General features: G+C 69.0%; 52 protein-coding genes, 2 tRNA genes, 1 pseudogene and 1 riboswitch. Of the genes and pseudogenes, 26 read left to right on the top strand and 29 right to left on the bottom strand.

The window, feature by feature from the left end; all coding sequences use genetic code 11:
* Together uvrA and ACESMY_RS19275 are read right to left on the bottom strand one after the other, a co-directional pair.
* The coding region (uvrA, locus tag ACESMY_RS19280; RefSeq protein WP_372786243.1) for an excinuclease ABC subunit UvrA at positions 1–2,324 on the bottom strand (2,324 nt) is incomplete at its 3' end.
* Between the two features lie 166 nt (positions 2,325–2,490).
* Positions 2,491–2,586, bottom strand: a pseudogene (locus tag ACESMY_RS19275) (PEPxxWA-CTERM sorting domain-containing protein); the annotation flags it as partial.
* Positions 2,587–2,737: 151 nt separating this feature from the next.
* Here ACESMY_RS19275 and ACESMY_RS19270 point away from each other — a divergent pair.
* Positions 2,738–3,208, top strand: coding sequence for an SRPBCC domain-containing protein (locus ACESMY_RS19270; RefSeq protein ID WP_372786242.1), 471 nt, complete (start codon positions 2,738–2,740; stop codon positions 3,206–3,208).
* On the opposite strand, the gene ACESMY_RS19265 is transcribed toward ACESMY_RS19270, so the two are convergent.
* The 7 genes from ACESMY_RS19265 to ACESMY_RS19235 all read right to left on the bottom strand — a co-directional run bounded on the left by ACESMY_RS19265 (position 3,205) and on the right by ACESMY_RS19235 (position 7,346).
* Positions 3,205–3,672: a DUF1203 domain-containing protein gene (locus ACESMY_RS19265; RefSeq protein WP_372786241.1), complete on the bottom strand. Its 468-nt coding sequence runs from the start codon at positions 3,670–3,672 to the stop codon at positions 3,205–3,207. The genes ACESMY_RS19270 and ACESMY_RS19265 overlap by 4 nt on opposite strands.
* A gap of 12 nt (positions 3,673–3,684) precedes the next feature.
* Entirely contained in the window at positions 3,685–4,413 is a 729-nt protein-coding gene (locus tag ACESMY_RS19260) for a 2OG-Fe(II) oxygenase (protein ID WP_372786240.1), read from the bottom strand.
* 79 nt (positions 4,414–4,492) lie between these two features.
* Complete coding sequence (locus ACESMY_RS19255; protein ID WP_372786239.1) at positions 4,493–4,888, bottom strand: hypothetical protein; 396 nt, start codon at positions 4,886–4,888, stop codon at positions 4,493–4,495.
* 97 nt (positions 4,889–4,985) lie between these two features.
* Complete coding sequence (locus tag ACESMY_RS19250; protein WP_372786238.1) at positions 4,986–5,900, bottom strand: LysR substrate-binding domain-containing protein; 915 nt, start codon at positions 5,898–5,900, stop codon at positions 4,986–4,988.
* Between the two features lie 90 nt (positions 5,901–5,990).
* A complete protein-coding gene (locus tag ACESMY_RS19245) occupies positions 5,991–6,662 on the bottom strand; it encodes a DUF2461 domain-containing protein (protein ID WP_372786237.1) in 672 nt (223 codons plus the stop codon).
* Positions 6,663–6,703: 41 nt separating this feature from the next.
* A complete protein-coding gene (locus tag ACESMY_RS19240; RefSeq protein WP_372786236.1) occupies positions 6,704–6,883 on the bottom strand; it encodes a hypothetical protein in 180 nt (59 codons plus the stop codon).
* A 103-nt stretch (positions 6,884–6,986) separates the two neighbouring features.
* On the bottom strand, positions 6,987–7,346 hold the full coding sequence (locus ACESMY_RS19235) for a hypothetical protein (RefSeq protein ID WP_372786235.1): 360 nt from the start codon (positions 7,344–7,346) through the stop codon (positions 6,987–6,989).
* 25 nt (positions 7,347–7,371) lie between these two features.
* Here ACESMY_RS19235 and ACESMY_RS19230 point away from each other — a divergent pair, with 25 nt between their 5' ends.
* Positions 7,372–7,530 carry a hypothetical protein gene (locus ACESMY_RS19230; protein ID WP_372786234.1) on the top strand — a complete coding sequence of 53 codons (159 nt, stop codon included), beginning with the start codon at positions 7,372–7,374 and terminating at the stop codon, positions 7,528–7,530.
* A gap of 7 nt (positions 7,531–7,537) precedes the next feature.
* Here the strand turns inward: ACESMY_RS19230 and ACESMY_RS19225 are convergent, their stop codons facing one another.
* From ACESMY_RS19225 to ACESMY_RS19195, 7 genes are all read right to left on the bottom strand, one after another.
* On the bottom strand, positions 7,538–10,393 hold the full coding sequence (locus ACESMY_RS19225; RefSeq protein ID WP_372786233.1) for a TonB-dependent receptor domain-containing protein: 2,856 nt from the start codon (positions 10,391–10,393) through the stop codon (positions 7,538–7,540).
* Positions 10,394–10,545: 152 nt separating this feature from the next.
* Positions 10,546–10,839 carry a DUF1330 domain-containing protein gene (locus ACESMY_RS19220; RefSeq protein ID WP_372786232.1) on the bottom strand — a complete coding sequence of 98 codons (294 nt, stop codon included), beginning with the start codon at positions 10,837–10,839 and terminating at the stop codon, positions 10,546–10,548.
* Positions 10,836–11,276 (bottom strand): PaaI family thioesterase, encoded by a 441-nt coding sequence (locus ACESMY_RS19215; protein ID WP_372786231.1) that lies wholly within the window; start codon positions 11,274–11,276, stop codon positions 10,836–10,838. The genes ACESMY_RS19220 and ACESMY_RS19215 overlap by 4 nt, the downstream gene beginning before the upstream one ends.
* 11 nt (positions 11,277–11,287) lie before the next feature.
* Positions 11,288–11,797 (bottom strand): 6,7-dimethyl-8-ribityllumazine synthase, encoded by a 510-nt coding sequence (locus tag ACESMY_RS19210; RefSeq protein ID WP_372786230.1) that lies wholly within the window; start codon positions 11,795–11,797, stop codon positions 11,288–11,290.
* Positions 11,798–11,884: 87 nt separating this feature from the next.
* A riboswitch (FMN riboswitch) is annotated at positions 11,885–12,061 on the bottom strand.
* A 206-nt stretch (positions 12,062–12,267) separates the two neighbouring features.
* Positions 12,268–12,714 (bottom strand): flagellar basal body protein, encoded by a 447-nt coding sequence (locus tag ACESMY_RS19205; RefSeq protein WP_372786229.1) that lies wholly within the window; start codon positions 12,712–12,714, stop codon positions 12,268–12,270.
* Positions 12,714–13,028: a rod-binding protein gene (locus ACESMY_RS19200; RefSeq protein WP_372786228.1), complete on the bottom strand. Its 315-nt coding sequence runs from the start codon at positions 13,026–13,028 to the stop codon at positions 12,714–12,716. The genes ACESMY_RS19205 and ACESMY_RS19200 overlap by 1 nt, the downstream gene beginning before the upstream one ends.
* The gene (locus ACESMY_RS19195; protein WP_372786227.1) at positions 13,028–14,149 is read right to left on the bottom strand and encodes a flagellar basal body P-ring protein FlgI; all 1,122 of its coding nucleotides are present in this window, start codon (positions 14,147–14,149) and stop codon (positions 13,028–13,030) included. The genes ACESMY_RS19200 and ACESMY_RS19195 overlap by 1 nt, the downstream gene beginning before the upstream one ends.
* Here ACESMY_RS19195 and ACESMY_RS19190 point away from each other — a divergent pair.
* From ACESMY_RS19190 to ACESMY_RS19180, 3 genes are all read left to right on the top strand, one after another.
* Positions 14,148–14,795 (top strand): flagellar assembly protein FliX, encoded by a 648-nt coding sequence (locus ACESMY_RS19190; RefSeq protein ID WP_372786226.1) that lies wholly within the window; start codon positions 14,148–14,150, stop codon positions 14,793–14,795. The genes ACESMY_RS19195 and ACESMY_RS19190 overlap by 2 nt on opposite strands.
* Positions 14,796–14,888: 93 nt before the next feature.
* Positions 14,889–15,317 (top strand): RNA polymerase-binding protein DksA, encoded by a 429-nt coding sequence (dksA, locus tag ACESMY_RS19185; protein ID WP_372786225.1) that lies wholly within the window; start codon positions 14,889–14,891, stop codon positions 15,315–15,317.
* Between the two features lie 126 nt (positions 15,318–15,443).
* Complete coding sequence (locus ACESMY_RS19180) at positions 15,444–17,489, top strand: NAD(+) synthase (protein ID WP_372786224.1); 2,046 nt, start codon at positions 15,444–15,446, stop codon at positions 17,487–17,489.
* Positions 17,490–17,495: 6 nt separating this feature from the next.
* On the opposite strand, the gene ACESMY_RS19175 is transcribed toward ACESMY_RS19180, so the two are convergent.
* Positions 17,496–17,672, bottom strand: coding sequence for a hypothetical protein (locus tag ACESMY_RS19175; RefSeq protein WP_372786223.1), 177 nt, complete (start codon positions 17,670–17,672; stop codon positions 17,496–17,498).
* Positions 17,673–17,770: 98 nt separating this feature from the next.
* Between ACESMY_RS19175 and ACESMY_RS19170 the strand changes: the two genes are divergently transcribed.
* The gene (locus tag ACESMY_RS19170) at positions 17,771–18,715 is read left to right on the top strand and encodes a LysR substrate-binding domain-containing protein (protein WP_372786222.1); all 945 of its coding nucleotides are present in this window, start codon (positions 17,771–17,773) and stop codon (positions 18,713–18,715) included.
* Here ACESMY_RS19170 and ACESMY_RS19165 read toward each other — a convergent pair.
* Complete coding sequence (locus ACESMY_RS19165; protein WP_372786221.1) at positions 18,708–19,304, bottom strand: TIGR00730 family Rossman fold protein; 597 nt, start codon at positions 19,302–19,304, stop codon at positions 18,708–18,710. The genes ACESMY_RS19170 and ACESMY_RS19165 overlap by 8 nt on opposite strands.
* A 90-nt stretch (positions 19,305–19,394) precedes the next feature.
* Between ACESMY_RS19165 and ACESMY_RS19160 the strand changes: the two genes are divergently transcribed.
* Together ACESMY_RS19160 and ACESMY_RS19155 are read left to right on the top strand one after the other, a co-directional pair.
* Complete coding sequence (locus ACESMY_RS19160) at positions 19,395–20,183, top strand: hypothetical protein (RefSeq protein WP_372786220.1); 789 nt, start codon at positions 19,395–19,397, stop codon at positions 20,181–20,183.
* Positions 20,184–20,240: 57 nt separating this feature from the next.
* Positions 20,241–22,037 (top strand): ABC transporter ATP-binding protein/permease, encoded by a 1,797-nt coding sequence (locus ACESMY_RS19155; protein ID WP_372786219.1) that lies wholly within the window; start codon positions 20,241–20,243, stop codon positions 22,035–22,037.
* On the opposite strand, the gene ACESMY_RS19150 is transcribed toward ACESMY_RS19155, so the two are convergent.
* Genes ACESMY_RS19150 through ACESMY_RS19140 form a run of 3 tightly spaced genes read right to left on the bottom strand, consistent with a single transcriptional unit; the run spans position 22,034 to position 26,897 of the window.
* Entirely contained in the window at positions 22,034–22,570 is a 537-nt protein-coding gene (locus ACESMY_RS19150) for a GNAT family N-acetyltransferase (protein WP_372786218.1), read from the bottom strand. The two genes, ACESMY_RS19155 and ACESMY_RS19150, sit on opposite strands and share 4 nt — an antisense overlap.
* 3 nt (positions 22,571–22,573) lie before the next feature.
* The gene (locus tag ACESMY_RS19145; protein WP_372786217.1) at positions 22,574–25,804 is read right to left on the bottom strand and encodes an efflux RND transporter permease subunit; all 3,231 of its coding nucleotides are present in this window, start codon (positions 25,802–25,804) and stop codon (positions 22,574–22,576) included.
* 25 nt (positions 25,805–25,829) lie between these two features.
* A complete protein-coding gene (locus tag ACESMY_RS19140; RefSeq protein WP_372786216.1) occupies positions 25,830–26,897 on the bottom strand; it encodes an efflux RND transporter periplasmic adaptor subunit in 1,068 nt (355 codons plus the stop codon).
* Positions 26,898–27,132: 235 nt separating this feature from the next.
* Here ACESMY_RS19140 and ACESMY_RS19135 point away from each other — a divergent pair, with 235 nt between their 5' ends.
* The 3 genes from ACESMY_RS19135 to ACESMY_RS19125 all read left to right on the top strand — a co-directional run bounded on the left by ACESMY_RS19135 (position 27,133) and on the right by ACESMY_RS19125 (position 30,277).
* Positions 27,133–27,573 (top strand): VOC family protein, encoded by a 441-nt coding sequence (locus ACESMY_RS19135; protein ID WP_372786215.1) that lies wholly within the window; start codon positions 27,133–27,135, stop codon positions 27,571–27,573.
* A gap of 91 nt (positions 27,574–27,664) precedes the next feature.
* The gene (locus ACESMY_RS19130) at positions 27,665–28,954 is read left to right on the top strand and encodes an MFS transporter (protein WP_372786214.1); all 1,290 of its coding nucleotides are present in this window, start codon (positions 27,665–27,667) and stop codon (positions 28,952–28,954) included.
* Positions 28,955–29,146: 192 nt separating this feature from the next.
* Complete coding sequence (locus ACESMY_RS19125; protein ID WP_372786213.1) at positions 29,147–30,277, top strand: redoxin domain-containing protein; 1,131 nt, start codon at positions 29,147–29,149, stop codon at positions 30,275–30,277.
* On the opposite strand, the gene ACESMY_RS19120 is transcribed toward ACESMY_RS19125, so the two are convergent.
* Complete coding sequence (locus tag ACESMY_RS19120; RefSeq protein ID WP_372786212.1) at positions 30,274–31,113, bottom strand: hypothetical protein; 840 nt, start codon at positions 31,111–31,113, stop codon at positions 30,274–30,276. The two genes, ACESMY_RS19125 and ACESMY_RS19120, sit on opposite strands and share 4 nt — an antisense overlap.
* Positions 31,114–31,200: 87 nt before the next feature.
* On the opposite strand from ACESMY_RS19120, the gene ACESMY_RS19115 reads away from it, so the two are divergent.
* Positions 31,201–31,965, top strand: coding sequence for a DoxX family membrane protein (locus ACESMY_RS19115; RefSeq protein ID WP_372786211.1), 765 nt, complete (start codon positions 31,201–31,203; stop codon positions 31,963–31,965).
* A 41-nt stretch (positions 31,966–32,006) separates the two neighbouring features.
* Here the strand turns inward: ACESMY_RS19115 and ACESMY_RS19110 are convergent.
* Positions 32,007–32,082 (bottom strand) — tRNA-Asn (locus tag ACESMY_RS19110).
* A 332-nt stretch (positions 32,083–32,414) separates the two neighbouring features.
* Here ACESMY_RS19110 and ACESMY_RS19105 point away from each other — a divergent pair.
* Positions 32,415–33,827 carry a Mur ligase family protein gene (locus tag ACESMY_RS19105; RefSeq protein WP_372786210.1) on the top strand — a complete coding sequence of 471 codons (1,413 nt, stop codon included), beginning with the start codon at positions 32,415–32,417 and terminating at the stop codon, positions 33,825–33,827.
* On the opposite strand, the gene ACESMY_RS19100 is transcribed toward ACESMY_RS19105, so the two are convergent.
* Positions 33,824–35,161: an acyl-CoA dehydrogenase family protein gene (locus ACESMY_RS19100; protein WP_372786209.1), complete on the bottom strand. Its 1,338-nt coding sequence runs from the start codon at positions 35,159–35,161 to the stop codon at positions 33,824–33,826. The two genes, ACESMY_RS19105 and ACESMY_RS19100, sit on opposite strands and share 4 nt — an antisense overlap.
* Before the next feature lie 114 nt (positions 35,162–35,275).
* Here ACESMY_RS19100 and ACESMY_RS19095 point away from each other — a divergent pair, with 114 nt between their 5' ends.
* Genes ACESMY_RS19095 through ACESMY_RS19085 form a run of 3 tightly spaced genes read left to right on the top strand, consistent with a single transcriptional unit; the run spans position 35,276 to position 37,523 of the window.
* Positions 35,276–36,271, top strand: a complete 996-nt coding sequence (locus ACESMY_RS19095; RefSeq protein WP_372786208.1) for a phosphotransferase family protein — start codon at positions 35,276–35,278, stop codon at positions 36,269–36,271.
* The gene (locus ACESMY_RS19090) at positions 36,268–36,639 is read left to right on the top strand and encodes a DUF6285 domain-containing protein (RefSeq protein ID WP_372786207.1); all 372 of its coding nucleotides are present in this window, start codon (positions 36,268–36,270) and stop codon (positions 36,637–36,639) included. The genes ACESMY_RS19095 and ACESMY_RS19090 overlap by 4 nt, the downstream gene beginning before the upstream one ends.
* Entirely contained in the window at positions 36,636–37,523 is an 888-nt protein-coding gene (locus ACESMY_RS19085; RefSeq protein WP_372786206.1) for a DMT family transporter, read from the top strand. The genes ACESMY_RS19090 and ACESMY_RS19085 overlap by 4 nt, the downstream gene beginning before the upstream one ends.
* On the opposite strand, the gene ACESMY_RS19080 is transcribed toward ACESMY_RS19085, so the two are convergent.
* Positions 37,498–37,782, bottom strand: coding sequence for a hypothetical protein (locus tag ACESMY_RS19080; RefSeq protein ID WP_372786205.1), 285 nt, complete (start codon positions 37,780–37,782; stop codon positions 37,498–37,500). The two genes, ACESMY_RS19085 and ACESMY_RS19080, sit on opposite strands and share 26 nt — an antisense overlap.
* A 75-nt stretch (positions 37,783–37,857) precedes the next feature.
* On the opposite strand from ACESMY_RS19080, the gene ACESMY_RS19075 reads away from it, so the two are divergent.
* From ACESMY_RS19075 to ACESMY_RS19060, 4 genes are all read left to right on the top strand, one after another.
* Positions 37,858–38,856: a helix-turn-helix transcriptional regulator gene (locus tag ACESMY_RS19075; protein ID WP_372786204.1), complete on the top strand. Its 999-nt coding sequence runs from the start codon at positions 37,858–37,860 to the stop codon at positions 38,854–38,856.
* A gap of 32 nt (positions 38,857–38,888) precedes the next feature.
* Positions 38,889–39,041 carry a hypothetical protein gene (locus ACESMY_RS19070; RefSeq protein WP_372786203.1) on the top strand — a complete coding sequence of 51 codons (153 nt, stop codon included), beginning with the start codon at positions 38,889–38,891 and terminating at the stop codon, positions 39,039–39,041.
* A 164-nt stretch (positions 39,042–39,205) separates the two neighbouring features.
* Positions 39,206–39,649 (top strand): response regulator, encoded by a 444-nt coding sequence (locus ACESMY_RS19065; RefSeq protein WP_372786202.1) that lies wholly within the window; start codon positions 39,206–39,208, stop codon positions 39,647–39,649.
* The gene (locus ACESMY_RS19060) at positions 39,649–40,380 is read left to right on the top strand and encodes a response regulator transcription factor (protein ID WP_372786201.1); all 732 of its coding nucleotides are present in this window, start codon (positions 39,649–39,651) and stop codon (positions 40,378–40,380) included. The genes ACESMY_RS19065 and ACESMY_RS19060 overlap by 1 nt, the downstream gene beginning before the upstream one ends.
* 136 nt (positions 40,381–40,516) lie before the next feature.
* On the opposite strand, the gene ACESMY_RS19055 is transcribed toward ACESMY_RS19060, so the two are convergent.
* The 3 genes from ACESMY_RS19055 to ACESMY_RS19045 form a co-directional block, all read right to left on the bottom strand.
* The gene (locus tag ACESMY_RS19055) at positions 40,517–41,308 is read right to left on the bottom strand and encodes an ATP-binding protein (protein ID WP_372786200.1); all 792 of its coding nucleotides are present in this window, start codon (positions 41,306–41,308) and stop codon (positions 40,517–40,519) included.
* Between the two features lie 85 nt (positions 41,309–41,393).
* Positions 41,394–42,014, bottom strand: coding sequence for a response regulator FixJ (gene fixJ, locus ACESMY_RS19050; protein ID WP_372786199.1), 621 nt, complete (start codon positions 42,012–42,014; stop codon positions 41,394–41,396).
* Positions 41,971–43,413 (bottom strand): sensor histidine kinase, encoded by a 1,443-nt coding sequence (locus ACESMY_RS19045; RefSeq protein WP_372786198.1) that lies wholly within the window; start codon positions 43,411–43,413, stop codon positions 41,971–41,973. The genes fixJ and ACESMY_RS19045 overlap by 44 nt, the downstream gene beginning before the upstream one ends.
* 271 nt (positions 43,414–43,684) lie before the next feature.
* Between ACESMY_RS19045 and ACESMY_RS19040 the strand changes: the two genes are divergently transcribed.
* The gene (locus ACESMY_RS19040; RefSeq protein ID WP_372786197.1) at positions 43,685–45,775 is read left to right on the top strand and encodes a prolyl oligopeptidase family protein; all 2,091 of its coding nucleotides are present in this window, start codon (positions 43,685–43,687) and stop codon (positions 45,773–45,775) included.
* Between the two features lie 31 nt (positions 45,776–45,806).
* Entirely contained in the window at positions 45,807–46,331 is a 525-nt protein-coding gene (locus ACESMY_RS19035; RefSeq protein WP_372786196.1) for a DNA-deoxyinosine glycosylase, read from the top strand.
* A 78-nt stretch (positions 46,332–46,409) separates the two neighbouring features.
* Here the strand turns inward: ACESMY_RS19035 and ACESMY_RS19030 are convergent.
* Positions 46,410–46,483: transfer RNA gene (locus tag ACESMY_RS19030), tRNA-Cys, on the bottom strand.
* 148 nt (positions 46,484–46,631) lie between these two features.
* Between ACESMY_RS19030 and ACESMY_RS19025 the strand changes: the two genes are divergently transcribed.
* The 4 genes from ACESMY_RS19025 to ACESMY_RS19010 all read left to right on the top strand — a co-directional run.
* Complete coding sequence (locus ACESMY_RS19025; protein WP_372786195.1) at positions 46,632–47,207, top strand: protein-L-isoaspartate O-methyltransferase; 576 nt, start codon at positions 46,632–46,634, stop codon at positions 47,205–47,207.
* A 119-nt stretch (positions 47,208–47,326) separates the two neighbouring features.
* On the top strand, positions 47,327–48,907 hold the full coding sequence (locus ACESMY_RS19020; protein ID WP_372786194.1) for a TolC family outer membrane protein: 1,581 nt from the start codon (positions 47,327–47,329) through the stop codon (positions 48,905–48,907).
* Positions 48,908–48,989: 82 nt separating this feature from the next.
* The gene (locus tag ACESMY_RS19015) at positions 48,990–49,559 is read left to right on the top strand and encodes a DUF2497 domain-containing protein (RefSeq protein WP_372786193.1); all 570 of its coding nucleotides are present in this window, start codon (positions 48,990–48,992) and stop codon (positions 49,557–49,559) included.
* 160 nt (positions 49,560–49,719) lie between these two features.
* On the top strand, positions 49,720–50,932 hold a 1,213-nt coding region (locus ACESMY_RS19010), incomplete at its 3' end, for a class I tRNA ligase family protein (protein ID WP_372786192.1).

The following is a 50,932-nucleotide window of genomic DNA, read 5'->3' as shown; positions in this document are numbered from 1 at the left end:
CAGACGTCGCAGGTGACGTAGACGTCGGGCAGGAAGTGCATCTCGATCTTGATCAACCCGTCGCCCTGGCAGGCCTCGCAGCGGCCGCCCTTGACGTTGAAGCTGAACCGGCCCGGGCCGTAGCCGCGCGCCTTGGATTCCGGCAGGCCGGCGAACCAGTCGCGGATCGGCTGGAAGGCGCCGGTATAGGTCGCCGGGTTCGAGCGCGGCGTGCGCCCGATCGGCGACTGGTCGATGTCGATGACCTTGTCGAACAGCTCCAGCCCCTCGATCCGCTCATAGGGCGCCGGCGCGTCGGAGGCATTGTGCAGCCGCCGGGCGGCGGCCTTGTAGAGGGTCTCGATGGTGAAGGTCGACTTGCCGCCGCCGGAGACGCCGGTGATGCAGGTGAAGGTCGCCTGCGGGATCTCGGCGGTGACGTTCTTCAGGTTGTTGCCGGTGGCGCCGATCACCCGCAGCACGTTCTTCTTGGAGAGCGGACGGCGTTCGGCCGGCACCTCGATCTCGCGGACGCCGGAAAGGTACTGGCCGGTGACGCTGCGCGGCTCGGCCATGATGTCGGCGGCCGTGCCCTGGGCGATGACCTCGCCGCCGTGCACGCCGGCGGCCGGCCCCATGTCGATCACATAGTCGGCGGTGAGGATCGCTTCCTCGTCATGCTCGACCACCAGCACCGAGTTGCCGAGGTCGCGCAGGCCCTTGAGGCTGACCAGGAGGCGGGCGTTGTCGCGTTGGTGCAGGCCGATGGAAGGCTCGTCGAGGACGTAGAGCACGCCGGTCAGGCCCGAGCCGATCTGGCTGGCCAGCCGGATGCGCTGGCTCTCGCCGCCCGACAGCGTGCCAGAGGCTCGTGAGAGGTCCAGATAGTCCAGGCCGACATTCACCAGGAACCGCAGGCGGTCGACGATCTCCTTCAGGATCCGCCGGGCGATCTCCATCTGCTTTTCGGTGAGCTGCGGCTCGAGGTCCTCGAACCACTCCTTGGCGTGCTTGATCGACAGGTGGCTGACCTCGCCGACGTGCTTGCCGGCGATCTTCACCGCCAGGGCCTCGGGCTTCAGGCGATAGCCGTGGCAGGCCTCGCAAGGCGTCTCCGACTGGTAGCGGCCGAGCTCCTCGCGGACCCACGAGCTGTCGGTCTCGCGCCAGCGGCGCTCCAGGTTGGGCAGCACGCCCTCGAAGGTCTTGTTGACCTCATATTTGCGGGCGTTGTCGTCATAGACGAAGCGGATCTTCTCGGCGCCCGAGCCGTGCAGGATCACCTGCTTGGCCTGGTCGGGCAGCTTCCAGAAGGGGACGTCCATCGAGAAGTCGTAGTGCCGGGCGAGCGCCTGCAGGGTCTGGGTGTAGAGCGGCGAGGGACCCTTGGCCCAGGGCGAGATCGCGCCCTTGTGCAGGGTCTTGTCCTTGTCCGGCACCACCATGTCGGCGTCGAAGGCGAGCTTGGCGCCCAGGCCGTCGCAGACCGGGCAGGCGCCGTAGGGATTGTTGAACGAGAACAGGCGCGGCTCGATCTCGCTGATCGCGAAGCCGGAGACCGGGCAGGCGAACTTCTCGGAGAACAGCAGCCGCTTGGGCTCCTCCTCGGTCGGGTCCTTGTCGGCCCACTCGGCGACCGCGATGCCGTCGGCCAGCCGCAGCGCCTGTTCGAGGCTGTCGGCGTAGCGGGTCTCCTGGCCGGACTTGGTGACCAGCCGGTCCACGACGATGTCGATGTCGTGCTTGAACTTCTTGTCGAGGGTCGGGGCGTCCTCGATGGGGAAGAACTCGCCGTTGATCTTCAGCCGCTGGAAGCCGGCCTTCTGCCACTCGGCGATCTCCTTGCGGTACTCGCCCTTGCGGCCGCGGACCACCGGCGCCAGCAGATAGAGCCGCTCGCCGTCGGGGATCGCGGTCAGCTTGTCGACCATCTGGCTGACGGTCTGGCTCTCGATCGGCAGGCCGGTGGCCGGCGAATAGGGCACGCCGACCCGCGCCCAGAGCAGGCGCATGTAGTCGTGGATCTCGGTGACCGTGCCCACGGTGGAGCGTGGATTGCGGCTGGTGGTCTTCTGCTCGATGGAGATCGCCGGCGAGAGGCCCTCGATGAGGTCCACGTCGGGCTTGCTCATCAGCTCCAGGAACTGGCGGGCGTAGGACGACAGGCTCTCGACGTAGCGGCGCTGGCCCTCGGCATAGATGGTGTCGAAGGCGAGCGAACTCTTGCCCGAGCCCGACAGCCCGGTCAGCACGACGAGCTCGCCGCGCGGGATGTCCACGCTGACGTCTTTCAGATTGTGCTCGCGCGCGCCGCGCACGCGGATGAAGTTCAGTTGCTCGGCCATCTTGTCCCGGAAACACTCGACGCCGTCGGGATGCCCCGGGGCGACCTCCTAATGTAGTGCCGAGACTCAGAGATAACACAGGAACATATTGGGAACAAACGGCCTGCGGCGCGCCGCCGCGCCAAGACTGCTGACACCACGGTGGCAGCAGCCGAGGGTCGGCCGCTCAGGCGACGGCGAAGTCCGCGCGCCGCCGCCGCATGGCGACGCCGACCAGGCCGAAGCCCGCGAGCATCATGGCCCAGGTCGCCGGCTCCGGAACGATCGCCCGGAAGGTCGCGGCGTCCGGCGCGAAGTCGGAGATCACCAGGTTCCCGGAACCCGCCGAGCGCGGCCAGAAGCTGTAGCCGTAGTCCTGGATCGCAAAGCCGTTGGTGGGCAGCGGATCGGTCAGGATGGTCTAGTCTCGGCGCATGACCGCCTCCGCCATCCGCTGGCCTGACCGCTTCGCGCCCGGCCGCGCGCCGGTGCATGTGGTCAATTCGCTGGAGATCGCCGCGCCGCCCGAGGCGGTCTGGAAGGTGCTGATCCGCGCGGCCGACTGGTCAGGCTTCTACGCCAACGCTTCGAAGGTCGTGGTCGAGGGCGGCGGGGCCGACCTGCACGCCGGTGCGCGGTTCACCTGGCGGACCTTCGGCGTCGGCCTGAAGACCGAGGTCAAGGAGTTCGAGCCGTTCGAGCGCATCGCCTGGCTCGCCGTCGCGCCGGGGATCGAGGCCTATCACGCCTGGCTGATCGAGCCGTCGCCCGGCGGTTGCCGCGTTATCACCGAAGAGACGCAGCACGGCTTCGCCGCTCGCGCCGGCCGGCTGATCTTTCCCGGCCGGATGGAGCACTGGCACCAGCGCTGGCTGGAAGGCCTGGCGCGCGTCACGGGCGGCTAGGCCCGGTCGATCCGCGCGGCGTAGCAGCCCATGCCCGCGTAGTGGGCGTGCAGATAGGCGACCTCCGGCTCCGCCAGCAGGCGTTCGATGGCCGGCTTGAGCTCGGCGCCCTGCGCGACCGCGGCCGTGCGCATCATGCCCGCCTCGTCGAACGCCCGCAGGGACATGATCCGGGCCTCGAAGACCGGCGGCAGCTCGTCCTCGGTCACCGTCGCGTCCTGGGCGCTCTCGCGGACGAAAATGGCATGGCGGGCCCGGAACGGGGTGTCGGCGCTCTGATGCTCGTAGTTGAGCAGCAGGACGGTTTCGCCCGGCGCGGCGTCCTCCAGGCTGACGCGGCAGGGAAAGCCGGGGCTGACGTCGACCGTGCGGCGGATCACGCCCTGCTCGGCGAGGGCGGCGTCGGACAGGCCGAACAGCGGGCGGAAAGGCTCGGGCGAGAGGCCGGAAACGACGAAGGACATGGAATTTCTCCTCTAGAGGGCGTCGTGGAAGATGACGCCCAGGGTGTGCCGGTGGCCGGACCGGAGCCGGCTGACCCCATGGCGCAGGTTCACCCGGTAGGATCCGTGCGAGCCCTGTACCGGGCGGTGGTGGACGGGGAAGATCACCGCGTCGCCCTGGCGGAGCGGGACGACCTCGGCGCGCGACTGCATGCGCGGCCGCTGCTCTGTGAGCACGAACTCGCCGCCGGTGAAGTCGCGGCCGGGTTCGGACAACAGGATCGCGGCCTGCAGTGGGAAGACGTGCTCGCCGTAGAGGTCCTGGTGCAGGCAGTTGTAGTCGCCCTCGGCGTAGCGGAGCAGCAGCGGCGTCGGCCGCTTCTGGCCCGCGGCGTGGCACCGGGCGAGGTATTGCGCGTGGTCAGCGGGATAGGTGGTCTCAATGCCGAGCCGGGCGTTCCACCGCCCGGCGATGGCGGCGAGCGTCGGATAGAGGGTGGCGCGCAGACCTGCGACCAGGTCCGGCGTCGGGTAGGCGAAATAGCGGTACTCGCCGCGCCCGAAGCCATGGCGGCTCATGATCACCCGGCTGCGGAACAGCGCATCGTCGTCGTACCAGCCGGCGACCGTCGCGCAGTCGTCCGGCGACAACAGGCCCGGGATCATGGCGGCGCCGTGGGCGTCGAGATCGCGCTCGACGCCGTCCCACGGCAGGGCGGCGATCCGCTCGCCGATCGCTGGAAAAGAAGCTGTCGCGTCCATGGCGACTAGATCGCCGCCGAGGGCCTCGACTTCAATGCAGCCAACTTAACACATGTCCGAAAGCCGCTAGCTCGCGAGCCTATTTGACGTCGCCGGAGCCTTCCCACTTGCGCATCCAGGCTTCCTCGACGGCGTAGGAACGCTCGATGCAGGCCTTGGTCGTGCAGCGCTGGCGCTGGGCGCGGCCTTCGCTGGCGCGGTACTGGGTCTCGCCGGTGGTGTCGCGGGTCTCGGCGTTGGCGATCAGGGCCGACAGCCGGCGCTCGCGCGCGCCGTAGTCGGCGCGGGACCACCGGACGGCCTCGACCTTGGGCTCGGGGCGCGGGGACTCTGGAGTCGCCGCGGCGGCCGGCGTCGGCTCAGGGGCGGGCGTCGCTTCAGGGGGTGTGGCGGCGGGCGTCGTTGCGGGCGCGGCGGCCGGAGCGGCGGGCGGCGGCGCGGCAGTCTTCGGCTTCGGCGAGCATCCCACGGCCATGACAGCCAGAACTGAAACTGCGATCCAAGCCGATCCGCGCATTGCCCCGTCCCCCGGAAACCATCGTTCCGCAACGATCATCCCGCAGGCGCAATCGTCAAGCTGTCTGTCTGAGGCCGTGGTGGACCAGCATCGGCGGCGCGGGCGCGGTGGCGGCCTCCTCGATCAGCCATTCCCGGAACGCCTTCAGGCCGCGCTTCGGCGGCGAGCCGGGGAGGATCAGGTGGAAGCGCGCCGGCGTCGGGGTGAAACCGAAGGGGGCCGCCAGCCGGCCGGCGGCGATGTCGTTGGCGACATAGATCCAGGGCGAGATCCCGACGCCCTGGCCGCCCACCGCCGCCTCCAGCATGTAGAACAGGTGCTCGTACTCGCGCCCCTCCGGCGCGTCGGGGACCGGGACGCCGGAATGCTCGGACCACTCGGCCCAGGCTTGCCGGTGGGAGCGGGTGTGCAGGCGCGGCGTGCTGGCGAGGTCGAGGCCGCCCTGCGCCAGTTCCGTCGCGACGACCGGACCGTGGAAGTTGTCGAGGAAGGGCGTGGCGGTCATGTCGCCGCCGGTGACGCTCTCCGTCAGGCGGATGGCCCCGTCGAACGGCTCGCGGGTGAAGTCGACCGGCCCATAGGCCTCGGTGACCCGGATCGAGAGTTCGGGGTGGCGGGCATGGAAGCCCGAGAGCCGCGGGATCAGCCACTTCATGGCCAGTGTCCCGACGCAGGAGATGTGCAGCTCGCGGTCGGCTGCGGCCCGCACCTCGCGGAACGACTGCTCCAGCTCATCGAAGGTGTGGCCGAGCGAGCGGGCGAGACGCTCGCCGGCGTCGGTGAGCTTCAGCGCATTGCGCGGGCCCTGGGTGAGCTTGACGCCGCAGAGCGCCTCGAGGCCTCGGACCTGGCGGCTGACCGCGCCGTGGGTGACGCAGAGCTCGTCGGCGGCCAAGCTCATCTTGCCGAGGCGTGCGAAGGCCTCGAACGCCCGAAGGGCCGTCAACGGCAGTTGGCTTCGCTTGGCCATGTGACCTCAGCTCACAAGCATCAGCCTGGATATAAGGCGCCCCGGGCCCAGGTGAAAACGACATCTGGGCGCGACATTCGTGAGCTCAGATCACAAGGCGCCCAGCCACCTCACAAGCGGGGCGAGGGTTGCGAACGTGGAGAGCGTTTCGGCGAACAGCTTGTCGCCCGCGATCGTCACCGGGTCGGTGATGTCGCGCCAGGCGTTCAGGCCCTTGCGGCGCAGGAGGTCGGCACGGGGGTGGTCGGCTGCATAGGGCGCAGGCACGCGCTTCAACGCCGCGCCCTCGATCCTGAAGCCGGAGGCGGCGAGTTCGGCGAGGATGGCCTCCAGCGCCGCGCCCTTCGCCGGGTCGGCCGCGGCGGCGCGATAGGCGTCGAGCACCGGGCCCGAGAAGTCGAAGCCGCCGGCCCCGAGCAGCACCCGATCCGGCTCCAGGGCGAAGAAATAGCCGCAGGCGGTCACCGCGCTCGGACCGCCGCGCGCCGGGAAGGCGATATGCAGGTGAGCGTTGTAGGGCCGCTTGTCCTTGGAGAACCGCACGTCGCGGTGGATGCGGAAGATCTTGCCGGTGACCGGCCCGCCGGTGAGCGCGCCCAGCGCCGGCTCCAGACAGGCGAGGAACGTCTCGGCCGGGCCGCGGATCGCCTGATCGTAGGCCTTGCGGTGGGCGGCGAACCAGACGCGGTCGTTGTTGTCCCGCAGGTCCGCCAGGAAGCGCATTGCCGCGGGCGGGAAGCCGGGGAAAGGTTCGTCTGCCATGGCCGCCAGCGTTCTCCGCGGGGCGGCGCTTGGCAAGGGCCTCAGGGGCGGCCGCGCGGCCAGCCTTCGAGCCAGCGGGCCGGCGGCGGCTCCAGGGCTTCGTCGCGCGGCATCAGATGGGTATCCGCCACATAGGCGCGCAGGAGCCACCACCAGCAGGCGAGCCCCTTGCGCACCGCCGCGCCGATCGGACGCAGTCGGGCCGCGCGCTCGGCGATCATCGGAGACCCCTTTCGACGCCCGCGAGGATCGCGAACGGAAAAGGCGGCCGCAAACGACCGTTAGGCTTGGTCTTTGTGCGTCGAACTCAAGACGAACGGGCGGTCAGAAAGGAGACTTGAACTGGACGCCTTTGCCGCCGAGGCGGACGCCCTCATCGGAGAGCCACTCGGGCTTCGGCTCCACTGGCGCGGCGGCCTTGGCCTCGGCCGCCTCCGAGGCGATCTTCGCGGCCGCGGTGGTCGGTTCTGGCGGTACGGACGCCGGTCTCGCCCCGGGCTTGGCGAAGGCGGCCTGCGCCAGGTCGTGCGCCTCCTGCGCCTTCTTGGCGCCGGGATCGGCTACTGGCGCGGAAGTCGGGGACGCGGACGTCTGGGCGAGGGCGGGCAGGGCCCAGATGGCGAGCGCGGCCGCGGCGGCGAGGCGCGCCAGCGGGTGAGTCCGGTCCGATGTCCGCTGGGTCATGGCTGGGTAATCCGCCGCGCGCGCCTTGGTTTCCCCTATCTTGCCACAGAACCACCTCGACCTCGACTCCATCGGCGCCGCCGAGGCCGCTTTGGGCGGATACGACGGCGCCTTGCTGGTCGTCAGCCACGACCGCGACGTCCTGGCCGCGATCGGGATCGAGCGCGAGGTGACGCTCGGCTAGTGGCCGCCTACTGCTTGTAGCTCAGGCGCAGGTAGAAGAAGCGCCCGGGCGCGTCGTAGGCGTTCGGGTCGTAGTTGTTGAGGCTGCAGGTCACGCAGCCCGGAGGATCCTTGTCGAAGAGGTTGTTGACGCCCACGGCGACGCCCAGGCCGTTCAGCAGGGTCTCCGGCGTCCAGCGGAGCTGGGCGTCGACATAGGTGCGGCTCCCGAGCTTGTTGGGATCGCCCGACTCCTGCACCGCGGAGATGTAGCGCAGGCCCGCCGTCGCCCCGAAGTCGCCCTTATCCCAGTCGGCCGTGAGGTTGGACTTCCACTTGGGATAGGCCTGGTCGGGACTGCCCCGTTCGGTGCCGAGCCGCTTGATCGGCTGAAGCCCGTTGGAGGTCGGCTGCATCTCGGTGAACTCAAGCAGCCGCGTGGTGTAGGAGTGCAGGCCGAACCGCCCGAACGACCAGGCTGGCGACGCCCAGTTGATGTTCAGGTCCATCGCCCGGGTCTTGATGCCGCCGATGTTGATCAGCGGGTTGGCGATGGCGGACACCACACCCGAGGCCGTGCGCGTGATAGTGGCGCAGGAGAGCGCGTCGGCGGTCTGGGCGCAGCGGTCCAGCAGGGTCTGGCCGCTCAGCGCCTGGATCGCCTGGTCCAAGGTGATCTGGGTGTAGGCCAGCTCCACCGAGCCGCCGTTCGCCCAGCTGGCGTCTCGCAGGAACTTGGGCGCCCACACCCCGCTGAAGTTCCAGCTCTCGCTGGTCTCCGGCGCCAGCGTCTTGTTGCCGCTGGTGATCACCGGAAGCTGTTGGTTGAGCTGCACGTAGGAACCGTTGGCCGGCACGCCGCGGGCGATACAGTTGGCCCGCACGGTGGCGCTTTGGACCGTGCCGCCGCCCAGCTCCAGGAAGTCCGAGCAGGGGTCGACGACCACCTGGTCGAAGCGCGAGGCGGAGCCGAAGAGCTCGCCGATCGACGGAGCGCGGAAGCCCTGGCCCCACGACCCGCGGAACAGCACATCCTCGGTGGGCTTCCAGTTCAGCCCGGCCTTGTACGTGGAGTCCGTGCCGGAGGTGGAATAGTCGAACCAGCGGCCGGCCACCGAGGCGTCCAGGCGATAGAAGAACGGCGTGTCCTTGATCAGCGGGATCCTCAGTTCGCCATAGGCTTCCTTGACGGTGATCGACCCGCTCGCCGGCTGGGCGGGGATGTCGGAGGACAGGCCCGCGACGACGATCGGATCGGGCTGGAAGAAGCCCTCGGTCACCCGGTGTTCGATCCCGACGGCGAAGGCGACAGGCCCGGCCGGGAGCTCGAACAGGTCGCCGGTGAGGTTGGCGCTGACGTCGCGCAGCTCCTGCTGCGAGGTGTCCTGCTGGGTGAAGCCGATGAAGTTCAGCATCGCCGGGGTGATGGTGCCGGCGCCGCCGAAGATGTTCAGCGGAACGCAGGAGCCGGTGCAGCCTGAGAGCGGACCCAGGGCCTGCTGGACGCGCTGGGCGTTCACGTTGCCGGTGAAGGTCTGTTCGGCGTGGTTGCGCGACCAGACGCCGTCGACGTCCCAGTGCCAGGTGTGGTCGCCCACCGCGAACTCGCCGTCGAGCGTGCCCGAGACATTCCAGGTGTCGACCGTCTGTTCGTAGTGCCGCGGCCCGGCCTCCACCAGCCGGCGGCCGATGAACGAATAGGTGCCCGGCTGCAGGGTGAAGCCGAAGGGGTTGTAAGGGTTGGTCGCGTCGACATTGACCGTGTCGAGCAGGTTGCCGTTGCCGGCGTCCGGCCCGACGAACAGCGGCAGGGGCGCGGCCTGGTTCGCGGACTTCCGCTCGACGTAGGAGGCGCGCACGCGGAAGTGGATCTTGTCGGTGATGTCCTGGGTCACCGATCCGAACAGGCTCAGCCGCTCCAGCGGCGTCTCGATGTAGTTGAACGGCTGGAAGTTGAAGCGGTCGGCGACGGTGAAGGGCTTGAAGCTGCCGGTGGGACCCGTGGGATCGGCCGGGTTGTAGACCGGCCGCTGCCCGGGCTGCAGCGCCTGGCGCAAGGTCGCGCTGAAGTCCTGGCCGGTGTTCGGGTCATGGATGATGAACCGGCCGTTCGGGGTCCCGGAGCTGCAACCGCCGTCGCAGACCGTGCCGAACGGGGCGGGGAAGCGGGAGATGTCGCGGTCGCCGGCGAACACCGCGTCCTGCTTGAAGTAGCCGCCGCCCACCACGATCGAGGTTCCGCCCTGGGTGACGCCCCAGGACACGTCATAGGTCTGGCTGAAGCCGTCGCCCTCGCCATAGCCGCCGACCTGGGCGCTCGCCTGGAAGCCGTCCTGCCGCTGCTTGGTGATGATGTTGACCACGCCGGCGATGGCGTCCGAGCCGTAGATCGGCGAGGCGCCTTCCTGCAGGACCTCCATACGGCTGATCATCGAAGACGGGATGGTGTTGAGGTCGACCGAGGCGGGGACGCCGGAGGCCGCCGCGCCGCCGACCCAGCGCAGGCCGTCGACGAGCACCAGCACGCGCCGGGAGCTGAGGTAGCGCAGGTCGATTTCCGCCGAGCCCGCGCCCACCCCGCCGCCGTCCGGCGGGTTGCCCAGGTTGCCTGAGTTGTTGAACTTGCTGTTCAGGCCGCCGCCCGCCGAGGGGATGCGCTGCAGCACGTCGACGGTGGAGGTCAGGCCGGTCTTGGCGATGGCGTCCTGGTCGATCTGCACGACCGGCTGGGTCTCGTCCAGCGGGCTGGTGCGGATCCGCGAGCCGGTGACGACGATCTCGGAAACCGAGGCCGCCGGCTCCGCCGCCTGGGCGACACCGAAGCTGCCGCCGGCGGCGAGCGCGCTGACCGCCAACAGGGCTGCGCCCCTCGAAAGTTTTTTCATTTTGCATCCTCCCTTGGTCCCCCGCGGTCATTGTCCTGGCGATGGCCGGGTTGTGACTCGCGGGGCACTTGCTACCGGAGGATGCAGTTAGGGCCGTAACGACTGTCAAGCCTAATACGGTGGGTGCGGAGCATCGCCCGCCCGCCTGCCGGCTAGGGACCGAGGCCCCGGACCAGCAACACGGCAGCCTCGCTCGACGCCGTCCGGTCGCTGGCGATCGCCCGGTAGGCGGGGGAGGCCGCCCAGGCCCGCGCCGCCTCGGGGTCGGGAAAGGCGATCAGCACCAGCTTTTCCCGGGGCCAGGCGCCCTCCAGCACCTGCGGCGCCTCGTCGGCGGCGAGCAGGCGGCCTCCGAAGGGCCCCAGCGTCGGCAGGAAACCCGCCGCGTAGCGGTCGTAGCGGGTGCGGTCGTGGATGGTGAGCTCAGCCACCACATAGGCGCTCATGCGGCGGTCCTGCGCACGTCGCCGCCCAGCACGCGGAAGACGGCGTTGGCCCGCGCGCAGGGCTGGCCGTCGGCGGTGACGAAGGCTTGGGCGAAGCACAGGGTGCGGCCGGGCTTCACGAACACCGTGTCGAATTCCAGCCACTGGCCCTCCAGCGCCGTCCCCAGGAAGTCGACGTTGAGGGTCACGGTGACCAGGCCGCCGGTGTGGTTCAGCCGCCGCGCGCAGGACAGGCCCATGGCGTTGTCGGCCAGCGCGCCGATCAACCCGCCGTGTACGAAGCCGCGGCTGTTGGTGTGGGCCGGGCCGGCGTGCAGGCCGAGGACGACGGCGTTCTCGGCCTTGCGGCTGAACAGCGGCTCCCAGGGGTCGGTGAGCGGGCTCTTGCGGTCGTGCGGCGAGAACCCGAGGGGCGGGGTTTGGGTCTGGAGTTCCATGGCCAGGCCCCTCACGCCGCCGCCGCGAGACTGGCGAGGCTCTGCAGGGTCCCGACGCAGGCCCGCGCCGCCTCCTGGCCCTTCACGCGGAAGTGCTCATGGAAGAACCCCTGATGCGCGTCGTGCTCGTGGAAATGGTGCGGGGTCAGCACCACCGAGAAGACCGGCGTCTCGGTGGCGAGTTGCACCTGCATCAGGGCGGAGACCACCGTCTCGGCGACGAACTCGTGGCGATAGATGCCGCCGTTGACCACGAAGGCGGCGCCGACGATGGCGGCGTAGCGGCCGGTGCGGGCCAGCGTCTGGGCGTGCAGCGGGATCTCGAAGGCCCCGGGCGTCTCGAACCGCTCGACGGTCTGCGGCGGAAAGCCGAGCACCGCTATCTCCTCGAGGAAGCCGACGTGGGCCTGCTCGACGATCTCGCGGTGCCAAAGCGCATGGACGAAGGCGATCCGCGCGGCGCGGAAGGCGCCGTTGGCGGTGGGAAGCTCCAACGCGGGGACTTGGGTAGCTTGGGTCATGGGTCTTCTCCCTGACGGGTTCGAGGAACCACGACTCAGGGAGACGCCGTCGAAGTACGCCTGGCCGAAGCCCGTGCGCACGCCGCCAGCGGTTCTCATAACCGGACTCTAACCGTCGGCCCCGGGATCGCACCGGTGTCTGCTGACCCTTGCGGCGCCCCTGCTCCGGAGAGAAGACGGCCGCCAGGCGCCCGCGGGCTCGTCCCTTCCTCGCGGAAAGGCATTACCGCCGGTGGGGACTTTCACCCCGCCCTGAGAACGTAGATCGCCGGAAAAGCTCCGACGACAGGGCGAGATTAGCGCGCTGACGTTGCGTCAAACAAGTGTTTGAATCCTGCCTCCCCCGCGAGGCGGGGGAGGGGCGTTGGGGGCGAGCCATCGCGGCGAGCTTGAGGTTTGCCCCTTCCACCATCGGTTCTTCGCGTCGCTCGGCCGGTGGTCCCCCTTCCCCATGAATGGGGAAGGTAAGGTTAGGCGCGCTTGTTGAGGGTTATCGCCGTCGCGGCCGGAGTCGCGCTCTGCAGACCGCCGGCGCCGTAGCTGGCCCCCTTCTGGCGTTGCGTCGCCACTTCTTCGGCGATCGAGCGGACCAGGCCTTCGGTGACGGTCTTGGCGGCGCCGACCGCGCGGGCCTGGCGGGCCAGCACCGCGTCGAAGGCCTCGGTGGCGCGGACCAGATGGGTGCGCAGGGCGAGGCTCACCCCGGCGATCAGGTCGGGATTGCCGCGGATCCGGGCGGACTCGTGCCGGTAGAGGTTGGCCAGCCGGCCGGTCTCGGCCATGTAGCCGGCGGCGTCCTGAGGTCGGCGGGCCTCGAAGGCCTGCGCGCCCTGCGCCACCAGATGGGTCAGGCGCTCGGTGAGCAGGATGAGCTGTTCGACGCGCTCGGTGGCGTCGGCGCTGGCCGGAGCGGCCATCACTTCAACCCCTGCATCTTCAGCATCTCGCGCTGCACGGTAGCGGCGATGCCGATGCCGCCCCGGTCGCTCATCTTCTTGGCCATGGCCTCGGTCAGGAACGACTTGAACATCGCTTCGCCCGGGCCGCCGCCGAAGGGCGCGGGCGTGTCGGTGCCCTCGAACATCTGCTGCATCATGATCGACAGGAACGAGGACTCGAACTTCTCGGCCGTGCGCTTGATGTCGCCGCGCTTGGCCAGCTCCGCCGCGGTGGGCGCGGCCGGTGTCGCCAGCAGGTTGGTCGGGACGGCGGTGGCGGTCAGGTCGGCCATCACATCACCTCGATGTCGGCTTGCAGGGCGCCGGCGGTCTTGATGGTCTGCAGGATGGAGATCATGTCGCGCGGGGTGACGCCCAGGGCATTCAGCCCGGCCACCAGGTTCGCAAGCGACGCCCCGCTCTTGAGCGTCAGGAACTTCTTGCCCTTCTCCTCGTCCACCGAGACGTCGCTCTGCGGGACGATGGCGGTCGTGCCGCCCTTCGAGAAGGCGGTCGGCTGACTGACCTGCGAGCTCTCGTGCACGGTGATGGTCAGGTTGCCCTGCTGTACCGCCACGGTGGAGATGCGCACGTTCTCGCCCATGACGATGACGCCGGCGACCTCGTCGATGACCACCTTGGCCGGGCCGTCGGGCTCGACCGAGAGGTTCTCCACCTGGGTGACGAAGCTCATCATGTTCTCGCCGTTCACCGGGTGAATGGCGACGATGGTCGGGTTCTCCGCGACCGCGGAGCCCGGGAAGGCTGCGTTGATCACCTGGGCGATGCGCCCGGCGGTGGTGAAGTCGGGATTGCGCAGGGTCATGCGCAGGGTGGTCATGTTGGCGAGCTGGAAGCCGCTCTCGGCCTCGACGATGGCGCCCGAGGCGATGCGGCCGGCTGTGGGTACGCCCTTGGAGATGGTGCTGCCCGAGGCGCCCGAGGCGCTGACCGAGCCGGTCTGCACGGTGCCCTGGGCGACCGCATAGGCCTTGCCGTCGGCGCCCATCAGCGGGGTCACCAGGAGGGTGCCGCCCAGCAGGCTCTTGGCGTCGCCGAGCGCCGAGACGCTGGCGTCGATCCGCGCGCCGCTGGCCGCGAAGGAGGGCAGGTTGGCGGTGACCATCACCGCGGCGACGTTCTTGGTGTTGAGGGTCGCGTCGCGGGTGTTGACGCCCAGCCGCTCCAGCATCGCCTCCAGGCTCTGCTTGGTGAAGGGGGCGTTGCGCAGGGCGTCCCCCGTGCCGTTCAGCCCGACGACGATGCCGTAGCCGACGAGCTGGTTATCGCGCACGCCTTCGAAGGCGACGATGTCCTTGATCCGCGACTTGGCCGCGGCGGGGCCTGCGCACAGGCCCGCAAGCAGGCTGGCGGCCAGGACGAGAAGGGAGAAGACGCGGAACGGCTGACGCATGGGACCCGGATGCAGTTGTTTCCTGCGTCCCTATGCGATCAGCGTGCCAAGCCAGGGTCTCCGGAAAGTCCAAGGAAAACAGCGCCGAGAGTCGGGACGCCTGAACGCCGCGGGCGTCCATCGGCAGATTCTGCCCGGCATTAACCATGCTGCAAGCTTGGAAGCAGAGAAGGAGGATCCAGAGTTCGCGTGGTCAGGGATTGAAACTCGCAGCATGAAGGTCACCGGCCCAAGCGGGATCGGATCCTCTTCAGGCGCACGTCCGGCGCATGGCGCCGGCGGCGAGGGCTTCCGCATCGTCACGCCGGGCGCGGCGCCCGAGGCGGGCGCGGCCTCATCGGTTTCAGCCACCCGCGGGGTCATGGGCGTCGAAGCCCTGCTGGCGCTGCAGGACGTGGGCGGGCCGCTGGAGCGCAAGCGCCGCGCCGTGCGCCGCGCCGGCCGCATCCTCGACGTCCTCGACGAAATCAAGGTCTCTCTCCTTGAAGGCGCGCTGAGCAGCGCCGATCTAGACCGCCTGCGCCGCGCCGTACGCGACGAGCGCGAAGGCACGGAGGACCCCGCTTTGGAGGCGGTTCTCGACGAGATCGAACTGCGCGCCGCCGTCGAAGTGGCCAAACTTGAGCGCGCCGACCATGCGGCCTAATTGCTCAACCATTTTATGGCTCATTGAAACCAATGTTCCATTTGCTATAAGCGCCCCGCGTGTCTCGGGGAGTTTAGGGGGCTCGGAGTGTCCATGAAGGCAGCCGAAGTTCTGGCTGACAGGCCTGTGTATCGTCCTTCCGAGGACGAGGTGTTCATGAGTGAGCGGCAGCTTGAGTATTTCAAGCAGAAGCTCATTGATTGGAAAGAGGATATCCTCCGGGAATCGGGGGAGACCCTCAAACATCTGCAGAGCGAAACCGAAAATCATCCCGACCTCGCCGATCGTGCGTCGTCGGAGACCGACCGGTCCCTCGAACTGCGTACCCGTGACCGTCAACGCAAGCTGATCTCCAAGATCGACGAGGCCCTGCGCCGGATCGAGGACGGGAGCTACGGCTACTGCGAGGAGACCGGCGAGCCGATCGGCGTCGCCCGCCTTGACGCACGGCCGATCGCCACGCTCAGCCTGGAAGCCCAGGAGCGCCACGAACGGCGCGAACGGGTCCATCGCGACGACTGATAATCTATTCCCCTGAGGGGATGGCTCTTTGCCAAATCTTCAGGCTCGACCTATATATGCTCAAATTGAGCATTTCTCCCGGGCGGCAAATCAGGCGCTAGTGGCGGGGGGATGAGAGGCGAGCCGGTGACCAAGCCGTTCCACGCGATCCACAGCCACGGCCTCGTGCGCGTGGCGGCCTGCACGCCGGCCGTCGCCGTGGGCGACCCCGGCTTCAACGCCGCCCAGACCCTGGCGCTCGCCAAGGAAGGCCATACGGGCGGCGCCGACCTGATGCTGTTCCCGGAGCTCGGGCTCTCGGCCTACGCCATCGACGACCTTTTCCTGCAGGACGCCCTCCTGGCCCGGGTGGAGGCCGAGATCGCGGGCCTCGCCACGGCCAGCAAGATGCTGGCGCCCGTGCTGATCGTCGGAGCGCCGCTGCGGCACAACGGAGCGCTCTACAACTGCGCCGTGGTGATCGCCCGCGGCCGGATCCTCGGAGTCACGCCCAAAAGTTTCCTGCCCAACTATCGGGAGTTCTACGAGAATCGCTGGTTCGCGCCGGGCGCCGGCGTGACCGGGCTGACGATGCAGCTGGCCGGCCAGAGTGTCCCGTTCGGCACGGACCTGGTCTTCGAGGCCGCCGATCTGGCCGATTTCAGCTTCGCCGCGGAGATTTGCGAGGACGTCTGGTCGCCGACCCCGCCTTCGACTCAAGCCGCGCTGGCGGGCGCGCTGATCCTCTGCAACCTCTCGGCCTCCAACATCGTGGTGGGCAAGGCCGATGAGCGCGACCTGCTCTGCGCCTCGCAGTCCATGCGCTGCCAGGCCGCCTACCTCTATTCGGCCGCCGGGCCGGGGGAGAGCACCACCGACCTTGCCTGGGACGGCCAGGCGACGATCCACGAACTCGGGCGCCTGCTTGCCAAGACCGACCGGTTCCCGGCCGGCGCGCAGATGGCGATGGCCGACGTGGACGTCGAGCGCCTGCGGCTGGAGCGCCTGCGCACACCGACCTTCAACAACGCCGCGGTGGCGGCGGGCCGCCCGGAAAAGAGCTTCCGCAAGGTGACGTTCGAACACCAGCCGACCTTCGCCGACGTCGGCCTGATGCGGCCGCTCGACCGCTTCCCGTTCGTGCCCAGTGATCCCGCGCGGCTCGACCAGGACTGCTACGAGGCCTTCAACATCCAGGTGCAGGGGCTCTCTCAGCGCCTGCGGGCGACCAAGTCCAAGCACCTGGTCATCGGCATCTCCGGCGGCCTGGATTCCACCCACGCCCTGCTGGTCGCCTGCAAGGCGTTCGACGCGCTCGGCAAGCCGCGCGCCGACATCCTGGGTTTCACCATGCCGGGGTTCGCCACCAGCGAGGGCACCAAGTCCAACGCCTGGGCGCTGATGAAGGCCCTGGGCGTCACTGGCCAGGAAATCGATATCAAGCCCACGGCCCTGCGGATGCTGGAGGACATCGGCCACCCCTTCGCCAAGGGCGAGAAGGTCTATGACGTGACCTTCGAGAACGTCCAGGCGGGCCTCAGGACCGACTACCTGTTCCGGCTCGCCAACCAGCACTCGGGCTTCGTGCTGGGCACCGGCGACCTCTCGGAACTGGCGCTGGGATGGTGCACCTACGGCGTCGGCGACCAGATGAGCCACTACAACGTCAACGGCTCGCTGGCGAAGACCCTGATCCAGCACCTGATCCGCTGGGTGGTGAAGACCGGACAACTGAAGGAGGGCGCCTCGGAAACCCTGATGGCGATCCTCGACACCGAAATCTCGCCCGAGCTGGTGCCGGCCGACGCCGCCGGCGCCATCCAGTCGACCCAGGCCAAGGTCGGGCCTTACGAGCTGCAGGACTTCAGCCTCTATCACATCACCCGCTTCGGCCTGCGGCCGTCGAAGGTGGCGTTCCTGGCCTGGCACGCCTGGCGCGACGTGAAGCTCGGGACCTGGCCGCCGAACTTCCCGGAGGGCGTGCGCAACGCCTACGACCGCGCCGAGATCAAGAAATGGCTGGGCGTCTTCCTCTACCGCTTCTTCGAGATCAGCCAGTTCAAGCGCTCGGCCATGCCCAACGGCCCCAAGGTGATCTCCGGCGGCGCGCTCTCGCCGCGCGGCGACTGGCGGGCGCCCTCTGACGGCACGGCTCGGGTGTGGCTCGACGAACTGGAAGCCAACGTTCCCTAAGCCGCCTCAGTGTGGCCCGGCGGGGTTGTTGAGGCCGACGCCCAGCGTCTCGACGACCGAGGCTTCCACGCCGGCGAGGCCTGCCGAGGCTCCGAACAGGCGCCTGATCGCCCGCAGCACGGGCCCGATCCAAAGCACCCAGCCATAGGGAACGTCCTTATGGGTATTGTACATTCCGTCCATGTCGATCTCCCGAAGCCCTCTCTTGAAGCAGAGGGAAGGTCGGGCTGGGGAGCGCGCGAGACAAACCGGTTCTGCTGCTCTATACATAAATCACCCTTATGTCAGATCCTCTCGCCGCCTTCCCGCTCAGCGCTATCCGTGTCTTCGAGGCGGCCGCGCGCCTGCTCAGCTTCACGCGGGCGGCGGAGGAGCTTGGGATGACCCAGGCCGCGGTCAGCTGGCAGGTGAAGGCGCTGGAGCGCCGGCTCGATCAGCCGCTGTTCCGGCGGTTGCCGCGCGAGGTCGTGCTGACCCCCGCCGGCGAACGCCTGGCGCAGGGCGCATCGGAGGCCATGGGCGCGCTGAGGCGGGCGGTCGCGGACCTCTCCGAGAGCGGGGAGGGTGTGCTGGCGATCACCACGCTGCAGACGGTGGCCGCCCAATGGCTGGCGCCGCGCCTGGGGGGCTTCCAGCTGGCGTCCCCGAAGATCGCGGTGCGGCTGGAGGCCAGCGCGCGGTTGGCGGATCTCTCGCGGGACGGGTTCGACGTGGCGATCCGGGCCGGATCGGGCGACTGGGCCGATCTGGAAGCCCTGCCGCTGTTCCCGGCGGTGATCACGCCGCTTTGCGCGCCGCAGACACTCGCGGGCCTGGGCTCGCCCCTGTCGCCCGAGGTCCTGCTGACCGCGCCGCGGATCGGATTGGACGAGGAATGGGCGGACTGGTTCGCCGCGGCGGGTGTCACATCGCCGGACGCCGCGTCGCGGGCCGCGCCGCGCTTCGCCGCCGACAACCAGGTCTTCGAGGTCGCCGCGGCGATCGGCGGCCAGGGGATCGCCCTGGGCTCGCCGATCCTGTTCGCCGCCGACATCGCCGCCGGCCGGCTGGTGCAGCCCTTCGACATCGTGGCGACGATCGGCGGCGGCTATTGGCTGGCCTATCGCCGGGATCGCCGGCGGACCCGCAAGATCGCCGCCTTCCGCGATTGGATCGTGGCCGCCGCGTCGGCCGACCCCGCCGTCGCGCGCTATGCAGGGGCGGCCAGGTCGGCGGCCTCTAGGTGAGCGCGGCCAGCATGGGCGAGGCGCCGGCCTTGGGGCCTGCGAGCAGGGCCGGCACGATATCCTCGACGCGATCGACGACGGTCCAGGCGTCCATGAAGGCGGGCGGCGTCAGCTTGGCGTCGACGGTGTGCTGGAAGAGGGCGAACAGCGGCCCCCAGAAGTTGTCCGGATTGTAGAACACCACCGGCATGCTGTGCAGGTCGAGCCGGCGCCAGGACAGGAGCTCGATCACCTCCTCCAGCGTGCCGATGCCGCCGGGCAGGATGACAAAGCCGTCCGACTCCTCGAAGAACATCTGTTTGCGCTGGTGCATCGAGGTGACGACCACGTGCTCGACGGTCTCGAGCGCGCGTTCCTTGCCGACCAGGAAGTCGGGGATGATCCCCAGCACCTTGCCGCCGGCCTCGTGGGCGGCCCGCGCCGTGGCGCCCATCAGGCCTACTCCGCCGCCGCCGTAGACCAGCCGCAGGTCCGCCGCCGCCAGGGCGTGGCCGAGGTCACCGGCGGCGCGCAGGTACGCGGGGTCCGCGGCGTCGGACGAGCCGCAGAAGACGCACACCGATTGGAGCGGGTTGGGCGTAAGCCCCATCGATCGAACTCCGGGAAGGTCGGCGCGCTTGCGAGCGCACCGTGAAAGCCTGATTAGCTATGCTCTGGGTTAAGGAGTTTCAACCAAGCCGTGGTTCCCGCGAAGCCCGCTATTGCCGCGTTGTCGGCGTTCCTGCTGCTGGCGGGTTGTGACGGCAAGCCCCTGGTGGCGGCCGCGCCCGACCCCGCGGCCTCGGAGGAGGTTGGAGACCTGACGCCACCGATGCCGACGGGCCTGAAAGCCTCCGCCGACGGATGGAGGCTCTCGGGCACGGCGCCGGCTGGGGCGCGGGTGCGGCTCGCGACCCCGCAGGGCGAGGCCCTGCACGCCGAGGCCGACGTCCGGGGCCGCTGGGCGATCGCGCTCGGTCCGGCCGCCGAGGCGCGCATCTTCGGGCTTTCGGCCAGCGCCCGGGGCCATCAGATCCAGTCCGAGGGCTATGTGCTGGTCACCGCCGAAGGACAGGCCGCCGTGCTGCGCTCCGGCGCCGGCGCCCGCCGCATCGACCCGGCGCCGGGCCCGGGGCTGCGGGCGATCGACTTCGATCGCGGCGGCGGGCTGGAGATCTCTGCGACCGCGGCGCCGGGCGCGACCGTGATCCTCCGGCTGGACGGCCGGCAGGTGGCCGAGGGACGCGCCGACGCCGCCGGACGCTACGACGTGAGCCTGCCCTCGCAAGGCTCACAGAGCCGCATCCTGCCCGGCGCGCACCAGGCCCAGGTGTTCGGCGACGGCTTTTCCGACGCGGCGAGCTTCCAGGTCGTGGCCGTGCCGCCCCTTGCGCAGGGGCCCTTGCGTAGCCAGCTCACCCCTGCCGGCCTTCGTGTCGACTGGATGACGCCGGGCGGCGGCGTGCAATCCACGATCCTTGTCCACTAGACGGAGCAGCGGTTGGCCTTCGCACACCCCGGAATGACGCGCCGCTTCGGCGGTGAAATGGCGGCTGTCGAGACCAGGTTCAGCTTCTGGGGCTCCATGGCCGACCTCGGCCGGCTGGTGATGCGCTCCGGCGCGCCGCAACTGCGGCTGCGGATCGCCGCGGCGCTGATCCTGGTCTTCGTCGGCAAGGCGGCCGGCGTCACCGCGCCCGTCATGCTGGGCGACGCGATCAACACCCTGCAGCCGGCGGCCCAGGGTGGCGTCGCGATCGGCGCGACGTTCATTTTCCTGGCGGTGGCCTTCGCGGCCTTGCGGCTGGTGGCGGCCTGCGCGCCCTATGCGCGCGACGCGATCTTCACGCGGGTCTCCCAGTCGACCATGGCCAAGGCGGCGGTCGAGACCTTCGCCCACGCGCTGGGGCTCTCGCTCGATTTCCACCAGTCCAAACAGACCGGAACCCTGACCCGGATCATCGACCGCGGTTCGCGCTCGACCGATTTCCTGATCCGCAGCCTGATCTTCAATCTCGGCCCGACCGCGGTCGAGCTGGTCATGGCCATGGTGGTGATGGTGGTCCGGCTGAACTGGCGGTTCGCGATCACCGCGCTGGCGACCATGGTGATCTACGTCGTGGTGACCTTCCGGATCACCAACTGGCGGCTCTCGCACCGCCGAGAGCTCAACGATACCGACAACCGGGTGGCCGGCCTCTCCGGCGACGCCCTGATCAACTACGAGACGCTGAAGACCTTCGGCGCCGAGGATCGGATCGTCGAGACCTACGAAAAGGCCATGGGCGACTATGTGAACGCCAGCGCCCGGGCGAACGCCTCGCTGAACCTGCTGAACGGCTCGCAGTCGGTGATCCTCAATATCGGCCTGGCCGCCATGACGGTGATGGCCGGGTACGAGGTGTCCGGCGGGGCGCTCAGGATCGGCGACATCACCACGGCGATCTTCCTCTTGAGCGGGCTCTATGCGCCGCTGGGGATGCTGGGCTTCCAGTACCGTGAGATCCGCCAGGCCTTCATCGACATGGAGCAGATGGTCTCCCTGCGCGACGTCCAGCCCGACATCGTCGATGCGCCGGACGCCCGCGACCTGCCGCCGGCCAGCGGGCAGGGGGCCTCGATCGGGTTCGACCATGTGAGCTTCCAGCACGACGCCCGCTCGGTGGGCCTGCGCGACGTGAGTTTCGACGCGCCGCCCGGCACGACCACCGCTCTGGTCGGCCCGTCCGGCGCGGGCAAGACCACCGCGGTGCGGCTAGCCATGCGGCTCCTCGATCCCCAGGCCGGCCGGGTGCTGATCGACGGCCTCGACATGCGACAGGTCAAGCAGACGGCACTACGCCAGGCCGTGGCCCTGGTGCCGCAGGACGTGGCCCTCTTCAACGACAGCCTCTACGCCAATATCGCCTTCGCGCGGCCCGGCGCGGGCAACGAGGCCGTGCGCGCCGCCGCCGAGGCCGCCGAGCTGGGCCCGTTCATCGACAGCCTGCCCAACGGCATGTCGACCATGGTCGGCGAGCGGGGCCTGAAGCTCTCCGGCGGTGAGCGCCAGCGGGTGGGGATCGCGCGCGCCCTGCTGGCCAATCCGCGGGTCCTGATCCTCGACGAAGCGACCAGCGCCCTGGACGGGCCCACCGAGGCCGCGATCCAGGAGACCCTGCGCAAGGTGAAGGCCGGGCGCACCACCCTGGTCATCGCTCACCGGCTCTCGACCATCGTCGACGCCGACCAGATCCTGGTGCTGCGGCGCGGCCGGATCGTCGAGCGCGGGACCCACGCCGAGCTCCTGGCCCGCACCGGCGAATACGCCGCGCTCTGGCGGCGGCAGACCCGGGAAACCTAGGGGGCGATCGCCTTGCCCATCCGCACCAGCGGCACCGGCTCGCCGCCGCGGCTGTCGACGATCTCCTCGATGGCGATGAAGCCGTAGCTCTCGTAGAGCGGGCGGCCGGACATGGTGCCCATCAGCTCCAGGCGCCGGAAGCCCTCGGCGCGCGCCGCGCCCTCGCAGAGCTCGAGGATCAGCCGGCCGACGCCGCGGCGGGCGAAGTCCGGGTGGGTGTACATGGCCCGCACCCGCGCCGGGTCCTTCGCCGGGTTCAGCAGGGCCGCGTCGCGCCCGGGCGTATGGTCGCCGCCATAGAGGGTCGCGCGCCGGCTCCAGCCGCCACAGCCGGCGATCCGGCCGCCGTCCTCCACGACGAAGTAGCCGCCGTCGGCGATCAGCTGGCGGTCGAGGCCCATGATCATGCGGCTGGAGGCGATCTGCCCCGGCGTCAGGAAGCCCCGCTGCAGTTCGGCGATGGCGGCGTCCATCACCGCTTCCAGGGCCGGAATGTCCTGCGGCCCGGCGATGCGGGACGTGAGCCCCGCCATCGGCTACTCGGCGGCCCGGGGGATATCGTAGGGCTTCACCGCCTGCGGCTTGGGCTTGATCCCCGCCATCCGCTGGCCCCAGCGCCAGTAGCTGCCGAAGCGGGCCGAGGCGACCTTCGGCGCGGCCAGCAGGGCCGGCGTCAGGGCGAGCGTCAGGACCGTGGCGAACGAAAGGCCCCAGACGACGGCGGCGGAGAGCTGCACCCACCACTCCGAGCCCGGCGCCTTCAGTTCGATATGGCCGTTGTGGAAGTTCGGGTGGATCTGGAACATCAACGGCAGGAGGCCCACGACGGTCACGAGCGTGGTCAGCATCACCGGCCGGAACCGCTGGGCCGCGGCGCGCACCGCGGCCTCGTCCGCCGGAAAGCCCTGGCGGCGCAGCTGGTAGAAGGTGTCGACGAGCACGATGTTGTGGCCGACCACGACCCCGAACAACGCCACCACGCCGGTCCCCAGCATGATGATCGAGATGTAGTCGAAGGTGTGCAGCAGGTTGATCTGCACCCCCAGCAGGACGCCGACTGTCGACAGGATGACGGCGAAGAGGGTGACGACCACGCCGTAGAAGCTGTTGAACTGCCAGAGCAGGATCACGAACATCAGGAACAGCGAGACCGCCATGGCCGCGACGAAGAAACCGACCGCGTTCTGGCCCTCCTCGTCGGCGCCGGTGAACTTCACATGCACCTCGGGATCGAGCCCGGCCTTGCCGACCCAGGCTTTGATCTGACCGACCTTCAGGTTGGCGGCGACGCCCTTGATGGCGTTCGCCTGGATGATGACCATCCGCTGGCCTTCGCGGCGCTGGATCTGGGTCACCTGCTGGCCCGGCAGGCGCTTGACGAAGTAGCTGGCCGGCACCGGACCGTTAGGCGTGGTGATCTTCAGCTGGTCGAAGGCCGCGACGGTGCGCGCGTCGATCGGGAAGCGCACCCGGATGTCGAGCTCGTCCTGGGCGTCGTCGGGACGGAAACGGCCCACCAGGACGCCATCGGTCATGAACTGGATCGCCTGGCCGACCGACAGCACGTCGACGCCGTAGCGGCCGGCCGCGACCCGGTCGACGGTCAGGTTGTATTCGATGCCCGGCGAGGTGCGGTTGTCCTCAAGCTCGATCAGCTGCGGGTCGGCGGACAGCTTGGCCTTGACCTTGTTGGCGGCGATGTCGAGGGCGCCGGGGTCGTGGCTGGTCATCTGGACCTGGACGCCCTTGCCGGTGGGCGGTCCGCCCTCCGGCTCGCGCACCTCGACCTGCATGCCCGGCAGATCGGTGACGCGGGCGCGGATCGCATCAGCGACGTCCTTGCCGTTGATGCCCAGCACCTTGCGCTGCTCGTACTTGTCGAACTGCACCTGGATGCGGCCGATGGTGTCGTTGGGCGCGGAATTGGGCCCGCCGTTGCTGCTGAAGCCGCCGGCCCGCACGTACATGGACTCGATGCCCTTGACGCCCACCAGCTTGGCCTCGACCTGCTTCATCAGGGCGTCCTGGGCGTCGGGCGAGAGGTTGCCGCGGGCCTTGACGTAGACGGTCACCTGTTCCGGATCCTGATCCAGGAAGAACTCGGTCCGGTGCGGCGTTTTGACGAACCAGAAGCCGACGAGGAAGATGATCAGGAAGGTCGAGAGCACGGTGCGTCCCGGGTGGCGGCCCAGGTAGGAGACCGACCGCGCGTACCAGCCCATGAAGCCCCGCATATCCCGCGGGTCGCCATGCTCCGACTTCTCGATCTCCGCCAGGTGCTCGGCGTCGACGGCGGTGGGCCGCCCGAAGATCGAGCCCACGGCCGGGGTGAAGATCAGCGCCACGAAGATTGAGGCCCCCAGCACGAAGAACAGGGTCAGCGGCAGGTAGCTCATGAATTTTCCGGAGATCGAGTTCCAGAACATGAACGGCAGGAAGGCGCAGAGCGTGGTCAGGGTGCCGTTCACCACCGGCCAGAACATCCGCTTGGCGGCGGCCGCGAAGGCCTGCTCCTTCGGCATGCCCTCGGCCATCTTCCGGTCGGCGTACTCGACCACCACGATGCCGCCGTCGACCAGGATGCCGACCGCCAGAACCATGCCGAACATCACCATCTGGTTCAGCGTCACGCCCTTGGCGTGGATCATCAGGAAGGCGATCAGGAAGCAGGCCGGGATCGCCAGGCCAACGATCAGCCCCTGGCGGATTCCGAGGCTGGCCACGATGATCATCATCACCAGCAGGCTGGCGGTCAGGATGCCGCTTTCCAGCACCGTCAGCGTGCGGCCGATGAACTCGGAATTGTCGTAGGTGAAGTCGACCTTGACCGTCGCCGGCCAGTGTTTCTGCTCCTCGGCGACGAGGGTGCGGATGGACTTCACGGTGTCGAGCAGATTGGCGCCGTTGCGCTTGGTGACGTCGAGCGCCACGGCGGGTTGGCCGTTGAACCGGGTGATGAAGTCCGGCTCCTTGAAGGTGCGCCGCACGTCGCCGATGTCGCCGATGGTGACGATCCGGTCGCCGCTCTTCTTGACCGGCAGGGCCAGGATATCGGCGGGGTTGCGGACCACGCCCGGCACCTTCATGGCGAACATGCCGGCGCCGGAGCGCAGGGCGCCGGCCGGCACCAGCTGGTTGTTGCGCGCGATCACGCCGGCGAGGTCGGTGGCCGTGACGTTGTAGGCCTCCATCCGCAGGGGATCGATGGTGACGTCCAGCAGCTCCTCGCGGGCCCCGCTCTCGAAGGCCTCCTGGACGCCGGGCGAGCTTTCCAGGCGCTCCTTCAGGTCCTTGGATATCCGCGCCAGTTCGCGCTCCGGCGCCTGGCCATGCAGGACGATGCCGAGCACCGGCTGGTCGGCGAAGCTTTGCTCCTGGATGATCGGCGGCTCGGCGTCGGGCGGGAAGCGGCCGCGCGCCAGGTCGACTTTCGAACGGACGTCGTCGAGCGCCTTCTGCTTGGAGAAGTCCGGCTCGAATTCCAGGGTCACGACGGCCGCGCTCTGGCGGGCCACCGCGTTCATATGCTTGACGCCCTGGATGGTCTGGAGCTGGACCTCCAGCGGCTTGATCAGCAGCCGCTCGGCGTCTTCCGGGCTGACCCCCGGGAAGGGGACGATCACCGAGATATAGGGCAGGTCGATGTCGGGCTGCGCCTCGCGAGGCATGGCCAGGTAGGAGAAGAAGCCGAAGACGCAAGCGATCAGCGTTACGCCCAGCACCACCTTGCGGCGCTTGATGGCTCCATCGATCAGCGCACCGATCATCGATCTTTCTCCAACCGCCTCGACACTAGCGCGTCAGGGCGACACGAACCTTCTGGCCGTCGGCGACATAGGACTGGCCGACGGTGATCAATTGCACGGGCCCCGAAAGTCCCGTCACCCACAGGCCATCGCTGGCTTCCTCCACGATGGTCACCGGCGCGAAGGCGACGCGGCCATCGGCCAGGACGTAGCGGACGCCCTGGCGTCCGGCGGAGTCCAACACCAGGGTGGAGACGGGCACAAGGTGCGCCGGTCCTGAGCCCGCCCCGATGTGCATCTCGGCCGAGAGGCCCGAGCGGACGTCGAGGCGCGAGTTCGGCACGGTCACCTCGAGGTGATAGGTGCGCGTCTGCGGGTCGGCGTCGCGGGAGACATAGCGGATGCGGCCATGCAGCAGCTGGCCGGACACCAGCCTGGCCGAGGCCGGCGCGCCGACCTTCAGCCGGGCGGCCTGGGTTTCCGGCACATCGCCGACGATCAGCAACGGGTCGATTTCAATCATGGTGCCGCAGGGCTGGCCGGGCGCGAGATAGGTCCCGACCTCGGCGTCGCGATGGTCGAACACGCCGGTGAAGGGGGCCTTGATGTTGACCTGGGCCAGCGCGATCTCGCCCTGCCGGACGGCGGCGGCCGAGGCGTCGAGGTTGGCCTGGCTGAGCAGCACCTGGGCGGCGGAGCGGAAGCCCTTCTTGGCCAGCTCCACATTCTGTTGCTGGGCGAGCTGGTTGGATTTCTGCATCGCCCGCGCCTGGTCGAGCGCCGCCTGGCGCGCATCGACGGCCAGCCGGCAGAGCACGTCGCCCCGCTTGACGAAGCTGCCCTGGAGAACCGGCGCGGCGGCGACGACGCCGGCGGTCTCGGAGCGCACGACCACCGCGCGCGTCGCCTGGGTGCGGCCGCGGATCACCAGGTCGTACTGGCGCTCAACTTCCGGAATCAGCCGGGCCTGGACGCTCGGCGGGCCGGCCGGGCCGGTGGTCTTGGCATGCGCGGCTTCGGGCGCGCCCGCGCTGAACAGGCTGCGGACAATGAAATAAAGCGCGACCGCACCGACTGCGACGATCACAAACAGATACTGGGATTTCATCCGCATTCAGCTGTCCCCGGCCCCCTACAGCTCTCTCGAATCAGGGCCGTATCTGATGCGCGGCCTCATCTTCAGGTTCCGCGCGCTTGTGATGCCACTGTTACGCGAGGGCAAATGAAATCGCGGACAGGATAGCAACACGGCGGTTATTCTGTTTCGCAGCGGCCCATTGAACACGCCGCCACGATGGGCGCCGCGTGACCACGTGTCGCAGAGCTTACTTTGTAAAGGATAACCACTCGTGAAATACCTCCACACCATGGTCCGGGTCGCGGACCTTGACGCCTCGCTGGATTTCTACTGCGACAAGCTCGGCCTGGTGGAGGCGTCGCGGACCGAGAATCCCGGCGGCCGCTTCACCCTGGTGTTCCTCTGCGCGCCCGGCGATGAGGCCGCCGCCAAGGCCAGCAAGGCCCCGATGGTGGAGCTGACCTACAACTGGGATCCCGAAGCCTATGAGGGCGGCCGCAACTTCGGCCACCTGGCCTATGCGGTCGACGACATCTACGCGCTTTGCCAACGTCTGAAGGACAAGGGCGTGGTGATCAATCGCCCGCCGCGCGACGGACGCATGGCCTTCGTGCGGTCGCCCGACAATATTTCCATCGAGCTTTTGCAGGCCGGAGCCGCCCTGCCGCCCGCCGAGCCCTGGACCTCGATGCCCAACGTGGGGTCCTGGTAGGGCCGGCCGCCTGGGCCGATCCCCAGAAAAACTGAGGCCTAGGGATTTAGCCGATCGCCTATATGCCCTCGGATCAGAGGGGCCTAGGCAGATGACTTCCGCGAGACGGCCGTTCGGCCAGAACTATGCCTGGGTGGTGGTCGCCGCGACCTTCGTCTCGCTGTTGGCGGCGGCCGGCCTGCGCGCCGCGCCGGGTGTGCTCATGACTCCGCTGCATGACGCCTTCGGCTGGCCGCGGAGCGAGATCTCGCTGGCCGCCGCGGTCGGCATCTTCCTCTACGGCCTGGTCGGGCCGTTCGCCGCCGCCCTGATGCAGACCCTGGGGATCAAGCGGACGCTGCTCGCCGGCCTCGCCCTGATGAGCGCTTCCACCGCGCTCAGCCTGTTGATGCGCCAGCCCTGGCAGTACGTCGCCACCTGGGGCGTCTTGTCGGGCATGGGCTCCGGCGCGGTCGCCTCGGTGCTGGGCGCGGCGGTGGTCAACCGCTGGTTCGTCTCCAACCGCGGCCTGGTGATGGGCCTTCTGAGCGCGTCGACGGCCACGGGGTCGCTGATCTTCCTGCCGCTGATGGCGGCCATCCTGCAGCACGGCGGTTGGCAAGGTGTCGCGGTCACCGTCTCGGCGGCCTGCGCGGCGCTCATCCCGCTGGTGGCGCTGCTGATGGCCGAACGGCCGTCGGACATCGGCCTGGCGCCCTATGGCGCGACGGAGGTCGCCGCGGCCGCGCCGGCCGGCCGCGCGTCGGAGAGCATCGGCCTAGCCTTCTCGGCCCTGATCGGCGCGGCGCGGAAGCCGGCGTTCTGGCTCCTCTTCGGCACCTTCTTCGTCTGCGGCCTGTCCACCAACGGCCTGGTCGGCGCGCACCTGATCAGCTTCTGCGGCGACATGGGCCTGCCGATCGTCGCGGCGGCCGGCCTCCTGGCGGTGATGGGCGTCTTCGACCTGGTCGGCACGACGGCGTCGGGGTGGCTCACCGACCGCGTCGATCCGCGCAAGCTGCTCTTCATGTACTACGGCCTGCGCGGGCTCTCGCTGATCGCCCTGCCGTTCAGCCGGTTCGACCTGGCCAGCCTCTCGGTCTTCGCGGTGTTCTACGGCCTCGACTGGATCGCCACCGTGCCGCCGACGCTGAGGCTGGCGAACGAGAACTTCGGCGAGCGCGAGGCCCCGATCGTCTTCGGCTGGGTGCTGGTCGGCCACCAGGCGGGCGCGGCGGTCGCGGCCTTCGGGGCGGGCTTCCTGCGCGATCTGACCGGGACCTACGTCGACGCCTTCGTGACCGCGGGCGGCTTTGGCCTGATCGCCGCGGCCGCTGCGCTGTTCATCCGTCGGGGACCGGGCGAGGCGGCGGTGGGGCCGGCGGTCACAGTTCCGGCCTGAGTGCGACACGGACGCGACATCCGCGACACCAGGCGGCCCTGGCCGCGAGATACTTTAGAAACCCCTCTCTGCCATACCGTCATTGCGTCGATGCGCCGAAGCGCGCGGAAGACGCCGGCCGCAATCTGCTGAAGCCAGGTGCGGGCGAGGGGTGGCGAGGTCCAGAATCGGGCCTGACGGGAGACCAGCGGCATGGACGGCGATAGCGTCCTCAATCCTGTGGCGAGCGTGCCGCACGTCGGCGAACCCGCGCCTTTCTTCACGGCCGCGACCGACAACAACGACCACTACAGCCTGGAAGTCGCCGCCGGACGCTGGATCGTCCTGATGGCCTTCGGCACCCTGGGCGAACCCGCGTCTGCGAAGGCCTTCACCGAGATCGTCGCGCGGCGGAACCTGTTCAACGACTTCGACGCCGCCTTCTTCGGGATCAGCGTCGATCCCGCCGACCGCCTCGAGCGGGGCCTGGCGAATTCCGAACCGGGCCTGAGGTTCTTCTGGGACTTCGACTGCCGGATCAGCCGCCTCTATGGCGTCGCCGATGCGCAGCACCTGCGCCCGGCCGTCTTCCTGATCGATCCGGCGTTTCGCATCGCCATGGTCGAGCCGATCGAAGCCATCGGCGCGGTGCTCGACCGGCTGACCGCCGCGCTGATGGACGCGCCCCGCGAGGCCGAGGCCCAGGTCGCGCCGGTGCTGACCCTGCCGCGGATCCTCGAGCCCGAACTCTGCGCCGCGCTGATCGACCACTACCGGACCGGCGACCAGACGCCGTCAGGCTTCGTCAAGGACGAGGATGGCCGCACCGTCCTCAAGGTCGATCCGTTCTTCAAGCGCCGCACCGACGTCACCATCAACGACGACGAGCTGATCGAGGCGCTGGGCGAGCGCCTGGAGACCCGGCTTTTCCCGATGCTCAAGCGCGCCTTCGGCTGGCAGGCCAAATATATCGAGCGCTATCTGATCTGCCGCTACGGCGCGGAGGACCAGGGCTTCTTCTCCCGCCACCGCGACGACGTCACCGCCGGCACCGCGCACCGCAAGTTCGCGGTCTCGATCAACCTCAACGACGATTTCGACGGCGGCGATCTGCGGTTCCCGGAGTTCGGCCCGCGCACCTATCGGCCGCCGGTCGGCGGGGCGACGGTCTTCGGCTGCAACCTGCTGCACGAGGCGACGCCGGTCACCCGCGGCGAGCGCTTCGCCTATGTGCCGTTCCTCTATGACGAGGCGGGCGCCAAGATCCGGCGCGCCAACCTGTCCCGCGTCGAGCTCCGGCAGGCGGAAAACCGCCGCACGCGCCGCGCCCAGCGCGGGCGCTAGCTTCCCGCGAGCCAGCGCGCCAGGTTCCCGAAATAGCGGTGGGTCTCGGCCAGCGCCGCGGGATCGCGCCTGAAACCGTCGCCGGGGGCTTCGCTGACGAAGCTGGGCGCACCCATCGCCGGGTCGAGGTTGTAGTCGGCGAAATGGTGGAAGGTGCTCTCGGCGATCGCGCGTCCGCCCTCCTCATCGGCCTCGAAGGCGACGGCGAGGTTGAACGGCCGCCCGGTCGTGCGGCTGACCCCGGTGGCGATGACGTGGGCCGAGGGGTGCTTGGCCGGCGCGCCCACCGCGCCCTCATGCGGATGGGCGGGCAGGCGGGTGACGCCTTCGAGCACCGGGTGCCGCTCGCCGACGACGCTGACCGGCTGGAAGTCGCCGTTCGCGCCGGAGTGGTAGTTCGGCCAGTCGATGTCGCGCGTCGCCTGGTCGTCGCGGACCTGGCGGCTGGTGTCGGGGTCGGGGTTCTTGGAATGGAAATAGTGGGCGTCGCCGACCCCGCCCAGGGTGCAGACCGACGAGCCCAGGTCCATGTGGTCGCGGGTGACCATCAGTCCGCCGCCGCGCTTGCGGAACCGGCCGATGGCGGCGCACTCGTCGGCGTTGAGGCCATCGCCCACGTCGACGGCGAACAGCCACATCTCGTCGAAGTCGGACGCATCCAGCGCGCCCAGCACCGGATCGGTCTGGCCGGGCGGCGCCTCGCGGTTGCGGGCGGTCACCTCGACGCCCGGCAGGCCGGCCAGATGGTCCCGCAGGCGGGAAAATCGGCCGATGTGCCAATCGTCCTCGGTGTAGGGAATCGTCGTTTGCAGCAGGATGCGGACGGGATCGGCCATCGGGTCTATCCAGTGGCTATCATCGAACCAGGATCGGCGACGCTGACTTGGTGAGGCCTGCGGCGGCGGGCAAGGGGGAAGTGAACCATGGCGTCACGGGGCAAGGGAAGAGGCGCGGTCGGTTGGGCGGCCTGGGCGCCGATCGGCCTGGCCGCGGGGCTCATCGGGCTCGGCCTGCTCTCGCTGTTCTACCGCGACTTCGCGATGGTCTGGCAGCCGGTCCCGAAGTCCTGGCCGAACCGTCCGGAGCTGGCCACCGCGTCCGGCCTGATCCTGCTGGCCAGCGGCGTGATGCTGCTGTTCCGGCGTTCGCGGCCCTGGGGCGCGGCGCTGGCGGCTGTCTTCGTCGGCCTGTGGGTCGTGGTGCTGCATCTGCCGGGCGCGCTCGCCAGGCCGCTGGAGCTGGGCGGCTGGCAGGCGGTCTGCGAGTCCCTGGTCATCGCCACCGGCGCCTACCTGGCCGGCCGCGAGGCCAAGGCCGGCGGCGCGGAGCGGATCGCGGTCGTGGCGATGGGCCTCTGCTTCGTGGTCTTCGGTCTGTCGCACTTCGTCTATGCGGCCTTCACCACCTCTATGGTCCCGACTTGGCTGCCGGCGCGCCTGCAGCTCACCTACCTGACGGGCGGAATCCACCTGGCGGCCGGGCTGGCGGTGATCTTCGGGGTGCAGCGGCGCTGGGCGGCCGTGGCCGAGGCCCTGATGATGACCTCGTTCGTGCTGCTGGTGCACATCCCCCGGGTCTTCGCCCATCCCAACGATCGGATGGAGAGCACCGGCCTCTTCATCGCCATCACGCTGAGCTCGGCGGTCTGGACGCTCGCGGCCTCAGGGGCCGCGCGCCAGGGGCGGTGATCCCGCGGCGGCCAGACTCAGGCTGTGGGCAAGGTGGACGATGGCTCCCCGGGCAGGACTCGAACCTGCGACATCAGCATTAACAGTGCCGCGCTCTACCAGCTGAGCTACCGAGGAATAGGGCCGTCGAGGGCCGGGCGTATACGCTGGCCGGCGCAGGCTGGCAAGCGGGGCTGAGCCCCTCTGAAAAGTCAGCCAGAGAAAAACAGTCACCAAAGCAAAAAAAGAGCCCGGCGCGAGCGCCGGGCTGGAAAAAGTCGGTGATGGTGGGGTGTCTTCATGGAAGACACTGCGAGGTTGGACTCGCGTGGTTAAGGCCGAGTTAACGACCTTCTGGCGTCGAAAAGACCTGGTAACGGGACCCTTCGTCACGGCCGGATTGGAGCCGGCGGCGCAATCGGCTAGTCGTTGAGCGCGGGGGCCGAACGAGTCGAAAGGAAGCGCTCACGATGCGCATCCACTTCACCGGCGTCGCCGGGGCCGGCATGAGCGCCGCGGCCCTGATGATGCGCGAGGCGGGCCACGAGGTCTCGGGATCGGACGAGGATGTCTTCCCGCCGATGTCGACCTATGTGGCGGGCCTGGGCTTTCCGTTCCATCGCCGGTTCGACGCCGCGAACCTGCCCGACGGCCTCGACGTGCTGGTGCTGGGCGCGAGCGCCAAGCTGGGCGGTGAGGCCAATCCCGAGGTGGCCGAGGCGCGCCGGCGGGGCGTGCGGATCACCACCTTCCCGGAGCTGGTGGGCCAGGCGACGGCGAACCGCACCAACACCGTGGTCGCGGGCTCCTTCGGCAAGTCCACCTGCACCGCCCTGATGGCCCATGTACTAAGCGAGGCCGGCCGCGACGCCGGCTGGATGGTGGGCGCGATCTCGCCCTCGCTGCCGGACACCGGCCACTGGGGCGAGGCGGCCGAGGTGGTGCTGGAGGGCGACGAATATATCGTCGGGCCCACGGACCGCCGTTCGAAGTTCCTGCTCTATCATCCCCGCGACGTGCTCTTGACCTCGCTGGTCCACGACCACGTCAACGTCTTCCCGACCTTCGCCGACTACGAGGCGCCGTTCCGCGATCTCCTGCGCCTCTTGCCCGCCGACGGCCTGCTGGTCGCCCGCGAAAGCCCGCCGATCCGCGCCATCGCCGGCGCGGCGGCCGCCCGCATCGTCTGGTACGACACCGAGCGCTGCGACGGCTGGTGGGCCGAGGATGTGGCCTATGGCGACATCAGCCGCTTCGTCCTGGTGCGGCCGGACGGGGCCCGGATCGGCCTCTCGACCAGCCTGCTCGGGGAGCACAACATCGAAAATATCGTCGGCGTCTGCGCCTACCTCCTGGAGCGTGGCCTGGTCAGTGAGCAGGCCCTGAAGTCCGGCGTCGCCAGCTTCGCCGGCATCCGCCGCCGGCTCGACCGGCTGACCACGCGGTCCGCCGTGCCGGTGATCGAGGGCTTCGGCTCCTCCTACGAGAAAGCCCGCTCGGCGATCGAGGCGCTGCTGCTGCACTATCCGCATCGGCCGCTGACGGTGGTCTTCGAGCCGCACACCTTCTCCTGGCGCAGCCGCGACGCGCTGGCCTGGTACGACACGGTCTTCCAGGGCGCGGCCCGGGTGCTGATCGTCCCGCCGCCGACCCACGGCGCAGCCAGCCACCACCAGTCGAGCTTCGAGGAGATCCTGGCCCGCACCGCGGCCACCGGCGTGCCCGTGCAGGGTGTCCGCACCGCCGACGAGGCCACGGGCGCGCTCAGCGCGCTGAAGGGCGACGAGGTCGTGCTGCTGCTTTCGTCCGGGCCGTTGCTCGGCCTGCCGGACAGCCTGCCGCCGGTGTTCGACAGCCTTTACGCCGAGGCCGCGGCGGCCTAAGGCCGCGCCGGGACCGGCTGGACGTAGTCGTCGCGCCCGATGCCCGCCGCGTCGAACTCGCGGCGCTTGGGTCCTGCGTAGCCGAACAGATAGGCGGCGACCTTGCGGATCTGGATCTCCTCGGAGCCCTCGGTGATCCGGTAGCGGCGGTGGTGGCGGTAGATGTGCTCGAAGGGCTTGTGCCGCGAATAGCCCATGCCGCCGTGCACCTGCATGGCCCGGTCGGCCGCCTCGCAGACCAGGCGGTTGGCCCAGTAGTTACACATCGAGACCTTGTCGGAGATCGTCCGCTCGATCTCCTTGTGCTCCATGCGATCCATCTGCCAGGCGGTCTTGCGGATCAGCAGCCGCAGCATCTCGCATTGGGTCTGCAGCTCGACCAGCGGCCACTGGATGGCCTGGTTTTCGCTGAGCGCCTTGCCGAACGGCTTGCGCTGGCGGGCGTATTTCACGCTCTCGTCGACGCAGAACTGCGCCGCCCCCAGGGACGAGGCCGCCTGGCGGATGCGGTTCTGGTGCACGAAGCTCTGGCCAAGGCCGAGGCCCCGGTCGATTTGGCCCCAATAGCTGTCCTCCGGAATCCACACGTCGGTGAAGCTCACCCGCGGGTGGTCGGTCGGCATGTTGAAGGTCCACATATATTCTTCGATCTTCACGCCGGGCGAGTTGGCCGGGACGATGAAGCAGGTGATGCCGGTGGCGTCGCCGTCCTTGCCGCTCGTGCGGGCGAAGACCATCACGTGGGTCGCCACGTGCATGCCGGTCGTCCACATCTTCTCGCCGCGGATCAGCCAGCCGGGCTGGCCGGCCTTGTCCTGGCGGACGGCGGTGGTCTCCATGAAGGTGGCGTCGGAGCCGTGGTTGGGTTCGGTCAGGCCGAAGCCCGTGCGCATCTTGCCGCCCAGCAGCTTCTCGCCGTCGCGCTCATACTGGGCGTTGGTGGCGAACTCCTTGAACATCAGGATGAAGGGGTTGTTGCCGACGATCGAGTGTTCGGTCTGCAGGTCGTTGAAGAGGCCGAGCCCCTTGGCCGCCAGGTGTTCGCGGATCACCGCCATGGCGAGCTGGGTGCCGCCCTTGCCGCCCATCTCCGGCGGCCAGGCGTAGCGCAGGTGGCCGGCGTCGTCGGCGAGCTTGCGGGCCTTGCCCAGCAGTTCCTCCCACTCCTTGCGGGGCAGGCCGTTGTTGTCCCAGTCGGTGCGGGCGTGCTCGCGGCGATGGTCGAAGAACCGCTCGTTGTCGTCCTGGGCCTGCAGCGGCTTGATCTTCGCTTCGATGAAGGCGTCGAGCTCGGCCAGATAGTCGACGAGATCCTTGGGCAGATCGAAGTCCATGGTCGCTTCCTCTCACACAAGCTCTTGGCGGCTTGACGTTGGGTCGGGATTTACAAGCGGGCCCGGGACCCGCCACATCGCCAGCCTAGATCAAACCACCTATTCCGTGGGGTCATGACAGTCGATGTTCCATCAGCCCTCGAAAAGCTGGCCCGCCGCCTGGGCGGGGAGGGCGCCGAACTGGCCGATGCGGGACGGTTGTCCGGCGGGGCGAGCATGGAGACCTGGGGCTTCGCGATCGAGGGTGCGCTCGGCCGCGAGGACCTGATCCTGCGGCGCCGCTCGGCGCCGTTCGATCCGGAGAACGCCCGCTCGATCAGCCTCGCCACCGAGGCCGCCCTGATCCGCGCCACCGGAGCCCGCGGCGCGCCGGTCCCGCCCGTGCGGCACATCTGCGACGAGGCCGATGGGCTGGGCGAGGCCTATGTCATGGGCCGGGTGGACGGCGAGACCCTCGGCAAGCGGATCGTCTCCGATCCGCGGTTCGACGCGGTGCGTGGCGATCTCGCCCGCCAGTGCGGCGAGGTGCTGGCCCAGATCCATGCCACCCCGCCGCCGGAAGGCCTGAAGCTGAAGACCGTCGACGGGGTCGGCGAGCTTGACCGCTACGAGGAGGTCTACCGCTCCGTCGGCGCCGGGCGGCCGATCCTCGAGCTGGCCTTCCAGTACCTGCGCAAGCACACGCCCAAGCCCGTCGAGCCGGTGCTGCTGCACGGCGATTTCCGGAACGGCAACCTGATGTTCGATCCGCAGACGGGCCTGGCGGCGGTGCTGGACTGGGAGCTCTCGCACATCGGCGACCCGGCCGAGGACATGGGCTGGATCTGCACCAACTCCTGGCGCTTCGGGCGGCCCGACCGGCCGGTGGGCGGCTTCGGCGACTACGCGGACCTGCTGGCCGGCTACGCGGCCGGCGGCGGACGGCCGATCGAGCTTTCGCGGGTGCGGTTCTGGCAGATGCTGGGCTCGCTGCGTTGGGGCGTCATGTGCCTGACCATGTACATGAGCTGGGCCAACGGGACGGAGCGCTCCGTCGAGCGGCCGATGATCGGCCGGCGCGTCTCGGAAACCGAGGCCGACCTCGTCACCCTTCTGGAGCAGGGCCTGTGATCACTCATCCCCGCACCGAGGAGCTGGCGGAGGCCGTCGCCGCCTGGATCGACCAGATCCGCCCGAGCCTCGATCCGCGCAACGCCTTCCTGGCCCGAGTGGCGGCCAATGCGCTGGCGACCGTCGGCCGCGAGCTGACCCTGGGGCCTGCGGCGGAGGCCGCCGCCGTGGCGCGGATGAGCGAGGTGCTCGGACGGGACGGCGACTACGCCGGCCTCAATGAGGAACTCTGCGAGCGCATCCGGGCCGGCGAGCTGATGGTGGAAACCCAGGGCCTGCTGGCCGCGCTCCGGGTGATGGCGACCGACCAGCTCGCCATCGACCAGCCGAGCTACAGGCCGGAGGGCACGCCTCCGCCGGCGCCTTGACGCCGCGCCCGGCTGGGCGGGCCGCCATCCTCCTGCCGCTCGCCGCGGTGGTGACCGCCATGGCGGCGTTCCAGGTCAGCGCCGCCTTCGCCAAGTCGCTGTTTCCGGTGATGGGTCCGCAGGGCGCCGCGGCCCTGCGGCTGACCCTCGGCGCCTTCATGCTGCTGGCGATCTCCCGGCCCTGGCGCGCCTGGCCGAAGGATGCGCCCTGGCTCGCGGTGGCCGGTCTGGGTGTCTCGGTGGCCGCCGCCGTCGGCTTCTTCTACGCCGCCATTTCGCGGATGCCGCTGGGAGTCGCCATCGCGCTCCAGTTCGTGGGGCCTCTATCCGTCGCCGTGTTCGGGTCCCGCCGGATCCGCGATCTGGTGTGGGCCGTGCTGGCTGCCGCCGGGGTCTGGGCCCTGGTCGGACACGGCGCGGCCGGCGCGAAGTTCGACGGCGTCGGGGTCGCCTATGCCCTGGGGGCGGCCGCCGGCTGGGCGGGCTACATCCTCTGCGGCCGCGTGGCCGGCGGGGCGCTTGGCCAGTCGGCCGCGCCGCTCTCCGTGAGCATCGCCGCGGCGATCATGCTGCCCATCGGCGTCGCGCACGCCGGCGCGGCCCTGATCACGCCGGCCCTCTTGCCGCTGGCCGCGATGGTGGCGCTGTTCTCGGCGGTCATCCCGTTCTCGCTGGAGCTCTATGCCATGGCCCGCATGCCGTCGCGGACCTTCGCGGTCTTCACCAGCCTGGAGCCGGCCTTCGGCGCCCTGTCGGGGTGGGTGCTGCTCCATGAGCGCCTGGCCTTGGCCCAGATGGGCGGCATCGCGGCGGTCATCGCCGCCGCGGTCGGCGCGGCCTGGTCCAGCGCCCAGACGACTAGGCCGCTTCCAACACCCGAATGATCTGGCTCTCGTCCTCATTCCAGAGGATCGCGACGTTGGCGGCGCGGGCGGCGAGCTTGCCGAGGCAGGCCTTCACCTCCGGAGCCTTCAGGCGCTTGGGGCTGAGGCGCAGGAGCGTGCGGCCCGAACCCTGGTCCTGGGCCTCGTCGTGGAAGCGCAGCACCGCGTCGACCACGGATCCGGGGAGGGCGGGGCGCTCCAGCACCGGCGCCTCGAACGGGCGGACGGCGAAGCGTCGGCGGGAGAATTGCGAAGCCATGGGAAGTCTCCAGTTGCGGAATGTCCGTGGCTCCCTTCTGTTCCTTGGGTGCGCCAGAATCGGACGTAGGTTTCCATGCGACATGAAAAGGCCGGACGGCTGCTGGAGTTGGCGCGGCTATTGGCCAGCACCTCGGAGGGCCTGACCCTCGACGACATGGCCGAGCGGCTGGGGGTCGGGCGACGCACCGCCGAGCGGATGCGCGACGCCGTGCGCGACGTCTTCCCGCAGCTGGAGGAGGTCGACGATCCGCCGACCAAGCGGTTCCGCATCCCCGCCGGCCTCGACGGCCTCTTCCAGGCGCCGACCGCCGAGGAACTGGCGGCGCTGGCGGCGGCGGCGGAGACCTTCGCCCAGCAGGGGGCCGGCGCGCGGGCAGGCGCGCTCAGGTCGCTGGAGCGCAAGGTGCTGTCGGCCACCCGGGCGGCGGCCCGGCGCAAGCTCGCCCCCGATCTCGAGGCTCTGCTGCAGGCCGAGACGATCGCCGTCCAGGCCGGGCCCCGGCCCTTCGAGGACGAGAGGGTGCTGTCGGCGGTGCGCGAGGCGGTCATGTCGCTCTCGACGCTCACCTTCCGCTACGAGGGCGGCTCCAATCCCGGGCGCACGCGCGAGGTGACGCCCTATGGCGTGCTGTTCGGGCGGGCCAATTACCTGGTGGCGGCGGAAGGCGAGGGCGGCCCGCGCAACTGGCGGCTCGACCGGCTGCACGAGGTGGCGGCGACCGGCCGGCCAGGAAGCCGCCCGCCCGGCTTCTCGCTGCAGGACTACGCCGACGAGAGCTTCGGCATCTACCAGGACGACACCGAGGACGTGGTGCTGCGCATCCTGCCGGCCTCGGCCGAGGGTGCGCTGCGCTGGCGGTTCCATGCCAACCAGCACGTCGAGCCGCAGCCGGACGGCGCGGTGATCGTCAGCTTCAGGGCGAGTGGCATGCGGGAGCTGGCCTGGCACCTCTTCACCTGGGGTGACCAGGTCCAGGTGCTGGGGCCCGCCCGGCTCAAGGCCCTGCTGATCGAACAGATCGAAATCGCCCGCCGCGCCCATGCGACCGAAACTGACGCAGCGGGCGCCTAGAACCTCTCCTCATTCATAAGGAGGAGGCCGCCATGAGCGTCATCGCCGACTACGCCAATCTCTACGAAACCGAATTCCGGCCGCGCCGCCGGGGCCTGCGCTACCTCGGCGTGCTCGCTGTGTGGTTGATCCTGTTCGTGGCGCGGCCGCGGCTCGCGATGTCCATCTGGCGCGAGCGGCGTTGAATTCGTTGAAGGTCTGGGGCGGTCGGGAGGCTCGGCGCGCCCGCCTATTGAGCTAAAAATTCAACCCCTACGGGACTCCACGTAGGTAGTCATCTCGGGGTGATGGCTGCGAATCAGCATGGTTAAACCCATTAACCATAAGTCAACCAGCTGAGTTCGCCCCCATGCCCACCCCTCGCCGCGCCACGCAAGACCTTGACGGCCGCACCTGCGGCAAGGTCCTGCTGATCGACGACGATCCGGCCCTGCTGTGGCTGATGGGCCAGGCCTTCGAGGCCGCGGGCTACACGACGCTCTCCGCTGAAAACGGCCGCAAGGGCCTGCGTCTGCTGGACGCCTACAATCCCGACCTGGTCGTCACCGACATCGTCATGCCCGAGATGGAGGGCATCGGCGCGATCATGCAGATCCGCCGCAAGGCCTCCCCGCCGAAGATCATCGCGATCTCCGGGGCCGGGCCGGGCGGCCGCCAGAACTACCTGAGCTGGGCAAAGCACCTGGGGGCCGACGCGGTCCTCGCCAAGCCCTTTCGCATGTCACAGATCGTGGCGCTGTCAGATCGGCTGATCGATCACAATTCAAACCACTCAAAAGGACGGGAAAGCTGATGCATATTCTGTTGGTGGAAGACAATCCGGTTGCGGCTAAGAGCATTGAGCTGCGCCTTACCGCCGAAGGGCACAACGTCTTTTCGACGGACCTCGGTGAGGACGCCATCGAGCTGGCGAACGTCTACGACTACGACGTCATGCTGCTCGACCTCGAGCTGTCGGACATGAGCGGCATGGAGGTGCTTCGCGCGCTTCGGCTGAAGCGGATCAAGACGCCGGTGATCATGGTCACCGCGTCCGGCGACCTCGACACCAAGGTCCTGGCGCTCTCGGCCGGCGCCGACGACTTCATCACCAAGCCGTTCCACAAGGCCGAGATGGCGGCGCGGATCAATGCGGTCGTCCGGCGCTCGCGCGGTCATTCGGAATCGATCATCCGGACCGGCAACATCGCGCTGAACATCGACACCCGCAGCGCCGAGGTCTCCGGCATCCCGGTCCATCTGACGCCCAGTGAATACAAGGTGCTGGAACTGCTCTCGCTCAGGAAGAACACCGTGCTGACCAAGGAGATGTGCCTGAACCATCTCTACAACGGCCTCCGCGAGCCCGAGGTGAAGATCATCGACGTGTTCGTCTGCAAGCTGCGCAAAAAGCTCGCCCAGTCGAGCGAGGGCGCCAGCCAGATCGAAACCGTATGGGGCGGCGGCTACATGCTGCGCGACGCCCCGGCCTCGGCCCAGGCCAAGCCCGAAACCGAGGTTCAAGTGCACGCGCTGGCGGCCTGATCGCCTCCCCAAGCCAGCGCCAGGAGGGCCGGACGCGACGCGCGTCCGGCCCTTTTTGCGTTTGCAGCGGTCGCGCGAACAGGAGCGCCGGCCAAGATCAGGGCCCGGGTCGCCTGTGGGATGAACTGGGTGGGGTTTAGGCGGCGGCCGCGGTGGCGGCGAGGTGCGCCAGCGGCAGGTAGAGGGTGGCCGTCGTGCCGCGGCCTTCGCAGGATTCCAGCGCCAGCGCGCCGCCCTCGGAGGCTGAGAATTCGAGAACCGAGCTCAGGCCGAGGCCCGTGCCGGTCGCCTTGGTGGTGAACAGCGGATCTGTGGCCCGCGCCAGGGTGTCCGCGGACATGCCCTCGCCGCTGTCGCGGACCGCGAAGGCGACATAGCCGCCACACGCCAGGCCGAGCTTGCGGGCCTCGGCGACGCTCAGCCGCGTGGCGCAGGCCTGCACGGAGATAAGGCCGCCAGGCGGCGTCGCCTGGCCGGCGTTGAGGCAAAGATTGAGCAGCGCCATCTCGAGCCCGGTCCGGTCGCCGGCGCAGGCCAGCGGCGTGACCGCGGCGTTGACCGCCAGCCGCACATCCGGCGCGATCGCCTGGCGCGCCAGGCGGCGCAGGGTCTGCAGCACCTCGGCGCAGTCGACCGCCTTGAGTTCCGGCGGCTCGTCATGGGTCTGCGCCAGCAGGCGGCGCATCAGGTCGGCGCCGCGTTCGGCGGCCTCGAGGCTGAGCAGCGCCAGTTTCTGCTGGTCGGTGCCTTCGCCGAGCTCCTTCGCCAGGCGCTCGTTGGCGCTGAGGATCACGCCGAGAAGGTTGTTGAAATCGTGAGCCAGGGTTCCGGACGAGCGATGCAGGCTCGCCAGCCGTTCCGCCGTCGACCCGCCCTCGGCGGGAAGGGCGGTTTGGGGACGCTTCGCTACTGTCGGTCTGCGGGCCATTGCATGTTCGAATCAAGCATACCCGGGGGCGGCTTGCACGCCAGAGGCACTACCTAGGGGCATCTACCTAGGCGTCGGCTGGGTGTCAGGCGGCGCCGCTGGCGAGCGTCATGCGGATCAGGTCCGACAGGCTGTCCGCCCGCATCTTGGACATCACATTGGCGCGGTAGATCTCGACCGTCCGCGGGCTGATGGAGAGGTTCGCCGCTATGACCTTATTGCTTGAGCCCTGCATGATCATCTCGAGCACCTGGCGCTCGCGGGGGGTCAGGCTTTCGATGCGGCGGGCCACCCGGTCGCGCTTGGCGTCAGCATCCACCAGGTCGTCGTTGTCTTCCAGGCAGGCGCGGACCAGCCGCAGGATCAGTTCGCTCTCGAACGGCTTCTGGATGAAATCGGCGGCGCCGGACTTCATCGCCTGCACCGCGACGGTGACGTCGGCGTGGCCGGTGATGACGATCACCGGCAGCAGGCAATTCATGCCCTTGAGCGTCTTGAGCAGCTCCACACCGTCCATGCCGGGCATCCGGACATCGCTGATGATGCATCCGCGGGCGTCCGGCTGAAGGGCTTCCAGAAAGGCCGCGGCGGAAGAGAACCCGCGCGGGTTGAGTCGATCCGAACGCAACAGCATGACCAGCGAGTCCAGCGCGGCCTCGTCGTCATCGACGACGAACACGGTCCGGTCGGCCGCTGGCGTCATCATCAGTCACACCCGTCCGCGCCAGCACGAAACTAAAGGCGGCGCCTCCCAACGGACTGGGTTCGACCCAAATTCGCCCGCCATGATTTTCTACTATAGCCCGACAGATCGAAAGGCCTAGCCCCATTCCAGTCGCCTTGGTGCTGGCAAGAGGTTGGAAGACGCGACCCATGACCGTGGGATCGACGCCCGGGCCACTATCTTCGACTGTCGTCAGGAGTTTCCCATCTGCCTCCGGACGGGTTGAAATGCGAATTTCTCTATCCGGGAACTTGGCGACTGCATCGATGGCGTTGCGCACCAAGTTAACCACGAGCTGCTGAATCTGGATACGGTCGGCCAGTACTGTGTCTGCCCCATTGTAGAGGTTGTAAAATATCCGCGCGCCAGCATCTCGGACCATGAGGTTAATAATGAATTCAATCTCTCCGAGGATGCCGGACAGGCTTTCGGGCTTCTGCTCCGTGCCGCCGCGTGTGGCTAGGTCACGCATCGTCCGGATGATCTCGCCAGCCCGCACGGCCTGGTCGCCGGCCCGCGAAACCGCATCGAGCAGGTCGTCGTCGTCGATCTCCAGATTGGCGATCAGCGTCCGGGCGGCGCGTAGGTAGTTGGCGACCGCGGACAACGGCTGGTTGAGTTCATGGGCCAGCACCGAAGCCATCTCGCCCATCGAGTTCAGGCTCCAGATCTGGGTCAGCTGAGCGTGCAGTTCGTCCGAGCGCCGCTCCGCGTCGCGGATCGTCGTGAGGTCGCGCACCACGCCGATGAAATACCGGCGCGGGCCGATGCGCACCTCGCCGATCCGCAGCTCCATCGGAAGTTCCGAGCCGTCGCGGCGCCGCCCCACGACCTGGCGCGAGCTGCCGATCACCCGCCGCTCGCCGGTCTGCAGATAGCGCTGAACGTACTTGTCGTGAGCGTCGGTGTGAGGCGCGGGCATCAGCACCCTGACGTCCCGGCCGACGATGTCGGCGGACGCCCAGCCGAACAGCAGCTCCGCGGCGTGGCTGAAACTGACGATGATCCCGGCGTCGTCGATCACCACGCTGGCGTCGGCGACGGCGTCGAGGCTGGCGCGCAGGATGGCCTCGCGCTCCGCCTGTATCGCTTGGGTCCGCGCCTGCTTGGCGACGGTCGTCCGCAGCCGCCCGGCCCCGTAGGCCACCGCCGCGCCCAACGCGAGGAAGATCGCGACCCGCCCGATCCGCTCGGGCTCCGAGAGGCCCGCATAGGCGTCGGCGACGAAGGCCCCGGCCGCGAGGATCAGGGTGACGCTGAGGCCCGAAGCTCGGCCGCTCAAACCCGCGCAGATCAAGAGGGCCGGCAGGCAGAACAGATAGACCGAGTGGCTGAAGGGCGGCCCAAGCAGCTGGTGGGCGCCCAGGGTGGCCACGGCCACCAGCACCGCCAGGGACTGGCCCAGGAAGAAGGCGCGCATCGGGTGGCCGCCGTCCCCCGGGGCCAAGCTGAAGGCGAACGGCAACCTATTCATGGACCTGCGGCCTAGGGAGCATCGCCCATCCTGCGCGCCTTCCTGTTCGGATCAATCCGTACAAACATCTAGCATCGCACCCCCTCCATCCCACGCGCTTAGCGTGTGCGATAGGGTCTTGAGCTTCCTGTCGGCATCGCCCCCTATCAGCGGCGAACAGTCGGGGAGTCGAAAGATCATGATCGTGCGTGCGATGGCGGCCCTCCTGGCGGGAGCATTCCTGATGGCCGCGGCCCCCACCAGCGACCCCTATGCGTACATGGAAGAGGCCGAGGGCGCGAAGGCGCTGGCGTTCGCCCGGGCCGAGAACGCGCGATCCCTGCCGCAGCTGCAGAACGACCCGCGCTACGCCGGCCTCTACGCCGACGCCCTGAAGATCGCCACGGCGAAGGACCGCATCCCCAACGTCAGCCTCGAAGGCGAGGGGATCGTGCGAGACTTCTGGCAGGACGCCGACCATGTACGCGGCGTGTGGCGGACCACGACGCTCGCGAGCTACCGGACCGCCACGCCCGACTGGAAGACGGTCCTCGACATCGACGCCCTGGCCAAGGCCGAGTCCGCCAACTGGGTCTACAAGGGCGCCCAGTGCCTGAAGCCGGCCAACCGCTATTGCCTGGTTTCGCTGTCGAACGGCGGCAAGGACGCCGTGGAGGTCCGCGAGTTCGACGCCGCCACCGGCAAGTTCGTCGACGGCGGGTTCCACCTGCCGGAGGGCAAGCATCGGGTCGAATGGATCGACCACGACACGCTGGCCGTCGCCACCGACTGGACGAAGGGCGAGGTGACGACGTCGGGCTACCCATACGTCGCCAAGCTGCTGAAGCGCGGCCAGCCGCTGTCGGCGGCCCAGGAAGTCTATCGCGGAACCGCGGCCGATGGCGGCTACGGCGTCTCGCCGATCACCCTGACCGATCCGGACGGCAAGGTCCGCGCGCTGGTCATCCAGCGGCCGCTCGACACCTTCAATTCCGAATACCATCTGGTCACCGACCAGGGCGCCGTCCGGCTCGATCTGCCGAAGAAGTCCACCATCCAGGCCTATGTCGACGGCCAGATGGTGGTGACCCTGGAGGAGGACTGGGCGGCCAAGGGCTTCAAGCAGGGCGACCTGCTGGCCTTCGACCTCAACGCCGTGAAGGCCGCGCCGGCCAGGCTCGCCGGGACCCTGATCCTGCGGCCCAGCCAGAGCCAGGCCATCGACGAGGTGGTCGACACCAAGACCCGCCTGGGCGTCGTGCTCTACGACAACGTCAAGGCCAAGCTGGTCAGCTTCCGGCACGGGCCCAGGGGCTGGACCTCATCGGCCGTCGACCTGCCCAAGGACTCCACCATCGGGGTCACCTCCACCTCCGACGCCGACGACAGCATGATCGTCAATGTGACGAGCTTCCTCACGCCATCGAGCCAGTGGTTCGCCGACGCCGCCTCCGGCAAGGCCGAGATGCTGAAGACCACGCCCGCGCGCTTCGACGCCTCGAAGGACGTGGTCGAGCAGCTCTGGGCCACCTCGAAGGACGGCACGAAGATCCCCTATTGGGTCGTGCGGCCCAAGACCCTGAAGCTCGACGGGACCGCGCCCACCCTGCTGACGGCCTATGGCGGATTCCAGGTCTCCTCGACGCCGGCCTACGCCTCGGCGGTCGGCAAGCTGTGGCTGGAGAAGGGCGGAGTCTATGTCCTGGCCAATATCCGCGGCGGCGGGGAATTCGGGCCGCGCTGGCACAATGCGGGCCTGAAGCTCACCCGCATGCGGGTCTATGAGGACTTCTTCGCCGTCAGCCAGGACCTGATCGCGCGCCGGATCACCAGCCCGAAGAAGCTCGGCATCATGGGCGGCTCGAACGGCGGCCTGCTGATGGGCGTGGCGCTCACCCAGCATCCGGAGCTCTACAACGCCGTCGTCATCCAGGTGCCGCTGTTCGACATGATCGGCTACACCCACATCGGCGCCGGGGCCTCCTGGGTGGGCGAATACGGCGACCCCGCGGTCCCGGCTGAACGCGCTGTGTTGGATAGTTATTCGCCCTATCAGCTGCTGGCGGCGAACAAGCCCTATCCGCGGGTGTTCATCGAAACCTCGACCAAGGACGACCGCGTCCACCCGGCCCACGCCCGCAAGGCCGCGGCCCGGCTGAAGGAACTCGGCTACGACTACCTCTACTACGAGAACGTCGACGGCGGCCACGCGGCCTCGGCCAACCTCAACGAGCGGGCCATGCGGGTGGCGCTGGAATACACCTACCTGGCCCAGCGCCTGATGAACTGAGCGGGGCGGGCATGGCGGCGCCGGCCGGCAGATGAGCGCGACCCCAGCCAGCGCCACGACGAGCAAATCCTCGTTTCCCGCCGTGGCGAACGAGAAGACGCGCCTCCTGGTGCTCGGCAGCCTGCCTGGGGAAGTCTCCCTCAAGCGGTCCGAGTACTATGCCCATCCCCGCAACCAGTTCTGGCGGCTCATGGAGGCGGTGATCGGCGTCGAGCTGACGGGATCGCCCTATCCGGCTCGCCTCGCGACGCTGCTCGCGGCCGGGGTCGGGCTGTGGGACGTCATTCGCTCCGCCGACCGGACCGGGAGCCTGGACGCCAACATCCGCGGCCACAGCCCCAACGCTCTAGGGCAGTTCACAGCGACGCTGCCTTCGCTGCGAGCCATCGCCTTCAATGGCGGAAAGGCGTCGGAGATCGGGCGCAAGCAGCTCGGCGTCAGCGACGGCCATGCGCTCATCACGCTCCCATCCAGCAGCCCGGCGCACGCAATCCCATTCGAGCGCAAGCAGGCGGAATGGCTGCGTCTCAGGGCATTTCTCGACGCAGCGTCCTGAACGGGACGCCCTGCTCCCGAATGGCGTCACCGCGTCGGCATCGGCGGCTGGGCGCCTGCTTTCCAGTGCGGGGAAGGTTGGAGGCCTGACCGAGAATCGAACTCGGGTGCACGGATTTGCAGTCCGCTGCGTAACCACTCCGCCATCAGGCCGCCGAAGCGGGCGGATCGCTAACAGATGGGCCGCGCCGGGGCAACGGTGCGTCACGGACGCCATGCGCCATGGCCACGATTGCCTTGGTCCGCGGCGCAGACCTATAAGCCGACGACAACTCTACGCGCGTCCCGAGGACTTCATTCGATGGCCGACCCCGCCGCCGCCCGGTTGAACATGGTGGAGAGCCAGGTGCGCCCCGCCGACGTCACCGATGTGCGCCTGCACGACGCCATGCGCGACCTCGCCCGCGAGCGGTTCCTGCCGCCGGCCAAGGCTTACCTCGCCTACGCCGACATCGAGGTCGAATATGCGCCGGGCCGCGCGCTGCTGAAGCCGCGCGATGTGGCCAAGCTGTTGCAGGCGGTGCGGCCGATGCCGGGCGAGCGCGCTCTGGCGATCGCCGCGCCCTATGCGGCCGCGGTGCTGGAACATCTCGGCCTGGGGGTGACCCGGCTGGAGGAGGGCGACCTGTCGCAGCTTCCTGGCGACGCCGCCTATGACGTCATCGTCTGCGAGGGGGCCGTGGCCCGCGCGCCGGCCGCCTGGCTGGACGCCCTGGCGCTGCGCGGCCGCCTGGCCGTGATCGAGCGCGACGGACCGGTGGGCAAGGCTTGCATCTACATCCGCGCCGAGGATGGCGTCGGCCGGCGCGAGGCGTTCGACGCCACGCCGCCGATCATGGCCGGGTTCGCCGCCGAGCACGGATTCGCCTTCGAGTAGCGGTATGAACGGCTGGAGGAACGCCGTGGTGAAAAAAGCTTAAGGTGACGCGGCCTAGGTGTTGGCGCCACACCTCAGCCTATAGAACAAGTCTCGCTCGCCTGTTTCGGGGATACGTAATGTCGAAGAGCCTTCGCGGACGCCTGCTCGCCGCGATCTTTAGTGCAGGTGTCGCGGGGGCCTTTGCGGCGCCGGCGTGCGCCGAAACCCTCGCCGACGCGATCGCGCTCGCCTATGACACCAACCCGAGCCTGCAGGCCCAGCGCGCCACCCAGCGCTCCCTGGATGAGAACTACGTGCAGGCCCGCTCCGGCTGGCGCCCGCAGATCAGCCTGCAGGGCGCGGCGGCCTTTACCGAATTCGCCTCGCCGAGCGCCGCCCGCACCCAGGCGATCGACACCAACGGCGACGGGGTTCCCGACACGGTGCTGCCACTCCAGGGGGATGGCCGCAACTTCATCAACTCCGGCAGCCTCGGCCTGAACCTGTCGCAGCCGATCTGGACCGGCGGACGCACCGCCGCGGCGGTCTCGGCCGCCGAGGGCGACATCCTCTCGGGTCGCGAGACCCTGCGCCGGGTGGAGTCCCAGGTGCTGCTGACCGTCGTCCAGGCCTATGTCGACGTCCGCCGCGACCAGGAAGGCGTGCGCATCCGGCAGCTGAACGTCGAGGTCCTGCGCAAGCAGCTCGAGGAATCCAAGGCGCGCGCCGACGTGGGCGAGCTCACCCGCACCGACGTCGCGCAGTCGGAATCCCGGCTGGCGGCGGCCCAGGCGCTGCTGCAGACCGCGATCGCCCAGCTCGGCATCAGCCGCGCCAACTATGCCGCGGTGGTGGGCCAGAATCCCGGCGACCTCACGCCCGAGCCCACGCTCGCCTTCCTGATGCCGAACAACCCCGACGACGCCTTTGGCATCGCCGAGCGGTTCAGCCCCCTCCTGCGCGCTCAGCAGTTCGCCGAGCAGGCCAGCCGCGCGCGTGTGGCCGCCGCTCGCGCCGAACGCATGCCGAGTGTCTCGCTGCGGGGGACCCTCGGGTTCTCGGGCTCCGTGCAGCCCTTCGACAGCGGCCGCTGGTCGAAGGAGATCCAGGGCCTCGCCGTGGTCACCGTGCCGATCTTCACCGGCGGCCTGACCAGTTCGCGCATCCGCCAGTCGGTCGAGCGCAACAACACCGACAAGATCAATATCGAGACGCAGCGCCGCGCGGTGCTGCAGACCATCACCCAGGCCTGGAACCAGCTGGTCGCCTCGCGCGCCAACATCGATTCCACCGCCGAGGCGGTCCGCGCCGCGCAGATCGCCGCCGAGGGCACGACGCTCGAGCAGAAGCTGGGCCTGCGCACCACCCTCGACGTGCTGAACGCCGAACAGGAACTGCGCAATAACGAGCTGACCGCCGTGGCGGCCAAGCACGACGCCTATCTCTCCGAGGCCACTGTGCTGGCGGCCATGGGCCGGCTGGAGGCCAAGGACCTGATCCCCTCGATCACCCAGTACGATCCGAAGCGCAATTTCCACAAGCTGCGGTTCACCCTGGGGTATGTGCCCTGGGAAGAGCCGATCTCCGTGGTCGACCGCGTGGTCGCCTTCCCGCCGATCCCGATCAGCGCGGACCGGCCCGGCGAGGCGCCGATCGGCCCCGGCCTGCAACCGCCGCCGGCGGCCGCGCCGGCCGCCGCGAGCGCGCCTAAGAAGTAGGTCTGTCGAAGCGGGCCTCCCCTTCGGCTGAAAATGGTCTAGGCTGGGTTGCAACGGATTCATTTTTCGCTCGGCGGCCGGCATGTCCGAACAGACCTCACAAGAACCGACCATGGAGGAGATCCTCGCCTCCATCCGACGCATCATCTCGGAGGATGACGCGCCTGCCCCTGAGGAGGCCGAGGCGGCGCCTGCGCCCGCCGAGGAGCCCGTCGCCCTGGAAGCCGAACCCGAACCCGAGCCGGAGCCTGTCGCGGCCCAGCCGGAACCCGTCGCCGCCGCTCCCGAGCCGGAGCCGGAGCCGATGGTCGAAGAGGAGGCGTTGGAGTTGACCGAAAAGGTGGAAACCCACGGAGACTTGGATGTGGTGACCCCGTCGCAGGCTCCGGAGCCCATCGCCGCTGAACCCGAGGCCGAGCCCGCGCCGGTCGAGGCCCTGGTGAGCGAGCGCGTGGCGAGCGCCGCGGCCTCGTCCTTCGGTGCGCTCTCGGCGGCGATCACCATGCCCCGGGGCGACCGCACGCTGGAGGACGTGGTGCGCGAGCTCCTGCGTCCGCTCCTGCAGCAATGGCTGGACGACAACCTGCCGGCCATCGTGCAAACGGCCGTCGAGGCCGAAGTCGAACGCATCGCCCGCGGCCGAGTACGCTAGTCCAGTTGCTCCCCTAAGGGGGAGCTGTCAGCGAAGCTGACTGAGGGGGCTTCCTCCGAGGTCGGCTCCGGCGGTTTCCGAACCATTTGAGCGGAAACCCCATCCGGCCCTCCGGGCCACCTCCCCCTGTGGGGGAGGAACGTGTAAGCACCGCCCAGCCATGCTTGAAAAGACCTTCGATCCGAAATCCGTCGAGCCGCGCCTCTATGCCGCCTGGGAGGCGTCGGGCGGTTTCTCGCCGATCGACGATCCGGCCGCCGAGCCGTTCTCGATCGTCATCCCGCCGCCCAACGTCACCGGCTCGCTGCACATCGGCCACGCGCTCAACAACACCCTGCAGGACGTGCTGATCCGCTTCGAGCGCATGCGTGGGAAGGCCGCCCTGTGGCTGCCGGGCACCGACCACGCCGGCATCGCCACCCAGATGGTCGTGGAGCGCCAGCTCGCCGAGGCCGGCAATCAAAGCCGGCGCGACCTCGGCCGCGACGCCTTCGTCGAGAAGATCTGGGAGTGGAAGGCCAAGTCCGGCGGTACAATCACCAACCAGCTCAAGCGCCTGGGCGCGAGCTGCGACTGGAGCCGCGAGCGGTTCACCCTCGACGAGGGCCTCTCGGCCGCCGTCCGCAAGGTCTTCGTGACGCTCTACAAGGAAAAGCTGATCTACCGCGACAAGCGGCTGGTGAACTGGGATCCGCACTTCCAGACGGCCATCTCCGACCTCGAGGTCGAGCAGCGCGAGGTGGACGGCCACTACTGGCACTTCGCCTATCCGCTGGAAGACGGCTCGGGCGAGATCGTCGTCGCCACCACCCGGCCGGAGACCATGCTCGGCGACACCGCCGTCGCCGTGCACCCCACCGACGAACGCTACAAGGCCATGATCGGCCGCGCCGTGCGCCTGCCGATCGTCGGCCGACCCGTGCCGATCATCGCCGACGACTACGCCGACCCCGAGAAGGGCTCCGGCGCGGTGAAGATCACCCCGGCCCACGACTTCAACGACTTCATGGTCGGCAAGCGCAACAACCTGCCGATGATCAACATCTTCGACGACTTTGCGAAGATCAACGACAACGCCCCGCCGGAGTACCGCGGCCTCGACCGGTTCGCGGCGCGCAAGAAGGTGGTCGAGGAATTCGAGCGCCTGGGCCTGCTGCGCGAGGTCGAGAAGACCCGCCACACCGTGCCGCACGGCGACCGCTCCGGCGTCGTCGTCGAGCCCTATCTGACCGACCAGTGGTACGTGAACGCCGAGGTCCTGGCCAAGCCGGCGATCAAGGCCATCGAGGACGGCAGCACGGTCTTCGTGCCCAAGGCTTGGGAGAAGACCTATTTCGAGTGGATGCGGAACATCCAGCCCTGGTGCATCTCGC

This window comes from Phenylobacterium sp. (assembly GCF_041691455.1).
In the GTDB taxonomy this organism is placed as follows: Bacteria; Pseudomonadota; Alphaproteobacteria; order Caulobacterales; family Caulobacteraceae; genus Phenylobacterium.
Note: the sequence above shows the minus strand (reverse complement) of the source record. Positions and strands in the feature narration are given on the sequence as shown.

Coding starts and splice junctions, on each gene's coding strand:
- ACESMY_RS19270 (WP_372786242.1), top strand. CDS start 2,738: ATGACCGCCTCCGCCATCCGCTGGCCTGACCGCTTCGCGCCCGGCCGC.
- ACESMY_RS19265 (WP_372786241.1), bottom strand. CDS start 3,672: ATGTCCTTCGTCGTTTCCGGCCTCTCGCCCGAGCCTTTCCGCCCGCTG.
- ACESMY_RS19260 (WP_372786240.1), bottom strand. CDS start 4,413: ATGGACGCGACAGCTTCTTTTCCAGCGATCGGCGAGCGGATCGCCGCC.
- ACESMY_RS19255 (WP_372786239.1), bottom strand. CDS start 4,888: ATGGCCGTGGGATGCTCGCCGAAGCCGAAGACTGCCGCGCCGCCGCCC.
- ACESMY_RS19250 (WP_372786238.1), bottom strand. CDS start 5,900: ATGGCCAAGCGAAGCCAACTGCCGTTGACGGCCCTTCGGGCGTTCGAG.
- ACESMY_RS19245 (WP_372786237.1), bottom strand. CDS start 6,662: ATGGCAGACGAACCTTTCCCCGGCTTCCCGCCCGCGGCAATGCGCTTC.
- ACESMY_RS19240 (WP_372786236.1), bottom strand. CDS start 6,883: ATGATCGCCGAGCGCGCGGCCCGACTGCGTCCGATCGGCGCGGCGGTG.
- ACESMY_RS19235 (WP_372786235.1), bottom strand. CDS start 7,346: ATGACCCAGCGGACATCGGACCGGACTCACCCGCTGGCGCGCCTCGCC.
- ACESMY_RS19225 (WP_372786233.1), bottom strand. CDS start 10,393: ATGAAAAAACTTTCGAGGGGCGCAGCCCTGTTGGCGGTCAGCGCGCTC.
- ACESMY_RS19220 (WP_372786232.1), bottom strand. CDS start 10,839: ATGAGCGCCTATGTGGTGGCTGAGCTCACCATCCACGACCGCACCCGC.
- ACESMY_RS19215 (WP_372786231.1), bottom strand. CDS start 11,276: ATGGAACTCCAGACCCAAACCCCGCCCCTCGGGTTCTCGCCGCACGAC.
- ACESMY_RS19210 (WP_372786230.1), bottom strand. CDS start 11,797: ATGACCCAAGCTACCCAAGTCCCCGCGTTGGAGCTTCCCACCGCCAAC.
- ACESMY_RS19205 (WP_372786229.1), bottom strand. CDS start 12,714: ATGGCCGCTCCGGCCAGCGCCGACGCCACCGAGCGCGTCGAACAGCTC.
- ACESMY_RS19200 (WP_372786228.1), bottom strand. CDS start 13,028: ATGGCCGACCTGACCGCCACCGCCGTCCCGACCAACCTGCTGGCGACA.
- ACESMY_RS19190 (WP_372786226.1), top strand. CDS start 14,148: ATGGGACCCGGATGCAGTTGTTTCCTGCGTCCCTATGCGATCAGCGTG.
- ACESMY_RS19195 (WP_372786227.1), bottom strand. CDS start 14,149: ATGCGTCAGCCGTTCCGCGTCTTCTCCCTTCTCGTCCTGGCCGCCAGC.
- dksA (WP_372786225.1), top strand. CDS start 14,889: ATGAAGGCAGCCGAAGTTCTGGCTGACAGGCCTGTGTATCGTCCTTCC.
- ACESMY_RS19175 (WP_372786223.1), bottom strand. CDS start 17,672: ATGGACGGAATGTACAATACCCATAAGGACGTTCCCTATGGCTGGGTG.
- ACESMY_RS19170 (WP_372786222.1), top strand. CDS start 17,771: ATGTCAGATCCTCTCGCCGCCTTCCCGCTCAGCGCTATCCGTGTCTTC.
- ACESMY_RS19165 (WP_372786221.1), bottom strand. CDS start 19,304: ATGGGGCTTACGCCCAACCCGCTCCAATCGGTGTGCGTCTTCTGCGGC.
- ACESMY_RS19155 (WP_372786219.1), top strand. CDS start 20,241: ATGGCGGCTGTCGAGACCAGGTTCAGCTTCTGGGGCTCCATGGCCGAC.
- ACESMY_RS19150 (WP_372786218.1), bottom strand. CDS start 22,570: ATGGCGGGGCTCACGTCCCGCATCGCCGGGCCGCAGGACATTCCGGCC.
- ACESMY_RS19145 (WP_372786217.1), bottom strand. CDS start 25,804: ATGATCGGTGCGCTGATCGATGGAGCCATCAAGCGCCGCAAGGTGGTG.
- ACESMY_RS19140 (WP_372786216.1), bottom strand. CDS start 26,897: ATGCGGATGAAATCCCAGTATCTGTTTGTGATCGTCGCAGTCGGTGCG.
- ACESMY_RS19130 (WP_372786214.1), top strand. CDS start 27,665: ATGACTTCCGCGAGACGGCCGTTCGGCCAGAACTATGCCTGGGTGGTG.
- ACESMY_RS19125 (WP_372786213.1), top strand. CDS start 29,147: ATGGACGGCGATAGCGTCCTCAATCCTGTGGCGAGCGTGCCGCACGTC.
- ACESMY_RS19120 (WP_372786212.1), bottom strand. CDS start 31,113: ATGGCCGATCCCGTCCGCATCCTGCTGCAAACGACGATTCCCTACACC.
- ACESMY_RS19115 (WP_372786211.1), top strand. CDS start 31,201: ATGGCGTCACGGGGCAAGGGAAGAGGCGCGGTCGGTTGGGCGGCCTGG.
- ACESMY_RS19105 (WP_372786210.1), top strand. CDS start 32,415: ATGCGCATCCACTTCACCGGCGTCGCCGGGGCCGGCATGAGCGCCGCG.
- ACESMY_RS19100 (WP_372786209.1), bottom strand. CDS start 35,161: ATGGACTTCGATCTGCCCAAGGATCTCGTCGACTATCTGGCCGAGCTC.
- ACESMY_RS19095 (WP_372786208.1), top strand. CDS start 35,276: ATGACAGTCGATGTTCCATCAGCCCTCGAAAAGCTGGCCCGCCGCCTG.
- ACESMY_RS19080 (WP_372786205.1), bottom strand. CDS start 37,782: ATGGCTTCGCAATTCTCCCGCCGACGCTTCGCCGTCCGCCCGTTCGAG.
- ACESMY_RS19075 (WP_372786204.1), top strand. CDS start 37,858: ATGCGACATGAAAAGGCCGGACGGCTGCTGGAGTTGGCGCGGCTATTG.
- ACESMY_RS19070 (WP_372786203.1), top strand. CDS start 38,889: ATGAGCGTCATCGCCGACTACGCCAATCTCTACGAAACCGAATTCCGG.
- ACESMY_RS19065 (WP_372786202.1), top strand. CDS start 39,206: ATGCCCACCCCTCGCCGCGCCACGCAAGACCTTGACGGCCGCACCTGC.
- ACESMY_RS19060 (WP_372786201.1), top strand. CDS start 39,649: ATGCATATTCTGTTGGTGGAAGACAATCCGGTTGCGGCTAAGAGCATT.
- ACESMY_RS19055 (WP_372786200.1), bottom strand. CDS start 41,308: ATGGCCCGCAGACCGACAGTAGCGAAGCGTCCCCAAACCGCCCTTCCC.
- fixJ (WP_372786199.1), bottom strand. CDS start 42,014: ATGATGACGCCAGCGGCCGACCGGACCGTGTTCGTCGTCGATGACGAC.
- ACESMY_RS19040 (WP_372786197.1), top strand. CDS start 43,685: ATGATCGTGCGTGCGATGGCGGCCCTCCTGGCGGGAGCATTCCTGATG.
- ACESMY_RS19035 (WP_372786196.1), top strand. CDS start 45,807: ATGAGCGCGACCCCAGCCAGCGCCACGACGAGCAAATCCTCGTTTCCC.
- ACESMY_RS19025 (WP_372786195.1), top strand. CDS start 46,632: ATGGCCGACCCCGCCGCCGCCCGGTTGAACATGGTGGAGAGCCAGGTG.
- ACESMY_RS19020 (WP_372786194.1), top strand. CDS start 47,327: ATGTCGAAGAGCCTTCGCGGACGCCTGCTCGCCGCGATCTTTAGTGCA.
- ACESMY_RS19015 (WP_372786193.1), top strand. CDS start 48,990: ATGTCCGAACAGACCTCACAAGAACCGACCATGGAGGAGATCCTCGCC.